Below are 57,671 nucleotides of genomic sequence, written 5' to 3'. Positions count from 1 at the left end.
TTTTAGGTGTGCCCATATCTTCTTTTAGAATGCTGGCCAGAGTAAACAGAGCGAATAAAAGGGCCAAAGCACCGGCACCCGCAGCGTAATAAGCGAGCATCATGTTTTGTTCCACTTGAAAGTTACCCTCCTTGTCCCGAATAAAATTAAATTAGGACCTACTTCCATACCACTAATACCATTGAAGTCAATCCAAAGGCAATAGCGATAAAGGCCGTGAGCCTGCCGAGTTTCTCGTCTAAGCCTTTCTTCTTTCCTCCGAATAATGTCTCGGCACCACCGGCGATCGAACCGGATAACCCGGCGCTCTTACCCGACTGCAGCAAGACGGTTGCTATTAATGATAGTGCGATCAGTACATGAATGGCAGTCACAAAACCTTTTAACAAAGCCCCACCTCCTTTTGAAAATTTATGTAAAAAATGAGGACTTGTATACCTAGTAATTATAGCACAACGTGAAATATGTGACAATCTGTATTCATGTAAAAATAGGTAGCCAAGGCTTACTCTAGCAAACCATGGCTTTTAAAATCAGCCATTTTGTGATTATGTTAACAATCTCTAGCCCCGCAGGTTATAAAAAACTTCCCTGCCGCGATACCTGGCCAACTCGCCAAGCTCCTCTTCAATGCGCAGCAGCTGGTTGTACTTGGCCACCCGGTCGGTGCGGGAAGGGGCGCCGGTCTTGATTTGCCCGGCATTGGTGGCCACGGACAGGTCGGCGATGGTGGTGTCGTCGGTTTCGCCGGAACGGTGGGACACCACGGCGGTGTAGCCGGCCCGCTTGGCCATTTCGATGGCATCCAGGGTTTCGGTGAGGGTGCCGATTTGGTTCACTTTAATGAGGATGGAGTTGGCCACCCCGCCCTTGATGCCTTTGGCCAGGCGTTCGGTGTTGGTGACGAACAGGTCGTCTCCCACCAGTTGGATTTTTTTGCCTAAGGCCTGGGTCAGTTTGGCCCAGCCTTCCCAGTCGTCTTCGGACAGGCCGTCTTCAATGGTGATGATGGGGTATTTGTCCACYARWTWGSTRTAGAAMTCSAYCATTTSRTCGGCGGTGTAGGTRACRCCYTCGCCYTCTCMAGAYGTATTTGCCGTCTTTGTACAGTTCGGTGGCGGCTACGTCCAGGCCCAGGAAGACGTCCTGTCCGGGTTTGTAGCCGGCCTTTTCAATGGCTTCGATGATGACGGCCAGGGCTTCTTCGTTGCTCTTGAGGTTGGGGGCAAAGCCGCCTTCGTCGCCCACGGCGGTGTTGAGTCCCCGGGCTTTCAGGACAGCTTTCAGGTGATGGAAGATTTCCGCTCCCATGCGCAGGCCTTCGGAGAAGCTGTCGGCTCCCACCGGCAGGACCATGAATTCCTGGATGTCCATGTTGTTGTCGGCGTGGGCGCCGCCGTTTAAGATGTTCATCATGGGCACCGGCAGTTCTTTGGCGTTGACGCCGCCGATGTACTGGTAGAGGGGTAGGCCGAAGTAGTTGGCCGCTGCTTTGGCCACCGCCAGGGAAACGCCCAGGATGGCGTTGGCGCCCAGTTTTCCTTTGTTGGGGGTGCCGTCCAGTTCGATCATGAGGCGGTCGATGCCGATTTGGTCGGTGACGTCCATGCCGATGAGTTCGGGGCCGATGGTTTCGTTAACGTTGTCAACGGCTTTGATGACCCCTTTGCCCAGGTAGCGCTCTTTGTCACCGTCCCGCAGTTCCACGGCTTCGTAAGCGCCGGTGGAGGCGCCGGAGGGAACCGCCGCTCTGCCCACGGTACCGTCCTCCAGCCAGACTTCCGCTTCCAGTGTAGGGTTGCCCCGGGAATCCAGAATTTCCCGGGCGAATACGTCGCTGATGATTGTCAAAGTTCATTCCTCCTATGTGGATTTTATATTTAGTGTTAAACTTCTGTTCTCTCTGACAGTTAGTCGTTAGCCATTGGCTATTGGTTATCGGCTACTGGCTAAAGGAATCAAAACCAAAGGCTAAAGGCCAATGGCCAACAGCCAAAGGCCTGACCCCAAAGCCTATCCCTTAAGCAAGAGGCTTTCTCCCGTCATTTCCGGGGGTTTGGGCAGACCGAGAATATCCAGCATGGTGGGGGCGATGTCCGGCAAGCTGCCGCATTCCTTAAGTTTAACCCCTTGGTAGCGATCTCCCACCAGGTAAAGGGCACCGGATAGATTGACACTTTCGTCAGTTTCACCAAAATACTGCCTTCTTTCCGAGTGGCCTAAGATTGCATATTTACACCCGATCTCCCTTAGCATAAGGGGTGAAATTTCTCCGGTATAGGCCCCTTGCTTTTCCCAGTACATGTTTTGGGCACCCAGAGCGATACCGCTTCCCTTTAAAGCCTCAGCCACCGGTGCCAGAACGGTGAAGGGCGGGCACACCACCGCTTCAACCGGTGTGCTACCCAATTTTCCCCGTAATTCTGTCAAAAACTCCAGGGCCTCGCAAACATTTTTATGCATCTTCCAGTTTCCGGCGATGATTAACTGCCGCATCGTTGTATCTCCAACACCATGCATCTAGATGGCGGCGGCACATTTACCGCCGCGCTGTTGCTTTTATTTACTCTGAAGCACCGCTACCCCCGGCAACTCTTTGCCTTCGAGGAATTCCAGGGAGGCCCCGCCGCCGGTTGAAATATAGCTGATCTTATCCGCTACGCCAATCTTATTCACCGCAGCCACCGAGTCACCGCCACCTATAATAGTAATGGCAGAAGAATCCGCCAGGGCTTTGTCTACTGCTTCGGTTCCCCTGGCAAAGGCCTCCATTTCAAAAACTCCCATAGGCCCGTTCCAAACAACAGTTGCTGCTTTTTTAACAGCTTCAGCATACTTAGCAGCAGTGACCGGTCCGATGTCCAGCACCATCCAGTCCTCTGGAATCTCTGTCACCGTCACCACCCGGTTCTCGGCAGTTGGTTCAAAGGCCCTCGCCACCACCACATCAGTGGGTAACAGGAGTTCTACATTACGGGAAACCGCCCGCTGCATTAACTCTTTGGCCAGTTCAACTTTTTCCGGCTCTATCAAGGATGTTCCCGTACCGTATCCCTGGGCCTTAATAAAGGTGTTGGCCATACCGCCGCCGATAATTAATGTATCGACCTTGTTTAAGAGGTTGTCAATAACCCCCATCTTATCTGATACCTTGGCACCACCGATAATGGCCACAAAGGGACGCTTGGGGCTTGTTACCGCCTGGCCTAGCATTGCCAGTTCCTTTTCCATCAAAAAGCCGGCCACAGCGGGCAGGTATTTGGCAACTCCGGCTGTTGAGGCATGGGCCCGGTGGGCTGCACCAAAGGCATCATTTACATAAATGTTTGCCAGTTCCGCTAACTGCCGGGCATAACCATCATCGTTCTTGGTTTCTGCGGCATGAAAGCGAACATTTTCCAGCAGCAGCACATCTCCGTTCTGCATGGTGGCAATGGCTTGCTTAACTTCTTCCCCCACCGACTCGTTAACCTTGATCACTTCTTTACCTAGCAGGTCCGACAATCGTTTGGCCACCGGTGTGAGGCGGTATTTTTCTACCACTTCTCCCTTGGGGCGGCCCAGAGGGTACATTAAAGTCCACCCGCACCAAAACCTTTTTGCTCCGGATATCAATGTCTTTTACTGTCTTTTTGGCCATTCTTATAACCCCTTTTTACCCACCATCAAGGTTAAGTCCAGTACACGGTTGGAATAGCCCCACTCGTTGTCGTACCAGGAAACCACCTTGACCATATTCCCTTCAATAACCATGGTGGAAAGGCCGTCAATAATGGAAGAATGGGGGTTACCGTTAAAGTCTTTGGACACCAGCGGTAAGGAGCTGAAAGCAAGAATGCCCTTCAGGGAGCCCTCGGCAGCTTCTTTGAGGGTGGCGTTAACCTCCTCTGCGTTGGTAGGTTTAGCCAGTTCAGCCACCAGGTCCACTACTGACACGTTGGGAGTGGGAACCCTCATGGCAAAACCGTTCAGTTTGCCCTTCAATTCGGGCAGTACCAGGGCCACAGCCTTGGCGGCCCCGGTGGTGGTGGGAATGATGGACTGTCCAGCAGCCCGGGCCCGACGCAGGTCCTTGTGGGGTAAGTCCAAAATACGCTGGTCATTGGTATAGGAGTGAACAGTCGTCATTAAACCCTTAACGATGCCGAATTTCTCATGCAGAACTTTGGCAAAGGGAGCCAAGCAATTGGTGGTGCAAGAGGCATTAGAAATAACATGATGATTGGCCGGGTCGTAGGTATGGTCGTTAACTCCTATGACAATGGTGGCATCCACTTCTTTACCCGGTGCAGAGATAATTACCTTTTTGGCTCCGGCCTGGATATGTTTGGCGGCATCCGGGCCTTTGGTAAAACGCCCGGTAGATTCAATGACAATGTCTACACCTAACTGACCCCAGGGCAGTTTGGCAGGGTCTGTTTCAGCAAAAACTTTAATCTCCACATCGTTAACCAGAATGGTGTTTTCGGTGCACGCTACCTCTGCGGCCAACTCACCGTGCACCGAGTCATATTTTAGCAAATGAGCCAGCGTTTGCGGGTCTGTAAGGTCGTTTACGGCCACAATTGCAACCGGAGACCCTACCCGAATGAGATCCTTCTTTAGCATTGCTCTCAGCACATTTCTTCCGATTCGCCCGAACCCGTTAATGGCAATTTTAATTGTCATGTTAAAATACCCCCTTGTTTAAATTCTTCTTGATCAACTGATTGGATAATGTACGCCTGTGGTTGGCCAGGCATTATATTTGGGCTATCAATACCTTTACCCCTAAATTTTCAAGTTCCTACGGGTTTCCTCCGGCAGCCCGGAATCGGTAATCACAGTATGTATCTTATCCCACTGGGCAAAGGTATGATAGTATACTTGATTAAACTTTTCACTGTGGGCCACCAGAATGACCTCTCTGGCAGCAACCAACATGGCCTGTTTAACTTCTGATTCCAACATATTGTTTGCAGACAACCCGCGTTCGATGCTGACACCGGTAGCGGCAAGAAACACTTTGTCAGCGTTGAAGCCCGCAAAACCGGCCCGAGCCATTGGCCCCACCAGTGCGTGGGTGGTTCCCCGCACTTCCCCCCCGGTAACCAGCACGGTGGTTTCCTCCCCGGGGTTAGCCAGAACCGAGGCGATGGGCAGCGAATTGGTAATGACAACGCAGGGTTTGTTTATCGATTGCGCAACAGCCAAGGTTGTTGTCCCCGCGTCCAGGATAATCGTCTCTCCCTCTGCAACCAGCTCTGCAGCCAAACGTCCAATGGCAGTTTTTTCCCGCTCGGCCTCTCCCAACCGGATGAAAAAACGAGCATCGGAGGCGGTCTGAGGATAGAGCGCCCGCCCGTGTTCACGCTGCACCAGGCCTAAAGCGGCAAGGGCTTTCAAGTCCCGTCGAACGGTCATTTCAGATACATCAAAACGCTGGGCCAATTCCGAGACGGTCAGATGCCCGTGTTCCTGGAGTAATAAGCGAATCTTCTCTTGGCGCTCGCCACTCATTCCATTGCCTCCCACCTGAACTTATGTTTACTCTAAAGAATGGCTACAGAACCTTCGTAAACCACCCCTGAGAGGGCGTCCACCGTAACAGTCTGCCCCTCGGAAATTTTTGTCAAAGCCTCTTCCGCGCCTACCACCGCCGGAATACCATAGTGCAGAGCCGCAATGGCGGCGTGGGAAGTTAAACCACCCTCCTCAACAACCAGTGCCCCGGCCCGGGCTACCAGCGACATAAAACCGGCATCAATGGTAGCGGCCACCAGGACATCTCCTTTGTTGAAGGTGTCCATTTCGGGAGAGGTGACCTTTCGGGCAGTCCCCGCGTAAGCCTGGCGGCCGATACCCGCTCCCCTGGTCAAAATATTGCCCACAACCTGGATCTTGATCATATTGGTGGTTCCCGCTTGACCGGCGGGAACGCCGGCGGTAATCACCACCACATCCCCGGTTTGAACCAGGTTATGCTGCAGGGCCGCTGTCACTGCAACCGACATAACCTGGTCCGTACCCGCGCTTTCCGGAACCAGCAGCGGTTGCACCCCCCACTGCAAGGCCAGCCGCCGTGCCGTCCCTACAAAGGGGGTGGCTGCCACAATGGGGCACCGGGGACGGTATTTTGAAATCATCCGGGCAGTCAGTCCGGAATGAGTGGGCGTCAAAATGGCCGCTGCATTGAGATCTTCAGCAATAGTACAACTGGCATGGCTGATTGCTTCCGTCACATTGACATGGGGGTTTCTCTCTCTGCTTTTGTCTGACAGTATAGTTTCTGTACGTCTGGCGATTTTATCCATCATTTTAACCGCTTCTACCGGAAACTTACCGGCAGCGGTTTCGCCGGACAACATGATGGCGTCGGCTCCGTCTAAAATGGCGTTGGCCACGTCGCTGGCTTCGGCTCGGGTGGGGCGGGGCTGACGAATCATAGAGTCCAGCATTTGTGTGGCAACGATCACCGGCTTACCCAGAAGATTGCATTTATTGATCATTTCTTTTTGAGCAATGGGCACTTCCTCAGCGGGAATCTCCACCCCGAGGTCCCCACGGGCTACCATCAGCCATCGGCCACTTGTAAAATGGCATCGAGATTTTCTAGCCCTTCTCTGTTCTCAATTTTGGCAATGATATGCGCATTTGCACCTGCCTCTTCAACAATCCGACGTACCGCCAGAATATCGGCCGCCTTGCGGACAAAGGATGCGGCAATGAAATCAATGCCCTGGGAAAGCCCGAACCGGATGTCCGCGATGTCTTTTTCGGTAACGGCAGGCAGTTGAATGGAAACTCCGGGAATGTTGACTCCCTTTTGGGATTTCAGGAGCCCGCCGTTGCGCACCACGGTGGTGATCCACTCCTGCTGTACAGCGGTGACCTCCAGTCCAATTTGCCCGTCATCAATTAAAATCTGGGTTCCCGGGGCTACCTCTTGCCAAAGGTTTCGGTAGGTAATGCCCACCCTTTCCCGGGAGCCGGGTTCGCAGTCGGTGTCCAGTACAAAGGTGTCACCGTCACAGAGATGCACCCCCTGGTCGGGAACCATTCTCGTACGAATTTCAGGCCCTTTGGTATCGAGAATAATGGCCAAATGCTTGCCCATTCTGGCAGCCTCTTCCCGGAGCGTTGAGATGCGCTTGCCGTGTTCTTCGTGGGTGCCATGGGAAAAATTCAGCCTCGCTACATCCATTCCGGCTGCCAATAGCCGCTGCACCTGTTCCACGCTTTCACTGGCCGGCCCGATGGTACAAATGATTTTTGTTTTTCTCATCCGCAGTTCCTCCCCGCGGTAATGATGGTTACTTGTATACTCATGTTCAAATGATCCTCCCTAATGTTTATATGAACATTATATTCTGTGCACATAATCAAATTCCTGCCTGTGCAGTTGTTTATTTGCACATTTTTTAAAAATTACCTCAAATAAAAAACTTGCATGCTGATGCGTGCAAGTTTTTATTTCATTTTACTTAGCAAGCCATCTGCCAGGGCCACAGGCCTGTGCCAGCACCTGAAGGGGGTGGTACACCGCAGCGCCGGTAAGATGATAAATTTGTAACTGGCACATGCCGCATTCGCTGATGACCTGATGAACCCCCAGTTCTTTCACAGCGTTAAAAACATTGCGACCAATTTCCTGGCTGATGGCGTATTTTTCTTTTTTAAACCCGTAGCTGCCCGAAAGGCCGCAGCAGCCGGCATCCAGGTCTTCCACCCGCAAACCGGGGATCAATTGCAGGATCTCCCGGGAAGGCACGCCACACCCCGCAGCTTTAAGATGACAGGGCTGGTGATAACCAATTCGTAAAGGCAGTTCCTCAAAGCGGGCAACCATTTTCCCTTGCTGAAGCAACATGCCTAAATACTCGAAGGCATCCAGCATTTTTTCATTTAACGAGTCGGTATTTAACTGAAAGAGTTCCTGGTATTCCCGCCGCAAGGTGAGATTGCAGCTGGGACAGGTGGTGATAATGTGATAACCCCTGTTAATATAACCTTGTAACTTTTCCAGGTTGTTCTTGGCCTGATCCCTGGCCATGTCTAACAGTCCATTGGCAATTAACGGCAGGCCGCAGCAGTTAAATTGCTCCACTTCCAACTGAATATTGTTATGCGCCAAAACTTCTGCCAGGGCCAAGCCGACCTCAGGCGCATTGTAGTTTACATAGCATCCCGGATAGTACAGCACTTTTGTCTTTTTTTCGTCAATGTTTTTAGACTTATATAATTCCAGGAAGGTTTTTTCTGCATAGCGGGGCAATGTCATGACCGCACTTACACCCAGCATTTTTTCCGCCAGTAGCCGGAGAGGTTGAAAGCCAGCCAACCGGTTAACAATGGACGGCGCTAGCCGGGCAGCTTTACCCATCCCTTCTACCCTGGCCAGGATCTTATCCCGCAGGGAAGCACCATGCAGGGACACATACTCTCCCTTGGCCCGGCAGTTCATGGCTGAGATCGCAACGCCGGAGGGACAGGCCACATCACATCCTTTACAGTTGCTGCAATAACCGATGGACGAGTGTACCGCCGCCGGTTCCTCCAACCGGAAGCGCTCCAGGTCGGGCCCGTTTTGCTTGGGACCGGCAAATTTGTCTGTCACCCTAGCCACCGGGCAGTGGGATACGCAGATCGAGCATTTTATACAGTTATCCAAAGCAAAGCGGTGATCACTGCTCATTCTCCCGCCTCCCCTGCCAGTTTTCCTGCCTTATATCCCGAAGCAACCGCCACCCCGTTGCCGCATTTTTCAATGGGGTAGTTGCAGCCCGCTAGATTGGCCCCGGTGATCAACACATTTTCTATAATGACCTGTCCCTGGTCATCTACTGGCTGCAAGTATTCATTTACCTTGATGCCCATTTGATTAAACAGGTGTCCTTCCATGGCCAGGAAATCCCGGGCAGACCACTTTTCACGGCCGGTTTCCACCGGCAAACGGAAGATGCTCTCCCAGGCCTTACCCGGTTCGGACTCCAGGCCTCCCCCGAGAAAAGAACCGGTGGCCAGCACAACGGTTTTGGCGAATATTCTAATTTTTTTGCCTGCGCCGGTTGCCTGCACTTCCGTACAGCGTTTTCCGGCAACCCGGGCACCGTTGACGGTGCAGCCAATTACCACTTCAACGCCCTGTCCCTTAACGTGATGCAGCAGCATTTGCTGCAACCTTTGTCCGGGTAATGCCGGGGGTATATTGGCCACCTCGTAAACCGGGTGACCCAGGTTCTCAGCCAGGTTCTTTGCCACCCGGGAATCCCAACGTTCCCCCAATACCGGCGGAAACAGCAAAACCGCACCAGGTAGCAGGTGGGGCTTAATTTGGTCAACGATACGAACCAGCACCCGGGGGTTCTCCAGGCGGTGGGCCAGCGTGTTGGGGCTAAGTTCTCCCCCGCCGGCGCTCACCATCAGGCTATTTAAGCGGCAATGGGCCTGTAGTGCCCCGGATTTTTTCAGGTTGGCTACGAGCACGTCCGGGTAGAAATCTTTTAATTCTCGAAAACCCACTACCAGAAAATAGCTTACTTGCTGCAGGTCACCACCTACGGCCATGCTGGCGGGAACCAGGTATGTGGGACGAAGGGTGCCAAGGGCGGTGGGAAGCAGCCAGTTGCCCCCCCTGTTATCCAGGTACGGGTTATGGTTTTCATGGCAAATCCGCCGGAAAAAGAGAAGACTTTCCTCCAGCACATCCTGTACCCTGGCATAGGGATGCTGCGGTTCATAGTGCACAGTCCAGCAATTTCAGCCACAGGCTCCTGACACACCTGGTTCGGATCCTTCAGATTATAACCCCAGAGGTCAATACAACCGGAGGAAAGTCCCACCGCCCCCATGCCTTTGGCCACCAGCATCACTTTTTTACCCTGCTCGGCAGCTTTGGCAGCGGCCGTGAGTCCGGAGAGACCGGCTCCGATTATTAATACGTCCGCATATTTATTCATCATCTCATTCTCTCCATGGCAAATAGTGCGCAATAAATTCCGGTTGACAGCTGGGCCTCCCGCAGTTGCTGGCCCCACAACACCGGTCTCATGCCCTTCCAACGCTTTTGCAAAACTTCGTTAAATACTCCCGGTGGTTCCCGGTGAATTGGGGGTAACCATTTAAAGCGCCCAGGGTACGATAGCTGCAAAAGGTGCCCTGGCAGGTACCCATGCCCATTCTGGTCTTGCGGCGAATGTCTCCCAGGGTAAAGCTGTCCCCATTGTGAGCTGCCTGCTCGATTTCTGCCAGGCTGACCACTTCGCACTCACAAAGGATCCTGCCTTTGTCAGGATTGTTTTCTACCTGCTCCACCACCCGGACAAAGCTGTCTCCCAATCTCTCAGCGGCCTTTTTGGCACCGGGAACGCCAAAAACTTTTTTGCCCCGCTTAAGCAGTTCCTCTGACACCGGAGCCATCAACGGTTCCTGGGCAGTCCTGCAAGGGGCATTGACTCCTATCTTGCTGGCAACCAAATCAACGGTTTTTTCCGCCATTAGACGGAAGGTGGTGAACTTGCCGCCCACGATGCTGACCATGCCGGCTAACCCGTCTCTCCGCTGGTGGTCCAACAGGGCAAAGTTGCGGGTAACAGACCTGCCGCCAGCGGCACTGTTCTCTTGATACAACGGCCTTACCCCAGCAAAGGCCCTGATTAGTCTGTAACTTTCTAATTCCGGCACCATTTCCTGACCGATTTTAATGAGGTCAAGGACTTCATCGTGGCCGGGTTTGGTACAGCCGGCATCATCTACAGTAACGGAAGTGGTGCCAAAAATCGTAATGGTACCGTGAGGTACAAAAATGTCACCATCGCCAGGTGGACGCAAACGGTTTACCACCATATTCATCAACCTGTGATTATAGGCTACCAGAGTACCTTTATCTTTAATCACATGAACCCCTAAGCCTGCCATGGCGGCCACTTCACTGGCCCAGGCTCCGGCGGCATTAATGACCATCTCGCACTCAATGTGTTTTTTCTCCCCGTTCAACTGGTTAGTCAATTCCACTGCGGTGATCCGGCCGTTCCTTTGATGAAGGGCGGTCAACCGGTGATACGTCAAGACTCTTGCCCCGTGACGCCGGGCGGCATGGACGTTGCCCCAGAGAACTCGGAAACCGTCCACAGCACAATCAGGGACTTTGAAAGCCCTGGTAATGTTTGAATGCAAAACTGGATTCTTCTTAAGGATTTCCTGTACGTCTGTTTCTTCACAAATAATGCCGGCTTCGGCACAGGCGGTAATCCACTGGTTGGTATATGCAGGGTCGTCCCCAGGAAGCTGTACAAAAAGACCTCCGGTGATTTCAACACAGTTGGGTGCAATCCGCCGTAAAATCATATTCTCCTCCAGACACTCCCGGGCGGCTTCTTTATCTTTTACAGCATAACGAGCACCACTGTGCAAAAGTCCGTGGAACCGGGAGCTGGTACCGTGGGCCAGGTCTCCCTGCTCGACCAATATCCCGGATATGCCCCTGAGGGCCAGGTCACGCAGGATGCCCGTACCAGTAGCCCCACCACCGATTACCACGACCTGAGCTTTATCCGTTGTCATACTTTAAACCCCCGTTATTATCGCTTCACCCGCTAATCACTCGGTATAATAGAGCCACACAATAGCAGGATTTTTCCCGATACTGTGTGGCTTCTCCATAACTCAAGCCGCTATCAAATTAATCTTCTTAATCTTCGATGGCCCAGTCCATACTGCGGGTAACCGCCCGCTTCCAGCCATTATAAAGTTTGTTTCTCTTGACCTCGTCCATTTGGTTTTCAAACCGGCGATCCAGTTTCCAGCGGTTGGCCAGTTCCTCTTTACTCTGCCAGAAGCCAACGGCAAGTCCGGCCAGGTAAGCAGCACCCAAAGCCGTGGTTTCAATAATCTTCGGTCTGTCCACCGGCACACCCAGGATATCGGCCTGGAATTGCATGAGCAGGTTGTTGGCCACTGCACCGCCGTCTACTTTCAGGGCCTGCAGTTTAATATTGGAGTCCGCTTCCATGGCCCCCAGTACATCCTTGGTCTGGTAGGCCAGGGAATCCAGGGCGGCCCTGATAATATGCTCCTTGGTGGTGCCGCGGGTCAGCCCCACAATGGCACCCCTTGCCCGCATATCCCAGTAGGGAGCACCCAATCCGGCGAAGGCAGGCACCAGGTACACACCATCGGGATCCGCTACCTTGCTGGCAAAGTATTCGGAATCCGGTGCTTCTTCTAAGATCTTCAAACCGTCTCTCAGCCACTGGATGGCCGCCCCGGCAATAAAGATACTACCTTCCAGGGCATATTCAACCTTGCCGTCAAGACCCCAGGCAATGGTGGTTAACAGACCGTTTTGGGAATCATAGAGTTTGTCACCGGTATTCATCAGCATAAAGCATCCGGTACCATAGGTATTCTTGGCCATGCCGGGTTCATAGCAAGCCTGGCTAAATAATGCTGCCTGCTGGTCCCCGGCCACCCCGGCAATGGGCACCGAGTGACCCAGGAATTGTTCAGGTGCCGTTGTACCATAGACTTCACTGGAGGGACGAACCTCCGGCAGCATGTTGGCCGGCACGCCCAGTTCCTTTAAGAGTTCTTCATCCCAACGTAGTTCCCGGATGTTATACATAAGGGTACGAGAAGCGTTGGAATAGTCTGTAACATGCCCCTTGCCGCCGGTAAGTTTCCAGATTAACCAGGTATCCATGGTACCGAAAAGAAGTTCTCCCTTTTCCGCCTTCTCCCGGGCACCTTCCACATTGTCCAAAATCCACTTCACTTTGGTGCCTGAGAAATATGCGTCCACCACCAGGCCGGTTTTGGTGCGGAAGGCTTGCTCAAGGCCTTTGGCCTTTAACTCGTCGCAAATGCCGGTGGTACGGCGGCACTGCCAGACAATGGCATTATACACCGGTTTGCCCGTGTTTTTATCCCATACTACGGTGGTTTCCCGCTGGTTCGTTATACCGATGGAGGCAATTTCCTTAGGGTCAATACCTGTCTTGGCCACCAGCTCAGCAATCACGCCATACTGGGTGCTCCAAATTTCATCGGCATTATGCTCCACCCAACCGGCTTTGGGATAAATCTGGGTGAATTCTTTCTGCGCCACTCCCATAATATTACTGTCCCGATCAAATAAGATGGCTCGGCAACTGGTTGTCCCCTGGTCCAACGCTAAAACATATTTCTTCTCCATTTCAACACTCCCCTTAATGTTATGCTTTATTGGAATGATAAGTTCAGAAGATTTATACTATAATTCTGAAGTCTTAGGCTCCAAAAAAAGTCTTATAGAAGAGAGCAGCAAGGACACCGCCGATAATGGGACCAACTACAGGAATCCAAGAGTATCCCCAATCGGAATCCCCTTTGCCAGCTATCGGAAGCACTGCATGAGCAATACGAGGTCCTAAGTCACGGGCAGGATTGATCGCATATCCGGTTGTTCCGCCTAGAGAGAGACCAATGGCCACAATCAGAATACCTACAATAAAGGGATTAAGACCGTCAGCGAATTTATTTGCACCGATTGCCAAGATACCTAATACCAGCACAAAGGTACCGATAATTTCGCTGATTAAGTTGGCACCTGTACTGCGGATGGCAGGGCCAGTACTGAACACTGCCAATTTAGCACCCTTATCCTCTGTGGCACCCCAGTGGGGTAAATAATGAAGCCATACTAATACACCGCCAAGAAAAGCTCCTAACATCTGGGCAACGATATACATGGGAACATCGGCCCAGGGAAAGCTGCCTAAGGTTGCTAGGGCGATGGTAACAGCAGGGTTTAGGTGTGCTCCACTGATAGACCCAACAGCGTAAACCGAAACCGCAACCCCAAATCCCCAACCACAAGTGATAACGATCCAGCCACCGTTTTGTGACTTCGATTTATTTAACACACAACCTGCTACAACACCGCCACCGAAAATGATTAGAAGCATAGTCCCAATTACTTCGCCTATAAATGATGACATTGTACTTCCCCCTTTTAGTTAGTTGTAAAAGTTAAACCTTCATTTCGTGAATTTTCTGACACCGCTAACCATACTAGTCCATTTAATCATAAAGCACCTTGTGATTCTATAGGATATTTGTGGTTCCATTTAATGCATATGGAAATACGGTTATACCGGTCTTTCCACCGAACTATTACCCTCCCTTCTTGAAAAAATAATGCCCAGGCAGACATTCTCTGGAAGAATGTCTGCCTGGGCCGTCTCCTTTTCTCCTGGCCAAGAAGGAGTAAAAATAAAAACCCTCAAATAGGCATACATAAATACACTACCTACAAGGGGTTATCTCCAAAACTCCTAACCATTTATCAAGTTGTGCGTGCTAGATTATTCTCAATATTTAATATATTCTGCAGCCCTTTGTGTTTTCCTGCTGCAAATGTTAATTATTTTTAATTTTTTTCGCACCTAAACTTCCCCTTTAAAACAACATCCTCCCGTCCAAATGATTCCTCAAAAAATCAGCCATTGGAGGGATGTCCCGACACTTTATAATCTTTTGTAATATCTATTGCATAAATTAGAATATCTCTTTTGCTTACGCCGGTTACCCTCTTATAAAACTATATTCCAAAGGTGCCTCAAACTGGTAGTAATAGCATCAATCCCTTTGCCCAGTGCTTCTTTTACATCCTCCTCCGTTTTTAACAGTCCTCCCCCCAAAATCGGCAAATTCAGGGATTTTCTCATTTCTTGAATCACGTATTGGGGAATTGTAGCCGGTAATACTTCCACTGCGTGGGGTTTAATGTTATCCGCCACCCGTATGGCAGTTTTAACCGATTCGGAATCCACGATAAATAAACGCTGAACCACCCAGAGACCTTCTTCTTTGGCAAACTTGGCCAAATTTGATTTCGTTGTAACAATGCCCTGTACACCCATTCGCTTGATTAGGTGAATCCCTGCCCGATCTTTACCAATACCTTCCACCAGGTCTATGTGAGTCAGTAAAACCTTGTCCGCCGCCCGAACCCTTTTAATCAAAGTTGGAAGATAGTTAATATCGCCGCCCAAAAGAAAAATGGCGTTGATATTGGGATGCCGTATGGCTTCTTCCAGGTCTTCTACACGCCGAATAGCCGCAGCGACATTTCTATTGGATAATACTTTTGTTAAAAAATCCATCTACTCCCCTCCCACTCCACAAACACACTGAACTGTTCTAAACCTAATTATTCCTTACTATAATAAAAAAATTAACGGCCTTTGGTACATTTTAAATAATGTACAGACAGGCCGTTTCATTTTTCTTTCAGAAGTAAGGATTTAACACAAAAAAGGGCACCTCTCAGGAAACTGCCTGCTTTGGGTTATCTCCAATTACTCCCAACCGGATATCAAATTCATTTATTTGAATATTCTATAAGCCAATTACGTTTTCCTTTTTAAAACAGTAAACTTTTTAAATTTGTTAGGATCTGGTTCATGACTTGCAGAGCCTGGAGAGTATTATCTGATATTATCCCTTTTCTCCCATTCCAACATGCTCATCGTCTTTATTTGTAAGGTTATTCGGCGGTGTTTTAAAGGGGTTGTTGATTTGCTCCCTCTCCCAGGGAGCCATTTCATTCTGGCTGGTTTCGTCCTCGGTTGTCCCTTTTACCAACTCCCCTTTACGGGTTACCATCTGCTCGTGGGGCACACCTGTTTGTAATGTATGCCTCCTGTCGTGAAGAGTCATGCAGTCACCTCCGGGTAAAATTTATACTTAGTGTTTCCCGGATTAGCTTGTTTTTATTTACCGCAAAGTTCCTTCAACGCTACGGGGAAGAAGTAAAACGAAACAGCGGATTGGTTAAGGTGCGAAGGGTGGGAAGATGCAACGAGCGGCCGGGGCATCTGTAGTCTTTTCATCCCCTGTCCGCACCCAGTAACTGGTTACGGTGCCATATTGCAGGGCAGTATGTTTCCTGGCAGCCAGGGTCACGGGGTCGTCAACCGGCGGGGGCAGCGGGCAGGTTCCCCATGCCCAAAGAATTTCTTCCTTATGAAAACCTTTCTTTAATAGCTGCTCCAGTACCACCGGCACGGCCCGGGAGGCACTGTAAACAGCCGCCACCAGGCTGGTCGGTCCGGCAAACGATTGGTTTCTATATTATGTAAAAAAGAAAGGAGGATGCACATGGGCGGTACAGCATATGGCGGTTTATTTGGCAGCAACATTTCGTTCATTCTTTTCCTGGTTCTGATCCTGTTGTTCTTTGGTAGATGCTTTGGCTACGGCATCGATCCCTAGTTTCTCTACATCCTCCTGCGGTACCCCTGGCTGCTGCCAGGGGTACCGTTCTTTTTTACAAAGCAAACTCAATGCCGCAAAGAGGATGAGTTAGGGTCGGTCTCTTCGCATTGCATTTTTTAGAATAAACCTACCGTACGCCCGTATTCATCGATATCCACGTTATGGGCTGCGGGTTTGGACCCCAGGCCAGGCATGGTACGCATGGCTCCGGCCAGCGGGTAAAGGAATCCGGCCCCAACGGATGCCCGGATGTCCCGGATGGGGAAGATATAGTTCCCGGGGCGTCCCTTCATGGACGGGTCGTGGCTGATGGACAGGTGGGTTTTGGCCATGCAAATGGGCAGGTGCCCCAGGCCAAGGTCCTCAAATTGCTTGATCTTGCGCTCTGCCAGGGGTTCATAAACCACTCCGTCCGCATTGTAGACCCTGGTGGCCAGAATTTCAATCTTTTCTTTAATGCTGATGTTGTCCGGATAGAGCAGTTGGAAATCCGCGGGCTTTTCGCACGCAGCCACAACGGCCTCGGCCAGTTCGACCGCCCCTTCACCGCCGTCTGCCCAGACCGTGATGGGGTAAGCCCCCAGCGCTCCTGCTTCCATGGCTTTTTCCCGTACCAGTGCCACTTCGGCATCGGTATCCGGGGTGAAGCGGTTGATGGAGACAACCACCGGCACACCGAAATAGCTGGCCACTTGAATATGGTGCGCCAGGTTGGCACAGCCCTTTGCCAGGGCGGGCAGGTTTTCCCGGGTTAATTCTTCGGGCAGGGGCTTGCCGGCCACCACATTGCCCAGGCCACCGTGCATCTTTAAGGCGCGGATGGTGCAGGTAATGACTACGCAGCTGGGACGCAGGCCGGACTGGCGGCACTTAATATTCATGAATTTCTCCATGCCCAGGTCGGAGCCGAAGCCACTCTCGGTTACCACGTAATCCGCCAGCCGGAGAGCAATTTTGTCCGCCAGGACGGAGTTGTTGCCGTGGGCAATGTTGGCAAAGGGTCCGGCATGCATGATGCAGGCCTGTCCTTCCAAGGTCTGCACCAGGTTTGGCTTGAGGGCTTCTTTCATCATTACGGTCATAGCACCGGCGGCTTTCAGGTCTTCTGCGGTGACCGGTTTGCCGTCGTAGGTATAGGCAACAATAATGCGGCCCAGGCGCCGGCGGAGGTCGTGCAGGTTTTCGGCCAATGCCAGGATGGCCATGACTTCCGAGGCCACCGCCATGTCAAAGCTGGTCTGGCGGGGATAGCCGTTTTCCTTGCCGCCCAAACCGATGACAATATCCCGCAGGGCCCGGTCATTGGTATCCAGCACCCGGTTCCACATGACGGTCATGGGGTCGATGTTTAAGGGATTGCCCAGCAGGATGGAGGTGTCAATCATGGCTGACAGCAGGTTGTTGGCGGCTTCCACCGCATGAATGTCGCCGGTGAAGTGAATATTGATGTCTTCCATGGGAACCACCTGGCGTAACCGCCGCCGGCAGCCCCCCTTTAATGCCGAAAACCGGTCCCATGGAGGCTGTCTCAGGGTGGTAATAACTTGTTTGCCAATTTTGCCAAGGCCCTGGGTTAACCCTATGGTGGTTACCGTTTTCCCTTCTCCCAGGGGCGTGGGCGTTATGGCAGTAATGTCGATCAATTTGCCAAGGGGTTTGTCGTTAAATTTTCTCAGGACATCCAGGTTGATTTTCGCCTTGTATTTGCCGTAAAGGTCAATGTCATCTTCTCCTAAACCGATGCTTCCGGCAATCTCGGTAATGGGAATCATTTTATGGGCCTGGGCAATCTCCAGGTCGCTGGGGACAACCTTCATGTAGTGTAACCTCCTCTAATCAATTCTCTGCACTTTGGGGAGCGCTTTAACGCCATCAGCTATTGGCTGTTGCTGTTGGCCCTTAGGGTATTCCTCTGGGGTCCTGTTGTTAGACTTTGGGATCATGCTTAAGGGTCCTGTAAAAGGCAATAAAACACTAACAACTGGACCCATAAGAAATACTCATAAGGCTAACAACAAGACCCGATAGAAATCCCCTTAAGACTCGACCATTAAGCCTGACCCGTAAGCTTACTTTCCACTTTCTGCAAAAATTTCTCCAGGTGAATAATGAAACGTTCATGGGTGCCGGAGCCAATGGGACCTGCTTCGTCGGCAGCGTCCACCTTAAAGACCAGGCGCTTGCCATCAATTTCGATTAGCTCAGCCCGGGCCACCACCTTCATGCCGACGGGCGTGGCGGCGGTATGTTTAACGTTGACCAGGGTGCCCACGGTGGTTTGTCCCTCGGTCAAACATTGATCCGCCAGTTCCAGAGCGGCTTTTTCCATCAGCCCGATCATGGCCGGGGTGGCAAAAACCCTGACCCCGCCGCTGCCGTAGGCAATGGCTGTATTACTGTCTGCTACCGTGATGCTTGTTTCATGCGTTAGACCTACTTTTAATTCCATCCAATAACCCTCCTGTGGTAGTTTTTTCATAAATATACAATATCTTCTATTATACCCTAAAAACAAAATTCTCCAGCTTTTTCACTGGAGAATTAAAGATATGAAAGTTACTCGTAAATCCAGGTGTCAATGGCACGCCCGTAGTCCACCAGTTCCTCGGGACGGAAAAAGATGCCGATTTCACGCTGGGCACTTTCCAGGGAATCGGAACCGTGGATGATGTTGCGTCCCACGTCTACCCCGAAGGTGGCACGAATGGTGCCGGAAGCAGCTTTCAGAGGATTGGTGGCGCCCATCATTTCACGGGCGGTGGCCACCACATCTTTTCCTTCCACCACCATGGCCACCACCGGACCGGAGGTAATAAACTCAACCAGGCCCTGGAAAAAGGGTTTCCCTGCATGCTCCCCATAGTGTTTTTCAGCGATCTCCCGGGAGATCTGCATCATCTTGAGACCAACAATTTTATAGCCTCTCTGTTCAAAACGGCTGATAATTTGCCCCACAAGTCCCCGTTGAACTCCGTCAGGCTTGACCATTAAATAAGTACGTTCCATTTGTTTTCCTCCTCTTGATACGAAAGAGGTGTGCCTTAAATGGCACACTCTTTATTTTAAAACGTCTCTGTCATGTCCCAGGTGTCCAACGCTTCTAATACCGGTGTTTCCTATTATGCATGAACCGGCTTTTCCAGCCCGGCTTCCCGCATCAGTTCGGCAAATTCCTCTGCTTCGATGGTTTCTTTCTCCATTAATACCATGGCAATTTTGTCCAGGGTATCTCTGTGCTCGGTAAGCAAGGCCTTCGCCTTGCTGTAGGATTGATCGATCATCTTGCGCACTTCCCGGTCAATGGCATAGGCCACTTCTTCGGAGTAGTTACGGCCTCTGCCGATGTCCCTGCCCAGGAAGGGAGTATCCTGTTTATGACCTAAGGTGAGGGGACCCAGTTCTTCGCTCATACCGTATTCCATAATCATACGGCGTACGGTGCCGGTGGCCCGCTCCAGGTCGTTTTGCGCCCCGGTGCTGATTTCCTTCAGCACCACATCCTCGGCCACCCGGCCGCCCAGCAGCATGACCACATGGTCCAGCAGCATGGACTTGGTCATGTAGTAGCGGTCTTCCTTCGGCAGCAGCAGGGTGTAACCGCCTGCCCGGCCCCGGGGAATAATGGAGACCTTATGCACCGGGTCGGTATTGGGCAGCAGGTATCCCACCAGAGCATGGCCGGCTTCGTGATACGATACCAAACGTTTTTCCTTTTCGGAAATCACCTTGGATTTCTTTTCCGGACCGGCAATGACCCTTTCAATGGAGTCTTCCAACTCACGCATGCCGACCTTTTTCTTGCCGAAACGGGCCGCCAGCAGGGCCGCTTCATTCATCAAGTTGGCTAGGTCCGCACCGGTAAAGCCCGGGGTGCGGCGGGCCAGCACTTCTAAATTAACATCCTCTTCCAGGGGTTTCCCCTTGGCATGGACTTTGAGAATTTCTTCTCTGCCTTTAACATCCGGTTGATCCACCACCACCTGCCGGTCAAAACGACCGGGGCGCAGCAGCGCGGGGTCCAGAATATCCGGACGGTTGGTGGCAGCCACGATGATAATGCCTTCGTTGGGATTAAAACCGTCCATTTCTACCAGCAGCTGGTTCAGGGTTTGCTCACGTTCATCGTGGCCACCGCCCAAACCGGCGCCCCGCTGGCGTCCCACGGCATCAATTTCGTCGATAAACACGATACAAGGGGCGTTTTTCTTGGCCTGTTCAAACAAATCGCGGACCCTGGAGGCACCCACACCCACAAACATTTCCACAAAGTCCGAGCCGGATATGGAAAAGAAGGGCACCCCTGCCTCACCGGCCACAGCCCGGGCCAGCAGGGTTTTACCGGTGCCGGGGGGTCCAAAGAGCAGCACCCCTTTGGGGATTTTGGCGCCGATTTCGTTAAACTTTTTCGGGTTCTTCAAAAAATCTACGATTTCCGACAGTTCTTCTTTGACTTCGTCCGCCCCGGCCACATCTTCAAAGGTTATTTTTCTTTTTTCATCCGTATGTAACTTGGCCTTGCTCTTGCCAAAGGACATGACCCGGTTGCCGCCACCCTGGCTCTGCTGCATCATGAAGAAGAAAAGCAGCACAAAAATAAGGATGGGCAGCATGGTGGTTAAGAGTCCTGCCCACCAGGACGGTTCCGGAGGGGGAATCTGTTTATATTGGACGTTTTTCTCCCTGAGTAAGGGAATTAAAGTATCGTCGAGTATGGGACCATCCGTTTGGAAATCCCGGCCGTCTTTAAATTTGCCGGTGATCATGTTGGTGGATTTGTCGGTGGTCATTTCCACACTCTGAATTTTGTTTTGTTCCAAGGCGCTGATGAACTCATCGTAACGCAGCGGAACAATGGTGGTCTTTTTGTCCCCTGTGAACTGAATCAAGAATATGATAACCAGTACAATCAACAGGTAAATGCTAAGGTTTTTAAGAACCTTATTCAAAAATGTCACTCCTCCCTGCAAGGCCCGAGTCCCAAGATAGTCAATATTTTACCACAAGAGTTATTTGTTATCAATTTGCGTATTACTATCATTCCCATTTTCCAGGCTCAGTAGAATCACTTTTTCCGTAGAGTGGCCGACTGCCACGTCATCGGCCAAACGGATGCCGGCAACCCATACGATTCTGCCCGTTTTTTGCTCCACCACCAGAGGAATTTTGTCACGCAGGTGCCTGGGTACTTTGCGGTCAATCAGCATCTTTTTCAGCTTTACCCGTTTACCCAATCCGAAGGGAACCAGAACATCCCCCTCCTGCCTGAATCTTACCATCAGCGGGAGGGTTACCCTGTCATAGTCCAGAACCGCCTGGTGGGCGGGCAGTTCCCCGGGATGCCACGGCAACTCCTCTCTCCTTATGACCTGGCTGGTAATTTTCAATCCCGTTTCCGTGACAACACTGCCGGGGACAGGGAGTTCACAGGTCGTCATAGGAGCCTGCCGCTCCCGGGCCAGAAAAGCCAGCGTGTCATAGGTCAGCCGGACGTTGATACCGGCAGGAAGTTGCCAGACCCTTTCCGGTCCGCCTCCCCATAACCGTTCAACCAGGTGCTCCACATGCTCAAAGGTCAGGTCCTGTTTGGAACCATGGATGTTTTCCCAGGCAATCCGTATAATTCGCCGGGCCAGGGCGACGGGCTGGCGGGCCAGCCGGATTCGATCAAGCACCAGGCCGGTGGTTTCTTGGGAAAGGAGGACCTGTTTGTAAGCATGCCGCGCCAGGTCTTCCATAAATTCATCTTCGCTGCGGACCTGTTCTGCCATGCGGTTCAAAATATTCACCAAACCCGGGGAATATTCTTGTTCCAGCAAAGGAATCAGCCGGTGCCTCAATTTATTTCTCCGGTAAAGGGTCTTTAAATTGGAGCTGTCTGTGCGGAAAGAGATGCCATGGTCCTGGCAGTACTGCAAGATCTCCTCCCGCCGGATGCTTAGCAGGGGACGTATAAAAAGATTATCCCTGACCGGAGGGATGCCGGACAACCCGCTGAGTCCTGCGCCCCGCAGAAAATTCATTAAAACCGACTCCGCCTGGTCGTTGGCATGGTGGGCCAGGGCAATTTTGTTTCCCCCGGTTTTTTCCAGAACATCATAAAAAATTGGTAGCGTACTTCTCTGGCTGCTACCTGGGCCGATAAACGTTTTTCCCGGGCATAAGCAGGGACATTTCGTTCCTCAACCGTACAGGGAATTTTCCACCGTGAACACAACTCCCTGACAAAGCAGGCATCTTTTCTTGCTTCCTCTCCTCTGAACAGGTGGTTCAGATGAGCGACGTGCAGCGATATTCCCAGTTCCCCTGCCAGGCTACGGAAAATATGTAACAGTGCCACGGAGTCCGGTCCGCCGGAAACCCCCACAATAATCAATTGCCCCGGCTCAACCATTTTATGCCGGGCAATTTCTTTGCGAACCCTTGCCAACACCTCCATAGGCTATCTCCTCAGCCTCCCCAGTCTATAATAATAGATTCAACGCTTACCAATAATCTCCTTCCAAAAGGGGCTGAATATTCCTTTGTTATTTAAAATCCTGCCAGCCGGGGGAACTGTCTTTTGGCATCATAAATTCTCAGGGTTTAAAATGTAAGGTGCTGTTAACATGGGAGAAATGCTTTTGCAGTGTGGTTATAAAACCGGAAAACGAGAAAGTGAGAGGCGGGAGTCCTTTCAATCTCCCACCTCTCACCCCTTTATTACGATTCCAAGGATGTCTGCAGCCGGGCGGTGATGACCGTCATGTCATCCGGTATGCGACCGCCGGCAGCATTTTGGGCTGACTCCAGGATGACGTCTGCGGCTTCCTGGGCACCCATTTTACCCAGGTTTTGCAGTATGGCGGTCATCCACTGGTCCTGGTCCGCATCGGTGCCCCGGCAGGCGTCTAAGATGCCGTCGCTGACCATCACCAGCAGGTCCCCTTCTTCCAGCACCCTGTTCACGGATGCGAACTGCAGGTTTTCCACCACACCCACCGGCAGGGTATTGGCTTTAATAATCCCCACCCGGCGCCCCCGCACGATGTAACTGGGCACCGCGCCAATCTTTAAAAAGGTGCCGTTACCCGTGTAGAGATCCACCACCGCCAGGTCTACGGTGGAGAAGGTTTCTTCGGTGTACCTCAGCATCATGATAGAATTGACCGTCTTAACCGCCAAATCCTGACCAAAGCCGGACTCCAGCAAATGCTCCAGCAGGGAGACAATGGTGCCGCTTTCCTTGGCTGCCTTGGGACCCGTCCCCATGCCGTCGGACAGCAGCAGGGCCATGCGGCCTTCTTTCAACTGGAGGATGGAGTGGCTGTCCCCGGAGATTGAATTGCCGTCTTTGCCGATTTTGGCTACCCCGATATCGAGATTGTATTTTAAGGCAGGGTACAGCTTGAAGCAGCACTTGTCTTCGCCTTCCCTTAACTGGCAGTTGGTGCTGGCAACATTGAAACTCCTGCCCACCACCTTCGACACCACCGGAGCAACGGTGAAGCGGCACTCCATTTCGCCCCGGCAGGCCGGCTTTACCACGCCCACTTCCATTAAGCCGTCTTCCTTATGCAAGGTATACAAATCCTCGACGGGGATGCCCAGCCTGTCAAACTGGTGCCGCAGCGCCTCATCAATTTCCCCGTCCAGCTCCACATCAAATTCCAGTTCACTGGACATGTTCTCCATAATTTGAGAAACACCCTTGAGCTGCTCGGATACCAGTTCCCTGCTTTCCAGCAGGCGCTGGTGCCAGTAGTTGTTCACCTTGTAGGTTTCGTACAGGCAGGTGATGGTGATGGACATCTCTTTCAGCCTGGCGCAGCGCTTCTTGAGGTCTTCGGAAAGATCGTCAATGGTGATTTTGCCCTGCAGTTCCACCGTTGAAAGCATGTCCAGCATATTTTGATAGGTCCGGTAAAAGTCCCTTTCCCAGCAGGTCCGGTAAAGGGCGCAGCCGTCGCAGACCTTTTTACTCACCTCGGAAAACAACTGCTGCAGGCCATGTTCTTCCTGACTCTGCTGAACCGTGGTGGATACCTGTTCAAAACTCCTCGACAGTTCGGTAAAAATAGAGGCCCAGTTGCGGATCCGGTCCACCGTCAGTTCCCTCAGGCGGGTATCCTGCATGGGTGTTGCCGCCGGAGCTTCTTTGTTCAACCTGGGGAGGTGTTCTTTAATCTTTTCCTGCAGCCCGGCGGGAAACAGCAGGAACAGGAGGGTGGCAATGGCCGTCTCCGCCAGCACTCCGTTTAAGTCACCATAGTCGGAAACATAAATGGATAAAACAATATTGCCCAGCAAAAAACCCACGGCCACGGCAAGTTTGCCAAAATTCCGCACCGCCCCCGCCAGCACTCCGGCAAAGGAGTAGGCCCCCACAATGACCGGAGCCACCACAAAGGCGAGGCCGGGAATGACTCCCACCACCGCGCCGGTGGCGGCCCCCATACCGGCGCCCCCGGCCAGGGCGCCCAGTAAAATCATGAGCCGGCTGATAACGCCCCGCAGGGTTACAGTTTCATATTCCAGCCCGCCGGTGCCGGCGATAAGGCCCGCCACCAGCACCAAAAAACAAAAGGCTGTTTCCCCGGACATAGGCCTGTGCAGGCTTCCCCTGACAAAGGGGGTTAGGGCTTGTAAAAACAGACAGGTGAGAACGCCGGCAAAAACAGACTCAAAGCCTGCGGTGATATACGGATAGAGGGCCGGCCCCTGCGCACTGGTAAAAATACTCTTAACGGTGAGCGTTGTGACTGCCACAACCCCCGGGATCATCAGCCAGGGCCGGTTGATCTGGGGCTTCACGGACAGAATGGTGAAAAAACCGGCAATCACAATGGCGCTTGTGCTCCAAAATTGAACACCCCCGGTAACCGAGAAAAGACCAAGGATAACCGATATTACCAGCAGCGGCATGGGCCCAAAGGTCCAGGTCACGGCAGATACAAAGCTGACCCCAAAGGGAGACAGTTCTCCCAGTAGCACCGCCCGTCCCAAAAAGAATCCCACCAAGCAGAGAAGAAGACTTTCCCTGGCTAAAACTCGTCCAACCCATGCCAAAGAAAGCTTCCTTTCCCGGGTTTGTGTTTTTTTAACGGTGGGTGCACTCTGACGGCAACGAGGTTCCTTCTTTGTCTTTGACCCCTGTCCGGCCCTGTGGTATGTATAGATATCAATGCGATCAAACAACCTATCCCACCCCTTACTTTGTCGCTTTTGCTCCATTATAGTATAGGGGGTGGAAAATATCTGTCATTATTGGTAGGTTATTCCAATTTTTGTTTCGACAATTGCTGCGCTAATTCCCACACCAGGCCATGCAGGAGATCGCTCTCGGAGACCGTCAAACCCTTCAGGTTCAAGCTTTGCAGGACAATTTTCACAATGGTTACACCGGCCAGAATAATGTCGGCCCGCTCCGGCTGCAGGCCAACGATTTTTTTCCTTCCTTCGGGTCCCGCTGCCACCAGCATGGCCAGCAAGCGTTCAATTTCCGGCAACGGGAGGAAACAGCCGTGAACCCGTTCCGGCCGGTATTGCGCCAGCTGCAAAGACATGGCCCCCAGGGTGGTGGCAGTCCCCCCACCGCTACCAAGGATAGGTCTTTCCCCTGCCGGTTCTTGACTTCCCCCAGGGCAGGGGCCAGGAGTTCCCGGATCTGTTCTTCGGTGTGGCCTCCTTCAGTCATTCGCACGGCCCCTACGGGCAGGCTGACATAACGGACCCCCTCCTGTCCGAACCAAATCATCTCGGTGCTGCCACCGCCCACATCCAGGACCATGCTGGAACCCGCAGCAATGGGCAGACCAGCCAGTACTCCCCGGTAGCTGGCAGCCGCTTCCCTCTCTCCGGACAGGACAACCACTTCCAACCCGGTCCTCTGCCGGGTGAGCCGGAGAAATTCCTCCCTGTTGGCCGCATCCCTGACGGCGCTGGTAGCAGCGGCAATAATGCCCCGGGGATGAARGGTCCTATCTCCTTTAAAAACGCTTCAATGGCTAAAACGGTTCGCTCCATGGCCTCGGGCAGCAGGCGGCCATGGTTAATCCCCTGCCCCAGGCGGGTGGTAATCAGGCCGCTTTTCAAGGCAGTAACCGTACCACCGTTCACTTCCGCTAACAAAAACCTGGTTGAGTTGGTACCGATATCGATGCTGGCGAGAAGCACAGTATTTCCTCCTACTCGTCATGTTAATCCAATTCTCCCCATTACCCTTTCTGCAAAACATTACTCTTATTCTCTGGCCATCGGCCGTCAGCCTTCAGCCTTTAAAAAAAGCTGAGGGCCAAGGGCTGATGGCTGGACCCAAAAGGAATACCCCATAGCATACAAATAAGCATTCCCTCAAACAGAGAATGCTTATATAACGGAGTTGAACTTAGTACCTGGGGCCGCCGCGGCCGCCCCTTTTGGAATCGGTTTGCCTTTTCAGGTCAGACAACCGTTCGTCACTTTCTTTCATGAATTTGGCCAGTTTGTCTTCAAAGGAAGGTTCAAATTTGGGTTTGCGGGGAGCCTTAGTTGGCGAAGGATTGGCCTGCTTTAGAGACAGCCCGATCTTTCCTTTGGGATCCACCGAAATAATCTTGACTTTCACCTTGTCGTTTACCTTGAGAAACTCATGAATATCCTTCACATACACTTCGGCAACTTCGGAAATGTGCACCAGCCCGGTCTGGCCGCCCGGTAGCTCTACAAATGCACCAAAATTCGTAATCCCGGTAACGACACCCTCTACGATATTACCCTGTTCCAACGACATGTACTTGCAAGTGCCTCCTTAATTGGCAAACCAAACATTACTTAGTAAAAGTATATTGTAACAGCATGAGAGGTGTCAATACGGATGGCCCAATCAGTCGTAGATGTTCTTGTAGGGTACGTTAAAGGTCTCCCCCTGTGGTTTGTTTTCCTTTGATGGGGTGGTCTGTGGCTTTTTATTGTTTTCCTGCTGAGACTGGGCCTGCACCACCAGGGTTTCTCCCGGTTTCACCAGTCCCAGTTGCTCCCTGGCCACCTGCTCAACATAAGAATCCGATTTAATTTGCTTAATTTCCTGCCTTAATGCTGCATTCCTGCTCTTTAACTCTTCCACCTGACTTTGCAGGGAATCCATATTGCTTTGCATGGCATGCAGCTTGTTAAACTGGCTGCCCAGGGAAAAAACAAAATACGCTGCAAGGGCAACCGAAAAAAACAGCACCAGTTTACTTTTTCCGCGCTTGCGCCGGACCGCTCCAATCTGTTCTTTATTTTCCCGGTGCAGCTTTAGTTCTGCAACCCTGCCTTTTCCTGTGGAAATCATTCGCCCACTTCCTCCTCATCCTCGGGGCCAAACAAGCCCAGGTTCTGTCCTGGTATCACAATTACAACTTGATATCCCTTGGTACGAGCCCGGTTAAACAAAGTGGCCACGGAACTGGGACTAAGCTTTAACTTGGCGGCAATTTTCTCTGTGGAGTAACCCATTTCCTTGAGGGTTACCACCTGGCGTTCTCGGAAGCTGAGTTTCTCTGCACCTCTTATTTCCACCTGCACTTTGTCCAACCCCCGACCGGAATCCACATGTTATCCACAAAGTATTCACAAGCTGTGTACAAATTTATTACATTATTACTACAATATTACTACAAGCCTGGTTTTTTCCTAGCTGTTTGCAAGAAAAGAATACGAAGTATTCCCCCAAAAAAGGAGAAAACAGGACTTTTGTCCTGTTAGTCCTTGTCTTTGTATTCAAAAATCGGAAATATCGAAGAGATTCGATTTCTGAAACTTTGTTTTACACGCCGTACCGGTCGACCCAGCAGCTTATTGAGAACCGTCCTGGTTCCCCTCAGGACTTTCCCCGTGACACCCACCACAAACCCAAGGGGAATGGCCACCAGCAAATAAACCCCCCTGAAAGGAAGGCATACCATACGCCAGGTAAATGAAAGGGCTTTGATAAACCATCTCCATAGCTGATGAAGGGTTCTAAAGGTCCACTGGATGATTGAGGTTGTACGCCGGCTGAAAATATTTAAATAAATAACGGCTCCCAGGGCCAGGCCCAACATAACATATACCCGGACTTCACCCCAGTTGCCCAACAGGAGCAGTACAAAGACAACCACTGTCAGCACAAGCCAAAATAACACGTCCCCCAGAGCCGTGCCGATCCTGCGCAGTTTTAAGGTCCCCCTGGTCACCTTATAAAGGTCGTAACAAAAGCCTGCTACCATACCGATAACAATGGTTAACGCAAAATAATAAAACTGATCCATCAAGGGAACCAATTGCTGCACCACCTTTTTGAGAGGTGAGAGGTGAGAGGTGAGATTAGAGGTGAGAGTGCCTATTCCCCACTCTAACAACCAACCCTGTACATCTCTTCTTTCAGTTACTTAAGTAACCGGTTGATAAAGCCTTTGCCCCTGGCTTTGGTGCCTTTGGCGGATCGGCCTTCCACATATTCCAAACCGTTGATAACTCCTTCCACCACCAAACTGCCCTGGTCGAGGTTAAGATGGGTAATGTGCATCCCCTCTCCCTTTAACTGCAAAAACCCCATATTGGTATCCAGGGTGATCTCCTGCTCATCAAAACTCCCCACGTGATGGACACCCTCTAATGTTAGTTTTTTCCGGCCTTCAATACTTAAAATATGCTTGCCGTACTGTTCCACAGTACCCCTCCGTTCACAGCGGACTTCGACCAGGTAAAATTCCACGGTAAAATATATGCTGGCAGGCTCTGGGGTATTCCTGTTAGCCTTATGGGTATTTCTTTGGGGTCTGCTTGCTAGCCTTATGAGTAATGCTATAGGGTCCAGTTGCTGGCCTTTGGGGTCATTCTATAAGGTCCTGTTGTTAAATCAGAAACTACTAACAACTAGACCCGTAAGGAATACCGTAAGTCTAAAGACAGGACCCGAAAGAAATACCCTAAGTCAAAAAGACGGCGCTAGGCCGTCTTTTCTATCTATACAGTTTTTCAATGTTAATGTCCTTAAAGTAGAAGCGGATGATGTCCTCGGGGGAAGTGCCGTTTTCCGCCATGTTTTTGGCACCCCATTGAGACATGCCCACACCGTGGCCGAACCCTTTGCCGGTGAGTACCAGGTTGCCCCCCTGCACGGACACATTGGTTAAAAACATGGAACGGATTTCGGTGCTGCCCGCTGCCAGGCGGAAGGCGGGACCTCCCACCACCGCATTGTTGATCTTCATTTGAACCGTGCGCCCTGACGGGCCCTTTTTAGCGATGGCGGCGGATGTCAAGGGGCCGGGGTCCTGGCCGGAGATACTCTTTACCGCCTCCCGGACCTTGGTGCCGGGAATTGTCGCCGTCCACTGCCGGATTTCCGGCAGCGTGTTTTGCACAGACGCAGGGTCGTTTGCATTGGCTTTGATATAAGGGGTAGGTGTCTTGTGATAGGCCAGTCCCTCGGCGGCACTGGCGGTTCTGCCGCCGTTGCTGGCAGAAAACCAGGCCTTGATGTACCTGCCGTTATGCGTGATGACCTCTCCCCTGGTTTTTTGGACCGCCTGCCGAACATTATCCGTTATGCGGGAGGGGTCATAAGCCTGGGATTCTTCCACACTGGTGGATACATCGGTACCGTGCAGTTTTTTTACCCGGCCGGCTTCAATGTTTTCCATGGTGAAGGTACGGGCTAAAATGGCCTGGGCCGCCAGGGCATTCACCGGCCAGGCGGGTTCCATTTCCGCCGCCACCACCCCGGTCACGTACTCCTCTAACTTAATTTGCTTCTTTTCGCCCGTCTCATTGACAAAGAGACTGATAGTGGGCTCTTCCTTGTATTGCCTGGGGCCGGGGGCGGCCGGTTTCCTGGCCAGCTGGCACCCCAGAGCAAGAAAGGTAACCAACAGGAGCAATGTAAGAACAGACAAACAACATTTTCTCAAGGCAAAACCCCTCCGTTTTTCATTGTTTGTCTTATTTTCTTCATGTTTAACCAAAAATATGTGGAAATAAGAAGGACACTTCCACCGGGGAAGTGCCCTAAAGTTGGCAAATACTTAATGTTCAATAACCTTATACAGACTGGCTGCTTCTTTTGCAGGAACCGTTTCTTTAATTTCCAGAATTTCAAACACCAGTTTTCTGGCTCCAAAATTCAGCTCAACCTTGTCCCCGGGCTTAACCTCAAGACCCGCCTTGGCAACGCGGTTGTTCACCAGCACCTGACCGCCGTCACAGACCTCTTTGGCCAGGGTCCGGCGTTTGATGACCCTGGAAACCTTCAGGAACTTATCCAGTCTCAAACCACAAGTACCTCCAAAAATTTTAAAGCTTATTCCACAGGCAGGTTGGCTACGGCATCCTTTAATACCTTGCCGGCCTTAAATACAGGAACTCTGGTGGCAGGGATTTGGATGGCTTCCCCTGTTTGGGGGTTGCGGCCTTCGCGGGCTTTGCGGGGTTTGGACTCAAAGGTGCCAAAACCTACCAGTTGGATTTTGTCTCCTTTGGACAGCGCGTCCTCAATGCTGCTTAATACTGCGGAGACTGCCTTTTCAGCATCTTTTTTGCTCAGTTCGGTTTTTTCTGCTACAGCAGAAATCAGTTCGGCCTTGTTCAAATAAGGACCCTCCTTGAAATCAGAATAACTATTTTTGCTAATTCGCTATTTTATTGGGTTTTCCTCCCAGGAAGCAAAATCTCCTGCTATTTTTATTCAAATTTTGATTTTTTTGAGTCTTCCCACCACCGGTCCATTTGTTCCAGGGTCAACTGCGAGAGTTCCTGCCCGTTTTGCAGGGCTTGCTGTTCGATGTACTGAAACCTTTTGATAAACTTGTCGGTGGTGCGGGTTAAAGACCCCTCTGCTTCGACATGCAGCAGCCTCGCCAAATTCACCACGGCAAAGAGCAAATCCCCCACCTCTTCTGCCACTGCCGCGGCCTGCCGGTTTTCCAGAGCCTGGAGGACTTCCTTCAGCTCTTCGTAGACCTTGTCCAATGCGCCGGTGTAATCCGGCCAGTCAAAACCTACCCGGGCGGCTTTGGCTTGCACCTTTTCAGCCCGCAGCAGAGCGGGCAGTGCCCTGGGGATATTCCCCAGGTAGGACGGCTTTTTGGTTTGTTCTCCCTGTTCCTGGGCCTTGATCTTATCCCAGTTGATCAGTACCTCCTGGCTGTTGTTAACATGGGTGGTGCCAAAAACGTGGGGGTGTCTTCTCAGCATCTTTTCTGTGATGGACAGCACCACGTCGTTCATATCAAACTGCCTGTTTTCACTGGCAATTTGTGCATGAAAAACGATTTGTAGTAATAAGTCTCCCAATTCTTCACATATTTTATACATTTGCCCTTCGTCCAGGGCCTCAATTACCTCATAGGTTTCTTCAATCAGATACTGTTTCAGACTTTGGTGGGTTTGTTCCCTGTCCCAGGGACAGCCGTTTTCCGCCCTCAGTGCCGCCATCACTTCCACCAAAGGGTCTAATGGGAAGGAACAGGCGTAGACAGCATCTTCGCCGGCGCCACAGGGTTCCCCGGCAACAGACCCGGCCTCCTCGCCTTCCTCTGCTTCCGGTAAAGGGCCGATATAAAGGCTGGTCAGGTGATCAATCCAGGATAACCGGTCCAGTTCATAAAGGGGGACCTGCTCAATCCTTTCTTCTCCCGGAATCCCCGCCGCCCTTACGACGGTAACCTGGTGCTCGTCCGGGTATATCTCCATCAGGCTGAGCTTGGTATCACCGGCGGTCATGCGGTCGTAAACCTGGGTTAGCACCGTCCCAACCCTGGGGTCCGGCTGCTGTTCGTCCAACTGCAGGGCATCGATAATATGTAGACCTTTGCAGGGGTCCAACCCCAGGGTGGCGGACAGAGCATCCAGGAAGCTCATGGCGGGGATTACGCGGGTGTTGATGCCCTGCCGGGCAGCCAGGTCCAGGACCAGGCGGACAGATTCTTCCGCCACCATCGGGTGACCTGGCACGGCATAAATAACCGGCCCTTCCTGAGCCGCTGCCACCACTTCCCCGGCAATGTTCAGGTAGACTTCTTCAAAGGTAGCCGCCTGCCGGTAATGGTGATCCAGGGAACGATAGGACAGGCCCTTTTGATCTAACCATTTCACGGTGGGGTGAACTGCAGTACGCAGGTAAACCGGCCTGCCGGAGTTTAAGAGTTCCCAGACCCGCAGGGGGATCATCCCCGGGTCCCCGGGGCCGAGGCCCACGATGGTGATAAGGTTGTCCAATTACAATCTCCTCCTTGTAGCCCAAAGGTATTTCTCCATGAGCAGCTCTTATGCTATTAGACTTAAGGGTATTTCTTTTAGGTCCAGTACTTAGACTTTCGGGTATTCCTGGTGGGTCCAGTTGTTAGTATTGTTTTGCTAAAAACAGGACCCTAGAGAATGGCCCAAAAGGCCTTCAACTGGACCCCTAAGCAATACCCGTTAGGCCAGACCCCAAAGGAATACCCACGAACACAAAAAAAGGGGCCTGTTCGGCCCTTTTATCGTGATTTATTGTTCCATTTGTTTAGCCAGGAAACCGGCGGCAGTTTCGGCCAGTTTGAGTTCCATTTCTCCCATCTTGACGTCCGGATCTTTGGAGGCTAGGATAACTGCGCCGATTGGGTCCCCTTCAGAAATAATCGGAGCAATAACTTCTGAAGAATATTTGCATTCGCCGTCCTCCGTGATGCCACATTCCTTACAATGAGGATCGTTGCCCGGGTTGTTTATAACGACAGCCTTCCGATCTTCCATGACTTTCTCAACATTGGGGCCAATGGGTTTGTTGATAAATTCTTTTTTCGGAGCCCCAGCCACAGCAATGATGGTGTCCCGGTCAGCAATGCAGGCGATATGACCCAGGGCTTCATATAACGAATCGGCATATTCCTTTGCAAAATCGCCTAATTCGCCGATGGGTGAGTACTTTTTAAGAATTACTTCACCTTCCCTATCCACAAAAATCTCCAGGGGGTCTCCTTCACGAATCCTCAATGTTCTTCTAATCTCTTTTGGTATAACCACTCGACCTAAATCGTCAATACGACGAACAATACCCGTTGCTTTCATATGAGTTTCCTTCCCTCCTTTTTCTGCATAATCTACGCGGATTAATCTTCATTGATAGTATATAACGGGAGGGAAGGTGTTATTCATATTTTTCCATCGTTAGAACTTTATTTTCGGGTTTTGGTTTTTCATCTATTTTTTTGACGAATCCCCTGTTTTTGGGGCTAATTTGTTCTCGACCTTGGCATTTTTTCTCAAACCCTCAACGTACTGGGAAAATTTGGCTTGCTTTGCTTCGCCCTCCAACTGGGCAACAATGGTGTCCTTGACTTCGTCCAGGGACTTCTGGGTCGCCGGTAAGATCTTTTCCAGCTTAATAATATGATAGCCATAGGCGCTTTTTACCGGCTCCCGGGTAATTTCGCCGGGTTTCAGTGCCACTGCAGCCTTTTCAAAGTCCGGGTCGGTGGTGCCGGTCCCCTTGTCAATGGTATAGCTGCCGCCGTTTTCCCGGGTTCCCAGGTCATCGGACAATTCCCTGGCCACCGAAGCAAAGTCACGGCCCTTCTGGGTAACTTCAGCCAGGGCCAGTTTGGCCGCTTCCAGCGCTTCCTTGTCGGTGCGCTTGGGAGCATTGGCCTGCTTGCTGTCAATGGCAAACAACATATGTTTTACTTCCAGTCGCTCGGGGGTACCAATGGGTTCCATATCCTTATGTTCATTATAAAACTTAGTAATTTCCTCTTCAGTGGGTTTCTTGGTGTCGGCGGTTACCTTTTCATAGAGCTTGGTATAAGCATTTTTTAAAACAATATTGTCCCTTACATCCTGCTCGGTCATTTTGGCTTCTTCCAGGGCTTTCTTAAAGTCTTCTTCTTTGCCGATACTGGCTTTGATTTCATTAAACTCTTTGTCGACTTCCTCTTTGGAGGGGGTCAGTTTTTGCTTCTCGGCTTCCTGAACAATCAGGGTTTGTACGATCAATTCATCCAAAATCCCTTGTTCTATTTGGGCTTTCATTTCCTTATTGGCTTCGCTATTTAAATCCATGCCAAATTGTTTGGCTGCTACATTTAACCGCTTGTCCAGTTCCTGCCGGGTAATTTCCTTCCCGTTCACGGTGGCCACCACATTGGCCTTATTATTGGCACAGCCTGTAAAGAATAAGGCCAGGCTAAACAGCAACGGCAGGCCTAAACGAAAAAATTTACTTTTCACTACACAAGTTCCCCCTTTTGCATGATACCGCCATTATACAACGATAAGGATGGACCGGCAAGTTATTTCAGCCGGCCCAGGAAAGTGTCTAATTGTTCCAGTTTTCTAAGTCCGATTTCACCCTTGTCCCGGGTCAGCAGCTTTATTTCAAATCCCTCGGGAGAGGTATGAAACTTAACATTATTCTTATACTTCTCACTGACAGCCACCAGTTTTTCCCCGTCCAGGGGCGCCTCGGGCGCAAACAACAGCCTGTAATTGCCCTGCTGCCGGCTGATGCTTTTGATGCGCAGCTCCCTGCCTGTAATCTTTAGCTTTGTGACTTGCAGCAGGCAGCGGACGCTCTCGGGCAGGTTGCCGTAGCGATCCACCAGTTCCTCCTCCAGGTCGGAAATTTCCGAGGCGTCCTGTATGGCGGCCAGGCGGCGGTACAGTTCCACCTTCTGGTTGCCGTCGGGCACGTAGGTGTCGGGAATGTAGGCTTCCACCGGAAGTTCCACCGCTGTATCCACCACCTGCTCCACCTTTTCACCCCGGGCCTCCTGGACCGCTTCTTCCAGCAGGCGGCAGTACAGGTCAAAGCCCACCTCGGCGATGTGCCCGTGCTGCTGGGCCCCCAGAATATTGCCGGCGCCCCTAATTTCCAAATCCCGCATGGCAATTTTAAAGCCGGAGCCAAGCTCGGTAAATTCCCGGATGGCGGAAAGCCTTCGCTCGCTGACCTCTGTCAATACCTTATCCCGCCGGAACAGGAAATAGGCGTAGGCCAACCGGTTGGTCCGCCCCACCCTGCCTCGCAGCTGGTAAAGTTGGGACAAACCAAAGTGATCGGCGTCTTTCACAATCAGGGTATTCACATTGGAAATATCCAGACCGGTTTCCACGATGGTGGTGCATACCAGCACATCATAAGCACCGTCCATAAACTCCAGCATCATTTGTTCCAGTTCATCTTCCTTCATTTGGCCGTGGGCCACCCCGATGCGGGCCTCCGGCACCAGGCTCTGCAGCCAACCCGCCAACCGGTCCAAATCCATGACCCGGTTGTGCACAAAGTAAACCTGGCCGCCCCGGTTCAGCTCCCGCCGGATGGCCTCCCGGATTAAGACCGGGTCCTCCTCCAAAACGTAGGTCTGGACCGGGAACCGTTCCTCCGGCGGGGTCTCCAGCAGGCTGGTGTCCCGCACCCCCACCAGTGACATGTGCAGAGTACGGGGGATGGGTGTGGCCGTCAGGGTCAATACGTCCACATTCTTGCGCATCTGTTTAAGCCTTTCCTTATGGCTGACCCCGAAGCGCTGCTCCTCATCCACCACCAGAAAGCCCAGGTTTTTAAAAAGGATATCGTCCTGCACCAGGCGGTGGGTGCCGATGACAATGTCCACTTCCCCGATGGCCAGCCCGGCCAGCACCTGCCTCTGCTCTTTGGGCGTACGGAAGCGGGACAGCATCTCGATGCGCACCGGGTAATTGGCAAACCGCTCCCGGAAGGTGTTGTAATGCTGTTGGGCCAGGATGGTGGTAGGCACCAGTACCGCCACCTGCTTGTTGTCCATGACCGCTTTGAAGGCTGCCCGCAGGGCCACCTCGGTCTTCCCGTAGCCCACATCGCCGCAAAGCAACCGGTCCATGGGCCTGGTTTTTTCCATATCCCGTTTTACTTCCTCAATGGCCCTCAGTTGGTCCGGTGTTTCCTCAAAGGGGAACAGCGCCTCAAATTCTGCCTGCCAGGGCGTATCCTCCGAAAATGCATGGCCCTTCACGGTTTGGCGGGAAGCATAGAGCTCCAGCAGCTCTTTGGCCATATCCCGCACCGCTTCCCGCACCTTGGCCTTGGCTTTGGACCATTCGGTGCCGCCCAGCCGGGAAAGCTTGGGGTGGTCGGCTTCCGCTCCCAGGTACTTCTGCAGCATCCCTACCTGATCGGTGGCACGTAGAGTTTGTCTTCCCCTGCGTACTGCAGCTGCAGGTAATCCTTTTGCAGGCCGCCGATATCCATGGTAATCATGCCCAGGTAGCGGCCAATGCCATGATTGACGTGAACCACGTAATCCCCGGCCTTTAAGTCCGCCAGGGGTTCCATTTTGGCATCCGGCCGGGCCCGGTGCTTGCGGGCCTTTTTGCGCTGGCCGAATATTTCCGCATCGGTAATGACCACTAGGCGGGCGGAAATCAATTCAAAACCGTTGGCCAGCTGGCCCACGGTAATCACCACATTGCCTTCCCGCACTTCGTTGTCCAGCTGTTTGACCCGGAAGGCATCAATTTTGGCGTCCTTTAACAACCGCAGCAGGTTGGCCGCCCTTTCTTCGGCGGATACCAGCAGGGCCACGGCATAGCTTCTCCGCCGCCAGTGACGAATTTCGTCCGCCAGCACTTCCGAGTGGCCCAGGAAGCTGTGCATGGCCTTGGCCGAAAAGTTGACAACGTTTTGGGGTCTGAAATACTGGGGATTACGCGGCAAAAAGGAACAGTAGATCCCTTGCCGCCGCTCCATAGGGGCCAAAAGCTGGCGCCACTCCAAATAGCTGCTGAAGTGACCGGGCAGCACCTTGCCTTTGCCCAGCAGGTCGGTGTAGATCTCGTTTCTTTCTTTGAGGATGGTGTCCGCCACTTCCTTAAAACGGATGGGATCGTCCACCAGCAGTAGGGGTTGTTCAAAGAAATAGTCCAGCAGGGTGACCGGCTCGGGATAAAAATAAGAAAGAAGCTGCTCCATCCCCGCAAAGGGTACTCTGCGGCGGATTTGCTCCAGCACCATGGCGCCCTGGGAGGAAAGCTGGTGCACCGCGTCCACCGACCCGGAACGTTGTAACTTTTTTAATTGATTTTTATATTCCAGTTCATAGTTCTCTTCACACCGCTGCCAGGCCTCCCGGGTTACCACCAGTTCCCGGCAGGGGGTGATGCGAATCTGCTTTAACTTATCCAGGGACCGCTGGTTGGCCACATCGAAGTGGCGGATAGAATCCACTTCGTCATCAAAGAACTCAATGCGCACGGGGTTGGCCGCGGTCATGGGATAAATATCGAGGATGCCGCCCCGGCTGGAAAATTGCCCCCGTCCCTCCACCAGGTCCACTCTTTCGTAACCCAGTTCCACCAGGTCCAGGCGCAATTTTTCCAGGTCCACCCTTTGGCCCAGGGAGAGTTCCAGCTTGACCCGGCGAAATACTTCGGGCGGCGCCAGTCTTCGCAACAGCGCCTCCACCGAGGTGACCACCACCATGGACTCGCCCGCCGTGAGTTTCTCCAGCACCCTCAGCCGCTGGGCCAGCACTTCGTTGCTGTGGGCCAGTACCTGGTAGGGCAGCAGCTGCCACACCGGGAAGGGCTGTACCTGAATTCCCGGCAGCAGGGAGGTCAAGTCGTCCACCAGGGTGCCTGCTTCGGTCTCTCCCGGAGTAACCACCAAAATCGGCCGGCCGGCAGCCGCCAACCCGGCGAACAGGTAACTGCGCTGGGAACCGGACAACCCGAACACCATCTGCTGGGTAAAACCTTTCTCCAGCCCCTGTAGCAGGTTTTGATATTCAATTGTTGACTCTAATGGCCGTAATAGTCCGTTCATTTGTTCTCCTGTGTTTTGAGAAGTGAGAGGGGTAAACGGCTTCAGCCTGGCAGAAGATGACGGGGTAGGTTTTCCCCATGATCTTCACCAGGCATTTTGGTTCTATTCTTATGTTAGTGCCCTTTTGCAGGCAAATTATATCCCAGTTATTTATGTCCCGTCAAGCGGCTCTTGGCACGGCCGCTATAGTAAACCACCGCCAGGTTCCAGGCGGTATGGGTCAGGGTTGCCACCAAAAGGGCCGGTAAAAGACCGCTGCCGCTGTAAACCCGTGCAGTGATGAAACCGAACAGGCTGTGCGCCGCCAAAGCCGTCCAGCCTGCCGCCACTCCCCTGGCACCCCTACGCCACAGTTCCACCAGCGCTTCCACCATGCCAAAGCCCGCATGGGTCCACAGAACAGGCGCCCCCAGGAACACCGCCCACAGGGTCTTGGCCGCTTCTTCCGCCAGGGGGGTCAGGTAGGTAATGCCTTTGTTGCCTGTGGCCGGCAGTATCCGGCCGTTCACCGCCCAGGCTGTGCCGGCGGCCAGAATAGTGGCAGCCAGGGCGAAAGGAATATCTGGGGCCTGGATCAATTCAGGCATGGAACACCTCCCGGGCCATCAGCCATCAGCCATCAGCCATCAGCCATCAGCCATCAGCCATCAGCCATCAGCCATCAATGGACGGCCGTCTTGGCTATAGGGTTCCCTAGAACCGAAAAAACTTTAATAAGCTCAACGTTTTAAATGGGTTATTCTTGTGCAGGGGCTTCCTCCGGGCCGTTGTTTTCCTTGTGGCCGTCCGTCTTTGGTTTCTCCTTCCGGCTTTTGGGCTTTTGGTTAAACTTGTTCATGGCTTTTTCGGTGCCCTCAAGCACCCATACCTTTACGGCATCCACTGCCGCTGCGATGGCGGGTCCCACAAGCTCTGCCTCGGTGCCGGTGATTTTTCCCAGGACATGGCCCACCGCGCCATGTTCCGGTCGCCCGATCCCCACCCTCATGCGGGCAAAATCCTGGGTGCCAAGCAGTTCGATAATGTTCTTCAATCCTTTTTGTCCCCCGGCGCTGCCGTTTTTACGAATACGCAGGCAGCCCGGCGGCAGGTCCATGTCGTCCGTAATTACCAGGACATCCCGGGGCGTCAGTTTGTACCAGTTCAGCAGGGCAACCACTGCCTGGCCGCTCAGGTTCATGTAGGTTTGGGGTTTGGCCAGAATCACCTTTTGGCCGCCAATCTGCGCTTGTCCCACCAGGCTTTATGCTGGTTCTTGTTTACATCCAGCCCCAATTCCCCGGCCAGACTATCCACAACCATAAAGCCTATGTTATGCCTGGTCTGCGCATATTCTGCACCTGGATTGCCCAGGCCTACGATCAATTTCATAAAAGCAACCTCCTTTACCGAAGGTATTGTACCCTAGTAAGCAGTTGGAGGCAATAGCAAAATGCACCAAATAGCCTGCCCGTTTGAGGGCAGGCCGATTGGATGCTTATTCCTTCTCAGTGGTCTTAGCTTTGGCCTCTTCCATGGGTTCCGGCGGTACTTCCGGCTGGCCGGCGGGTTCAGGCGCCTTCATGACGGCCACGCCGACCACGGTGGTATGCGGGTGATCCAGTATTTTCACTCCCGGCGGTACATTCAAATCACTGACCGACAGGGCATCGCCAATTTCCAGATCGCTGATATCCACTTTGATGGCATCCGGAATCTGGCTGGGCAAACACTCCACTTCGGCGCTGCGCAGGTCATGCTGTACGACACCTCCCAGGGCAACACCCTTCGCCGTTCCCACCAACTGCACCGGTACCACAGTGCGGACCTTGGTATTCTCCGTCACCTGTTGGAAATCCACGTGCTGGATCTGGTGATGTAAAGGATCCATTTGCAGGCTTTTTACCATCACGGTCTGCTTGCCACCGTTAACATTCATGCTAATCAGTGTGTTACGACCGGTTACCGAACCAAGAATCTTTTTCAGGTCTTTGGCATCTACGGAAATGGCCATGGTTCCCATTTGTTTGCCGTAAACCACACCGGGAATCGCTCCGCTGTCCCTGATTTGCTTTAAACTGGATTTGGTGCGCCCTTCCCTGATATTGGCATCTAACGCTGCATCTGCCATAACATTGACCCCCTAACAATCTTATCACTGCTTCTATTATTCCCTATTAATGGTCATATCAAACAATGCCGGGGCATAAAGATGATGGTAAAGAGTATGGAATTAAAGGGGGCCTTTTCTTATGCGCAAGAGCAAGAAGTTTATCGGTATGCCTGTGATTAGCATTGCCGAAGGCCAGCAGATGGGGACCGTCAAGGGGTTGGTGATTGATCCTGTTCAACAAAAAGTTGCCGCCCTGATTATAGAGCAAAAAGGTTGGTTCAGTGAGCAGAAATTTGCCCCTTACGGAAAGGTGCGCAGTGTAGGCACCGATGCCATTACCATTGACCGGAGCGCGGTGGTGGAAAAGGGTACCAGCCTGCCGGATATTTTAAAACTATACAAGGATAAAGTTACAATTATCGGCTGCAAGGTCATCGTGGAAAACGGCTCCCACCTGGGCGAGGTGGATGAGTATTTCGTGGAAGAAACCACCGGCAGCATTGTTGGTTTAGAGATTACCGGCAATTTGCTCAACAGTATTATTAAAGGAAAGTCATTCCTGGACATTGGTTTTGTTAAAACCATCGGCAAGGAATTGGTGGTGGCCTCCAACGACGCCATGGAGAATACCGTCAAGATTGACGGCGGCTTGCAGGAAACAGTCAAGCAAATTAAGGACAGCACCAGCCACATCTGGGAAAGCACCCTGCAAAAGACCAAAGAACTGGGCAGTAAAACCAAGGAAATAAGCAGCAAGACCAAAGAGGAACTGGAAAGCAAAACGAAGGATCTCGGCAGTCTGAAAGATCTGGGTGAAAGCCTGCTGGAGAAAGTAAGAGGAAAGAATAAATGTGAAGAGGATGAAGAACCTTTAACCCGTTCTGCCCCACCTGTTGAAGATCAAGTGGAAGTCAAGGATCTGCCGCCGGATGCCTTCACCCGGGAAGAGGAAGTCGTTGATGGAACCCCTGAGCCCGAAAACCCAAAGGAAGACAATTCCGTTGTAGAAGAAGTAGCTGTAGAAGAAGTAACTGAAAGTGACGTTAAGGAATCCGATACAGAAAATGAAGAAAACCCGGACAAGGAAAATAAAAAGGAATAGTTAACTTCTCTCCTTTAAACAGCCTCCCGCGAGGCTGTTTGTTTTGCTTCCTATCGCTTGAAACATAGATCAGATTGTTGCTTATTTCGTAAATATGCAATACGCTGGTATAGTTCATACGATTTAATCACGGATTACACGCTAAAAAATTAGGGTATTATTAATAGGAAAAACCTGTTAGAGCCGTGTTTATTCATGGAATAATCTAATGGAACGATTTATTTCTGACAGGAATAAAAAAGGCCGGCAGGAAAATCCTGATAAATGGCAAATCTCAAAAAATAAAATCGGTCAATCCTAAGACCTACGAGGTGGAAAATATGATTGGTAAATTAAGAGATCCCTTTAGCGGGCTAACCCATTTAACCGGAGCGCTTTTATCCATCATAGGTTTGATTTTACTGGTTTATAATGCCGTATACTACGGAGACATCCGGCATGTGGTTTCGTTTTCTATTTTTGGTGCCAGTTTAATTCTGCTTTATACGGCCAGCGCTTTATATCATTTATTGCCCTTATCCCCGAAGGGGGTCCTTGTTTTACGACGGATTGATCATATGATGATATTTGTTTTAATTGCCGGCACCTATACGCCGGTTTGCCTGATTCCGCTGCAAGGGGGTTGGGGCTATTCCCTGCTGGTGGGTGTATGGACGCTGGCCATTGTGGGCATTGTGCTTAAAATCTTCTGGATGGAGACACCACGCTGGCTTTCAACCTTGCTTTATGTTGTGATGGGTTGGCTGGTGGTCGTTGCTTTTTGGCCGTTAATTCAAACCCTTTCCATGGGAGGCCTTATTTGGATGGCATTAGGGGGTTTTTTCTACACAATAGGAGCGGTTTTTTACGGTACCAAGTGGCCGCCGAACATTGTCCCCGGCTGGTTTGGTTTTCATGAAGTATTTCACCTTTTTGTGATGGCCGGGAGTTTCAGCCATTTCTGGTTAATGATGAAATATATTATGTTTATTTAGTTTAAGGCAACCATAACGTGCACACCAGTGTTAGGTCTGCACGTTTTCTGGTTTAATATGGTTATTTTATGCACTACCCTTTGGGAAAGTTGAAATAGGAAGTAAATACTGAAAATTTGGTTTGTTTTGGATTGTTTGCTTCAAAAATAAACGGCTGTGCTTTACTTAACCGCCGGGGATATTGATTACGCCTTGAAAGTAGCCAAAGAAATTTTGGCCTAAACAAAGCCAGACCCTGCTTAATCGTCAGCGGTCTGGCTTGAACATTTTTTACTAAGCTTTTCAGGTTGCTCCTAATCAGGCCGCTTGAACCGTACGTGAAAGGTGGTTCCGGCCGGGCCGGTTTCGATAATCATCCTGGCGTTATGCTTCCTGGCAATGGTATAACAGGTGGCCAGACCAAGTCCGGTTCCTCGGGTTTGGTGGTAAAAAAGGGAGTGCCCAGTTGATTCATGGTGTTTGGATCAATGCCCGTTCCCTGGTCCTGCACCGATAACACCACATATTCTTCTGTGCCGGCCGTCCTAAGGGTAAGGTGCCCCCCCTCCGGCATTGCTTCCAGGCCGTTACGGACCAGGTTCAGGGTCAAATGTTGAATTTCCTTTTCGTTCAACATTAGGTCAGGAACATCCTCCAACTGGATGAAAATGTCTTTACCGGTATCAGCCGCTTCCGCTTTGATCAACGGCAAAAGGGATTCCAGGAGGGTGTTGAGATTTTGTAATGTTAAATCTTCACCCTTCCTTTTGGTTAAAAAGAGAAATTGGGAGATAATTGAATTGGCAGCGTCCAATTCCCCCAGCATCAGCTTGATGTAGTCCCTGTGTGCCAGAAACTCCTCCCGTTCGTTTATCATTTGTAAAAAACCCCTGACACCGGTCATGCGGTTGCGTAATTGATGGGCGATGCCCGGGGCCATTTGTCCCACCAGATTGAGCCAGTCGATACGGACCATTTCTTGCTCAAACCGGCTGAAATTGGTTATGCGGGGGATTTCATTAATTACCAACCAGTATAAGCCGAGGTGAATGATGGCCTCAACAAATTCATTTAAATCAAGGGGTTTACGGACAAAGCTGTTGGCGCCTAAATGATAGCTGTCAAGGACATCCTTGTCTTCCATAGAAGCAGTGAGAACCACGACCGGGACCAGCCGCGTGTGTTCATTGGCCCGCAGTCGCTGCAGGACTTCCAGCCCGCTGATTTTGGGCAGCCTCAAGTCCAGCAGAATCACCATTGGCGTATCTGTAACGTCCCGCCCGGCATAAACCCCGGTCCCGAAAAGATAATCCAGTGCTTCCTCCCCGTCCCGGGCTATCACAACCTTATTTAACATTCTGCTTTTTTCAAAGGCGCGCAAAATCAGGCTGACATCCGTGGGATTATCTTCCACCAGTAAAATGATTTTATCTTCCATTCTTCTAAAAAAACCCCCTGTTTAAAGACTGTGTTGGGTCACCAATTGTATACAAAAAGATTTACCCCTCCCTAATCTACCATATTTTTGGTAAAATGCAATGTTTTGTAAAAAACAAAAACCCCGCGCTCTGTTCTGAAATAAGCGGGGTATGATGCGAAAAGTGGCATTTATTCAAAATAAAAACGTACTATTTCAGTGTAAAATAAAACATCGCTCCTTTACCTACCCCACCCTGGGCCCAGATGTCCCCCCCATGCCGGCGAATAATGCGCTGAACGGTGGCCAGACCGATACCGGTACCGGGAAACTCCGCCAGAGCATGCATGCGTTGAAAGGGTTGGAAAAGTTTTTCCCGGTACGCCATATCAAAACCTGCCCCGTTGTCCCGGAGAAAGAAAGCCTCTACATTCCTGTTCCGGGTGATGCCGAATTCAATTAGGGTTTCCGGTTGCTTGCCGGTAAATTTCCAGGCGTTGTCCAACAGGTTTTCCAGGGCGATCCGCAGGAGTTGTTTATCCCCCGTGGCCGCCAGACCTGGTGTAATGATAAAACGCGCCTTGCGTCCTGGTTCCAGCCTTTGCAGTTCTTTGGCAATCTCTTCCACCAGGTTGCTGAGGTCAATTTCTTCAAAGAACAGCTGGAAGAGGTTGCCCTTTGATAAATTTACTAAATCCTGGATGTACCGTTCCATGCACCTGGCAGCTTGCCGGATATTGTGAAGATATTCTTTGCCCCGTTCATCCAGTTGGTCGGAGTAATCTTCCAGCAGGGCCAGGCTGAAACCGTCAATGCCTCTGAGGTAATTACGCAGGTCGTGGGAAACGGAGAAATTAAAGGATTCCAATTCCTTGTTGGTATGATCCAACTCCAGCACCCTGCGCTGCAGGATGTCATTTAGTTCCTTGATGGTTTCTTCCGCCCTCCTGCGCTCCATGATTTCCTGTTGTAACTTTTTATTGGTCTCCATCAACTCATAGGTGCGTCCTAAGACCAAGTTCTCCAGTTGTTCCTGGTATTTTTTCATATTCTCTTCCTTCATAAGAACACCCCTGATAAGGAAACAAGATCCGGAGCCACTTATATATTTATACATTTTACAGCAATTACCTGCTCATGAAAGACATTTTTTGCAAATTTTGCATAATTTAAGAGAATTAGTAAGTGCACTAATGTTTTTCCATTACCCAAAAATACTATAAAAAACTCCTTCAGGATTTTTCTAAAGGAGTTTAAACTTCAAAAATTAAAACTGTTCCATCATCCTGGCGATGGCGTCGCCGTGATGGTCTTCATCCCTGGCCATGCGTTCAAAGACGAAGTGTTTATCTGGCTGCGCTTTAAAAATATCCGCCATCTGGCGGTACATTTTGGCAGCGGCACCCTCCCGCTGCATGGCAACCGTCAGAACTTCTTTAGGTGTCATGTCCGGGTTTAATTCTCCGGCCTCTTCAAGACCGTCGAAATAGACCTCTTCATTAATAGGCTCACCGGACTTTAACCATAACAGGTAGTCCAGGTGATCCTGCTCGTCCTGGGCCAGTTTCTCCAGTAATCTGGCAGTCTCCGGATTCTTTGCCTGACCAACCATTTCCTTATAAAATTTACAGCTGCTTTCTTCTGATTTAATGGCAACATCTAAGATGTCATTTACTGTTAGATGCATCCCCGTTCCCCCTTGACAGTATTTATCACATCCTCATTTTAATGCTGTTTTTAAATGATTACCATAACAAAAGTCTTGCAATTTTATTGCTTTACTATAAAGGGGTTACTCCATATTTATTTTATGGGCAGAAAACTGCATGATGTAGCCGCAGGACTCACACAATGCAATCAGCACCGGCAGTCCCCGCTCCGGATTGATTCCATAGGTGCCATCGGGCTTGCGGACCAGTTCGTTGAGGGCAAAAATTTGGGGTTCTTTGTTCAGGCTGTCTTCGGACATAATCATCACCATTTCAACATCACAAATAGGACAGACGGGTTTTTTCATTGACTTGCACCACCCTGTGTTTTTATCCATTATACTATACAAACGTGGCAATGATGGACTGATTTCTTGTGGATTGCGCAACCACATAACGAAGCGAGAGGCGAGAGGTGAGATTTTTCTTACTCTCACTTCTAACTTCTCACCTCTCACCTCTCAAAACAGTGGGTACCAACTTAATCTGTCCCCAGGCGGCCAATTTTTCTCCTTTAATGGCCAGGGCGCCAACGATCCCCGGGATGGCGGCCGCAAAGTCCACCGCCCTTTGCACATCCTCTTCGCTTTGCACCAGATTCCCGGCGGCGGTGGCCACTGCGTCCGCCAGCGGGGTGGAAGGGGATAAAATGACAACGGCATCGGACTTACCAAAACTTACCGAGTGTCCCACGGTGCCCGAGGAGGTGCAGATCCCCAGCGGGGTCTGGCCCGGCTGTATTTCCAGGGCAATCCGGTGGGTAAAGGGAGACGGTCCGGCAAAGATACCCACTTTCCTGGGCCGGGCGGTCTTAATAAAAATGTCGCCCCCGTTTTCCACAATGACATCCCGGGAGTGCCGGGCCAGGGCCTTCCCCACCCATTGGGCAAAGGCCCCGGCCACTGCTGCCATGGGCCCCACCCCGGCCAACCGGGCTGCCCCGGCCATATCCACCGCCATTTGAGGGGCGCCGTCCCCGGTTGCATGGGGGACCAGGCTGGTTTTGAAAACCGGGTCCCTTTTAATGTATTCCTCCAGGGCTGACCGCTCTTTTTTTACCAATTCTTCCACCCGGCGTACCAGTTCCGGGGAAAAACGTTCCCGCCGTACACCGATATCCAGATCGGTCTCCCGAACAGCTACTTGAAAATGGACGAGATCCCCCTGGCGGTGCAGGGAACGGTAGGTGCGCTCGGTATAATCCAATTTAAATTCTTACCTCCATGGCCCGGACCGGGCAAACCTTCAAACACTGCAGGCAAACCACGCACTTGTCGCCGTTAAACTGCACCTCCATGGAAGGGCGCTCCATGTAGAGCGCGCCGGCGGGGCAGTGCCCGGTGCAGGCACCGCAACTGGTGCAGCGGTCGTGGTTGCGAACCACTTCCTGGGTCAGGGGATGCACGGTAATCCCCTGGTCCCGCAGATACTGAATTCCCTCTTCGTATTTTTCCCCATCCAGATCTAAAACCATGGTACCTTCCATGTGGGGGTTAATTTTGGCTTTGATAATATTGACCACCAGATCGTAGTCCTTCACCAGGTGATAGATAATGGGCTGGTCTGAAGTGGTGGGACTAAACCGTAATACAATTTTATGAGGTGCCATATCAACCGCTCCTTTGCTCGTTACTTAGATTCCAGAACCTTACCGGTCAGCCCGGCGGCAGGCCCGGGCAGAAGTTGTACGGGTTCGCCCAACAGGAAGTCACCCTTTCGAATCCATTCCTTCAGAGTATGGGCAATTTCCCTGGCCTTGGGGTAGCTGGAAAGGGGCGCGGTGGGCACTTCTTTTCCCTGTACAGTAATCTTGCCGGATTTCAACTGGGCGTAACTGACCAGGCCCAGGTTACCGGGCACACGGTTGGGATAGCCTTCGCTGTAGTCCACCACCGGGGCGTGCAGTTCTTCATCGGAGAGTGCAGCATACCGTAAAACTTCTTCATTCAGGATGGGAATGGGAATGCCCAGACCCACCGTCAAGGTAACGCCATAGCCCTGAAAACTGGTGCCCCGCAGCCACTGGGGCTTCATTTGTTTAAGATCTCCCAGCACCGAGAGGGTACCGCCGGCGGAGCCGACAATGTTTCCCTCACCGTCTTTTAGCCAGCCGGGAAAGTGCTGGGTGCCGTTCCAGACCACATAGCCGGTGCCCCCGCCCAGGAAAATCCGGGTGCCGATGCCGATGGTGGCAAAATTGGGGTCTTTCATCAGCGGGCTCAGCTGACCGGAGGTAGAGTAGTTGGCGTTGCCCAGCCGGGGTTTCAGGGTCCCCATATAGGTATGAATGGTCTTATCCCCGAGGTTTACGGCACAGTTGTAATTCTGGTAAGCATTGCGCGGGTTAAACAAAATGGCTTCGTTGATGTCATGGAGGGTCACGGTGGTTTCAATCTCCCGGCGGGGATAGCAATCGGTGCCGTAGGAAATTGCTTCCAGCTTTAAAGGTTTCCCTGCCACCAGGTCTTCAATGATATGTCCTCCGCCGTAATGGAACTCACCGGGATAATTGTTATTGGCAGGGTCATCCTCCGCAATCTCGGTGGCGCCGATGTAAGCATCCACCGCAGCGATGCCGGTATAGGCCGGGACCCCGTTGAGCCAGACCTTGCTCATCCGCATGCGGGGCGCCGAGTGACCAAAGTTTAAAAAAGCACCCGAAGAACACATGGGACCAAAGGTTCCTGTGGTAACCACGTCGACCTCCGCAGTGGTTTTGGTCAACCCCTGTTCCTTCACTTTTCCTATGACTTCTTCAGCGGTGAGAACCACCGCTTTGCCCGCCTTGATGCGGGCATTAATTTCCGCGTAGGTACGCTCAACACCCATTTTTTGTCCTCCCTTCGTGCTCTCTGCCCCCGACATGAAATAAACCTCTTCTCAACAGAAGAGGTTTTGATTATCGCAGTCGCAGCACACCTCTTATCTGCCAGAAGAAAATCTTCTGCAGGAATTAGCACCTGTCCGGTTCGTGCCGGATGGTTGCCGGGTTTCATTGGGCCAGTCCCTCCACCTCTCAGGATAAGAGCACAGTATGAATTTGATTATTATTATTGTAAGTTTAGCAATCAACCGATCAATTTGTCAACTTAATTTTTCTTAACCCGGTACAACATCTCAATAACCCCGGGTCCCTTGTCTTCATGAAGTTTAAAAAATTGCACCAATCCTGTTAATTCCATGCGATCCATGATGATCCGGTACCCTGTAGGGAATTTTACCCAAAAAACTTCCTGGTTTTTCATATCGGTAACTTCCAGCCCGTTATTTTGTAAATAACTGATATTTTGCTGCATATAGATGCTGTACCTCCGTATTTAATTATGTCATAAAGAAAATGCTTTCTACTTATGGTAACCGGTCTTGCTTGCTGCCGTGCATAACCAGCTTTCTTTTGTCAAACCCTAATCATGAACAGGGGGTGATGGTAATGACTTGCCAGGAAGAATCCCGGCCCGATATGCTGGAAACAGGCGTCAGCAGTTGGTCCTATTCACCGGAAGAGCCTGAGGGTGAAATGAACATTGATTTTTACCACAACTGGTCCGCCCACTGGTAGATGGGGTTCCTAATTAGTTTATACCCCAACTGTTTCCCCGCGCAAGATAGAAAAAAAGATTTAGAACTTAAGTCCTATGCTCCTGGGACTATAGTCCTATTTCGTCCGCTTTATCTTAAGTTTAAAGCCCGTAGATCAACTGATCACGGGCTTTTTGTTGGCAAAAAACTTCTTTATAATTTTTAATTCTTTTCTAAGGACCGGGGCTTCGGGTCATTTGGGAATGCTTTAGAGGTCTGGTTTCGTTACGGAGGGTTTGGTCACCCATTTAAAAATCTCCATGACAATTGCAATGATACAGGCTGCCGCCAGCAGGTGCGCCTCTTCCTGCAGCTTTTTCGCATCCACATCCACCACGCCGTTCTCCGACCACATGGTTTTGCAACGGGGCAAACGACTTCCAGTGCCCCCTTTACCACCACCCGTACCCGGAATTCCTTGCGGAAATACTTGGCGGCAAATTTTCTCTCGGGTTCAAAGGGAATTACACCCATTGATTTACGCGGGCCATGTCTCCGTCACCTCCGGTGAAATATAGAAAAATTATAGCATAGGGTCCTATGGAGGTTGTGTGGAGGTGGACAATTGACAGGAAAATGTAAGATTAAAGTTTATCTGCCCATCCGGAAAGTCCGACCCCTTCTGCCGGGAAAGTGAAACCGATAAGAAAAGCAAAAACCCCGGCTGTGTTAAATACACCGGGGTTGTATCCTTTATGAGAACAATTTGCTGACGGAAAGATCTTCATGTATGCGAATAATAGCTTCACCCAGCAGAGGCGCCACAGACAATACCTTAATTTTATCAATCATTTTTTCTGGCGGCAGGGGAATGGTGTTGGTGATAACCACCTCTTTAATAACTGATTCCTCCAACCGTTGAATGGCCGGGCCGGAAAGAACCGCATGGGTGCCGCAGACGTAAATTTCCTTGGCCCCCCGTTCCATCAGGCAGCGGCTCCTTTGGTAATGGTACCGGCGGTGTCGATAATGTCATCAATCATGATGACCGCTTTGCCCTTAATGCTGCCGATGATATTGGTAACCTCGGCCACGTTGGGTTCCGGGCGCCGTTTATCGATAATGGCCAGGGGCGCGCCGATGCGCTCTGCCAGGTCCCTGGCCCGGGTCACCCCTCCGATGTCCGGCGACACCACCACCACATCATCCTTCAGGTTTTGCTGGAAGTACTCCGCCAAAATAGGGACCGCCGGCAGGTGGTCCACCGGAATGTCAAAAAAGCCCTGAATCTGGCCGGCGTGCAGGTCCATGGTGATCATCCTGCGGCAGCCGCTGGCCGTCAGGATGTTGGCCACCAGTTTGGCGGTAATGGGATCCCTGGCCCGGGTTTTACGGTCCTGCCGGGCATACCCGTAATAGGGGATTACCGCTGTAATGCGGCGGGCGGAGGCCCGGCGCAGGGCATCGGCCATGATTAACATTTCCATTAAATGCTCATTGACCGGTGTGGAGGTGGGCTGAATGATAAAGGCATCCGAGCCCCGCACGCTTTCATCCACTTTCACCCGGATCTCCCCATCACTGAAACGGATTACTTGGGACCTTCCCATGGCGACGCCAAGGTACTGGCAAATTTCCTTGGCTAATTCCGGGTTGGCGTTCCCCGCAAATATTTTTAATCGTTTGCTACCGGAAGACATTGATTAACCTCCAAAAATAAAGTTTATACCCGCCATCAGTCAATGGTGGGTTATTGACATACATTTGTCAAGACCGTAGGCTAACCCACAGAAAAACGTAAAGGCTGAGAGCTGGCGGCTAAAGGCTGGAAGCAAAACCCTAAAGACTACTCTTTTCTTTTCTTCGCCCAATCGGCCAGATTGGTTTGGCGCTCCCTGGCCACTCCCAGGGCGTGCTCCGGCACATCCTTGGTAATGGTGGAACCCGCTGCAACCACCGCGTTGCGGCCCACCTTTACCGGGGCCACCAGGTTGGTATTGCTGCCGATAAAGGCCCCGTCCTCAAGGATGGTCTGGTACTTGTTTTTCCCGTCGTAGTTGCAGGTAATGGTGCCTGCCCCCACATTGACCTTTTCCCCGATGGTGGCGTCCCCCACATAACTCAAATGGGGTATTTTGCTGCCGTTGCCGATGGTGGATTTTTTAATTTCCACAAAGTCTCCCACCTTGGCGTGCTCCCCGATGACGGTTCCCGGACGAATATAGCATAGGGGCCGATCACGGTATGGCTGCCGATACGGCTCTCCAGCAGGACCGAATATTGGATTTCCACCTGATCTCCAATCACACAGTCGGTAATCTTACTGCCGGGGCCGATGGTGCAATGGCTGCCGATTTCGGTTTTCCCCTGCAGAAAGGTAAAGGGTAGGACCACGGTATCCCGTCCGATCTTGACGTCCGGGTCGATATAGGTGTTGTCAGGATCCATAACGGTAACACCCTGGACCATCAGTTCCTCCAGCACCCGCCGGCGGAGGACCGTTTCTGCCTGGGAGAGCTGAATGCGGTCATTAATTCCCTGCACCTCCCGGGCATCCTCCAGGGTTACTGCCTGCACGGTGAGTCCCCTGTTTACAAAAATTTGAATAATATCCGTAAGGTAATATTCCCCCTGGGCATTGGCAGGGGATATTTCCTTGAGCGCGTCAAACAGTCCGGGCACGCTAAAACAATAGACCCCTGTGTTGATTTCTTTGACCATGAGTTCTTCCGGTGAGGCGTCCTTTTGCTCGACAATGCGGGACACGCTCCCGGCGGTCGTCCGAATCACCCGGCCATATCCCGTTGGGTCAGCCATCTCTGCGGTGAGCAACGTAGCCACCGCTCCGGATTCCCGGTGGGTTCGGGCCAGTGTCGCCAGGGTACTCGCCCGCAAAAGGGGCGTATCCCCGCAAACAACCAGCAGGTCACCGGTGCACCGGGCAAATTCACCTTCTGTCTGCAGCAAAGCATGGGCTGTTCCCAACTGTTCTTCCTGCAGCACCACCCTGGCACTGTCTCCCAGAAAATCCGTCACCTGTTGGGCTCCAAAGCCGGCCACCACCACAGTTTTGGTAGCTCCGGCACCAATCACGGAATGTAACACATGCCCCAACATTGGCCGGCCGCCTACCCTGTGCAACACTTTTGGTAAATCCGATTTCATTCTGGTTCCTTTGCCGGCTGCCAGGATTACCGCAGCAAGTTCCATCCGGTGCCCCCCTTTTTCTTTCTTACTATATCATATCCTTATCAGGCGCAAGTTTTTCTACCAACCGTAATTTTACCACAAAAAAGCATGATTTCCTTTTTATAATGACAAAAACCAATAATACAAAGAATATTTAGAAAAATAAAAGGGAGCTTGTATGCTCCCTGAGAATATTTTTGGCCATAGAGTTAAATGGCTTCCTGGTAGGCTTGCAGTACGGCATTTTGGATGATTTCTCTGGCTGAAGAATTAATGGGGTGAGCGATATCACGAAACTCGCCGTCCGGAGTTTTTCTGCTGGGCATTGCCACGAACAAACCGTTTTGACCCTCAACAACCTTGACATCGTGGATCACAAAGGCGTCATTCAGAGTGACGGACACAATGGCTTTCATTTTGCCCTCCATGAGTACCTTTCGTACCCGCACATCGGTTACATGCAAGATTTTTCACCACCTTCCGCTGCGTCAACTTCTGTTGGGCTAGTTAATTCTGCAGTGGAAAGGAAATTCCTGCTTATTTCAAAACTTTCTTTTAATTTCTCTAGCGGTTTTTTCGTATTATTTCAAGATATCCAACACATACCCCTTTTTTTCTAAGGATTCGACAATTGCTGCAATGTGGTCGGCATTGCGGGTCTCCAGGGAGATTTCCACCTCCGCCTGCTTTAAGGGTACGTTGGGCTTAATGCGGTCGTGGGCTATGGAAATCACGTTGGCCCCGCTGGCCGCCAGGGCAGACAAAAGTTTTTGCAGGGAACCCGGTTTGTCGGTGACAATGGTGCGCAGCCTTAGATATCGGCCTGCCTTTACCAGTCCGCGCTCAATAATGATAGAGATAACGTTCACATCAATATTGCCGCCGCTCAGGATAACCGCCACTTTTTTGCCGCAGAGGTCGCATTTTTTATGCAGCAAGGCGGAGATCCCCACCGCCCCGGCACCTTCCACCACCAGCTTGGAGCTTTCCAGCAGCATCAAAATGGCCCAGGCGATTTCCTCGTCATCCACTGTGACAATTTGGTCCACATAATGCTGTACCATTTCAAAGGTAAGGTCTCCCGGCCGGCGTACGGCGATGCCGTCGGCAATGGTTTGGGCGGACGTTAATTCATGGACTTTGCCAATGCGGCAGGCCTGCAGCATGCAGGGTGCATCCGAGGCTTCCACCCCGATGATTCGCACCTCCGGTCTTTGTTCCTTGATGGCGCAGGCGATGCCGGAAATTAACCCCCCGCCGCCGATGGGAACCAAAACCGCCTCCACATCGGGCAGGTCTTCCAGCAGTTCCAGCCCGACGGTACCCTGCCCGGCGATCACCAGCGGGTCATCAAAGGCATGCACAAAGACCGCCCCGGTTTCCTGCCGGATCTCCCGGGCCCGGCGGAAGGCATCGTCGTAGCCCTGCCCCGCCAGCACCACATGGGCACCGTAGGAGCGGGTTCTTTCCACCTTGGTAATGGGCGCCCCCTCGGGCATGACGATGGTGGCCGGAATGGATGCCTGGCTGGAGGCCAGGGCCACTCCCTGGGCGTGGTTGCCCGCCGAAGCCGCTACCACACCTTTACCGGCGTCCTTCCCCAGGGCAGCTATTTTATTGTAGGCGCCCCTTAGTTTAAAGGAACCGGTTTTTTGCAGGTTCTCCAGCTTTAAAAATACGTTGGAGCCGGTCATTTGACTGAAAAATTCAGAGGGTTCCAGCGGGGTATGCCTGCTGATGCCCTTCAGCCGTTCCCTGGCTTCAAAAATGTCGTTGAGGGTTACAAACCTGTTGGCCATTCTGCCTGCTCCTTATGGTCTGAGTTAAAGGATAATACCGGGCCGTTTTAATACGAAATCTTTTATGGCACCCTGCACAGTTCCTTGGCGGACACCTGCCGCTCTTCAAATCCCAGCACCCGGCGCGCCAATTGCAGGTCCGCCGGTTTATCCACATCCATCCCCACCTCCGGGTAAGGGCAAATGACCGACCGGCCCTTGATGCCCAACAGCCGGGAAGCCCTCTCTTCCACTTCCTTTAGTGTCAGAACCCGCAGCAGCAGTTTAAAGAGCAGGGAGATTCCTACCCGGCGCGCCAGGGCCAGGGGGTTTTTACGTAAATGGATCAACTCCCGGCCGATGCCCAGACAATGTTTAACCACCCGGGGGTTGACCAAAAACAGGTTCCCCCCAGTGAAAACCCCTTCCTTAAATTTCACATATGTCCGTTTGGCCCCGGGGTATTTTCCCTCCACCGCTTCCCTGGGAACCAGCGGGAAATAAAGATCGTCACGGTTGTCCCCGCAAAGGCCCAAAAATCCTGTTACCGCCCCTGGAGTCAGCAGCGGGATGTCGCAAGTGGCCAGCAAAAAGGGGCGCTCCATCAGAGCACAACCCCGCTGGAGATTTTCCATCATAGTTTGGCCGGATGCTGCCCAATGGACCTCCGGTGACAGCACCTTCTTCACGGCCGGGGGGGCCACCACCAGAATTCTGCCGATCTGCCCCGAATTTTTCAGGGCATTCACCACATAGGTGACCATGCTGCATGGCCCAATTTTAATCAGGGCTTCATATTTTTCCCTGCTTGTGTTTTTTAATGCTCCGTTGTTTGGACTGCCGGCCAAAACCAGCGCATCAATCATTCCTCTTTTGTGCCCCCTTAAGGGAATTTAACATGCTGTTTTCCGCATTATAGATATGCTCTCTGGCTAACGTCTGGCTTAGCTCTACATTGCGGTCCGCGATGGCGTCCACAATCTGCCGGTGTTCTTCCACGGCATCTTTGCTTCTGCCCGGCTGGGAGAGGGATACCGTCCTCACCCGCTGGATCACTTCCCGCAGGTGGGTGATAATGAGCTGCAGCCGCTCGTTGCGGCTGGCCTTGTAAAGCAGATCGTGAAAATCGGTGTCCGTTTCCACAATGCCGTTGATGTCCTGCCGGTTGGTCTGCTCGGAATAAGCCAAAAGGGATCTCTGCAGTTGTTCAATCTCTTCCTCGGTGGCCCGTTCGGCGGCCAGCCCCGCGGCCAGCGCCTCCAGCGCGGCCCGTACCTCGAAAACATCGGTTACATCCTTTAAGGAAATGCCCGCCACATAGGCTCCCTTGCGGGGAATCATGACCACGAAACCCTCCAGTTCCAGCTTGCGGATGGCTTCTCTGACAGGGGTGCGGCTGACACCCATTTCTTCGGCCAGCTGAATTTCCATCAATCGTTCTCCGGGCTCCAGTTTGCCGGACAGGATGGCCTCCCGCAGGGTCTCAAAAACAATCTCCCGCAAAGGCTTGTAAGCATCCAATTTAATCGGTACTAATCTTGGTTCACTCATTCTCTCCGCCCCCTTAATCATTCTTGGTCCCCAACCTAGTCAGCAGCTACTTTTTTCCTTCGTAAAGGATTGCTTTCATTTATATACCACATTATACCATAAAGGCCGCCAAAACCCGACATTCCGGCAGGTTGATTCGACGGGCAATTTCACCGGCTGTTTTTTGATCGGCGGTTAAGCCAAACACGGTGGGCCCGCTGCCGGACATTAATACGCCCCTGCACCCCGCCTCTTGCAGCCGTTCTTTAATGGTCTGCAGTTCCGGGTGCAGCTTTAAGGTGACACTCTCCAGCACGTTGCACAGGTTTCGGGCAACCAGGTCCAGGTCCCCCTTCTGCAGGGCACCGACCATGGCCGGAGTGTCGGGCCTGCGGCCCAGGTCCGCCAGGTCCAGTCCCCTGTAAACCGCTGCGGTGCTGACCCCAAAAGCCGGTTTCACCAGGACTACGCCAAAGGCGGGCGCCGGAGGCAGCGGTGTAAGGATTTCCCCTATGCCCCTGGCAACGGCGGTGCCGCCCGTCAGGCAAAAGGATACATCCGCCCCCAATTGGGCGGCCAGTTTCACCAGTTGTTCATTACCAAGCCCCAGGTTCCACAGCCGGTTGAGTCCCCGCAGGGCGGCAGCCGCATCGGTGGAGCCGCCGGCCAGGCCGGCAGCCACCGGTATTTCCTTGTGCAGGTGAATTCTCGCCCCGGCCTCCGGCCCGGCCTGCTGCTGCAGCAAGCGGGCGGCCCTCAGAACCAGATTGTCCTGGCCGGCAGTTACACGAACCCCCGACACGGTAAGAACGATTTCCTTTGGTTCAAACTCCATTTCCAAGGTGTCATGCAGTGCGATGCTCTGCATGATCATTTCCACTTCGTGGTACCCGTCGGGACGCCGGGACAGGACATCCAGCGTTAGATTTATCTTGGCATGGGCATTCAGCCTCAGTCCCATGTTCTCCCCCCTAAGCAATAATAAACTGCTATTCCCCACGTCCGGTGGAAAAACCTTCTTTTGCTCATAGGTATTTCTTTGGGGTCCTGCCGTCAGCCTTCAGCTATCAGCATTCAGCCTTTGACCCTGATGGCTGATGGCTGACAGCTAGACCCGTAAGAAATGCCCTTAAGCTTTTACTTCCTATTATTTACTACCCAAGGATAAAAAATACTGGCGGTACGCTGGCCCCCATGCAGGCGGGTTTTCATAGTATGGAAGTAACGGACCTGAAAGGAGGCGGCAAGATGACCGATGCTAAAATGTACCGTGCCGGTATTGAGCTGTTTATCAACCCTCAAACCCGGCAGCTGAGTGTTTATGTGGGGGGTCAATTATCAAAAACTTATCCGGTGGGGGTGGGAAAATCCTCAACTCCCACGCCTGCGGGTGACTATAAAGTGGTCAATAAAGTAACCAACCCCGGCGGCGTGCTGGGCAGCCGCTGGATGGGGTTAAATATCCCCGGAGGCAATTATGGCATTCATGGCACCAATAACCCGTCTTCCATCGGCAAACTGGTTTCGCTGGGGTGTATTCGTATGCACAACCAGAATGCGGAAGAACTATTCCCCCAGGTCCCGGTGGGGACACCGGTTCGCATTGCTGCTGTGCCCGGTTATAACCAGAAGGGGGGCGCCGCACCCAAACCCGCCCCGGGGAGCGGCCCCCCGCTGGACCACACGGTGCATGTGGTGCGGCCCGGCGACACCCTCTGGAAAATCGCCAGGGAATATAACGTCTCTTTGGATGCCCTGCTGGCGGCCAATCCTCTGGCTGACCCCGATCGGTTGGAAGTGGGGCAAACTATTTACATTCCTAAATAAACTTTACAAGGAATTTGTCACTGTAATAAGGCCAGAATATGTTTTATTTGTGCACACCTGACATCAAATCCAGTACATGATGCAGTTATATTATTAAATAACAAACAAGAACTTATAATTTTTCGTACAAGAAAGAATTATTGTTTTTCTCCCAGCAATGGCCCCTGAAGACCCGGTGGCCGGAATTTACCAGTCATCAGGTCTTTTTTGGTCGCGGCAAAACCATACGGTGGTGGGCACTGCCACCAGCCCGGAATTGATTTACCCCCTGAAGGATGCGTCCACCCTGATCACGGACCCGAAGACCTTTGGCGTCATCATGATGCCCCAAAAACTGGATATGGAAGATTAAAATCACTAGCGTTGCATAAATAAATTTCCAAAATGTCAATATCTAAAATTCTAGAAAAAAACCAATAAATCATTGTTTTTCCAGCAATATCCTGTAAAAATGATTAAAATCTCCTTATAATTGAGGTATAACAGGTAGTCCTGTCCATAATCTCAAAAATAAGGAGACATCGCATGGACAAGGATACCAATAAATCCACATATAATCAAC

The 57,671-nt window shown here is 51.7% G+C and carries 51 protein-coding genes, 13 pseudogenes and 1 riboswitch (1 of these 65 running past the window's edge); of the genes and pseudogenes, 5 read left to right on the top strand and 59 right to left on the bottom strand.

Going from position 1 to position 57,671, the window contains the following annotated elements:
- The 42 genes and pseudogenes from P378_RS10195 to P378_RS10015 all read right to left on the bottom strand — a co-directional run.
- Positions 1-103: pseudogene (locus P378_RS10195) on the bottom strand (sodium-translocating pyrophosphatase) (it extends 1,990 nt beyond the left edge of the window).
- Positions 104-158: 55 nt separating this feature from the next.
- Positions 159-389 carry a preprotein translocase subunit SecG gene (gene secG / locus P378_RS10190; protein WP_099083181.1) on the bottom strand — a complete coding sequence of 77 codons (231 nt, stop codon included), beginning with the start codon at positions 387-389 and terminating at the stop codon, positions 159-161.
- 174 nt (positions 390-563) lie between these two features.
- Positions 564-1,851: pseudogene (eno, locus tag P378_RS10185) on the bottom strand (phosphopyruvate hydratase).
- A 318-nt stretch (positions 1,852-2,169) separates the two neighbouring features.
- Positions 2,170-2,496: pseudogene (locus tag P378_RS10180) on the bottom strand (triose-phosphate isomerase family protein); the annotation flags it as partial.
- Between the two features lie 63 nt (positions 2,497-2,559).
- A pseudogene (locus P378_RS10175) lies at positions 2,560-3,640 on the bottom strand (phosphoglycerate kinase).
- A gap of 2 nt (positions 3,641-3,642) precedes the next feature.
- Positions 3,643-4,668 (bottom strand): type I glyceraldehyde-3-phosphate dehydrogenase, encoded by a 1,026-nt coding sequence (gene gap / locus P378_RS10170; protein WP_099083180.1) that lies wholly within the window; start codon positions 4,666-4,668, stop codon positions 3,643-3,645.
- A gap of 102 nt (positions 4,669-4,770) precedes the next feature.
- Complete coding sequence (locus P378_RS10165) at positions 4,771-5,499, bottom strand: DeoR/GlpR family DNA-binding transcription regulator (RefSeq protein ID WP_338013898.1); 729 nt, start codon at positions 5,497-5,499, stop codon at positions 4,771-4,773.
- A 32-nt stretch (positions 5,500-5,531) separates the two neighbouring features.
- Positions 5,532-7,264, bottom strand: a pseudogene (gene pyk, locus P378_RS10160) (pyruvate kinase).
- 195 nt (positions 7,265-7,459) lie between these two features.
- Complete coding sequence (locus P378_RS10155; protein ID WP_099083179.1) at positions 7,460-8,674, bottom strand: anaerobic glycerol-3-phosphate dehydrogenase subunit C; 1,215 nt, start codon at positions 8,672-8,674, stop codon at positions 7,460-7,462.
- Positions 8,671-9,726, bottom strand: coding sequence for an anaerobic glycerol-3-phosphate dehydrogenase subunit B (locus P378_RS10150; protein ID WP_338013897.1), 1,056 nt, complete (start codon positions 9,724-9,726; stop codon positions 8,671-8,673). Before P378_RS10150 ends, P378_RS10155 begins: the two co-directional genes overlap by 4 nt.
- A 47-nt stretch (positions 9,727-9,773) precedes the next feature.
- Positions 9,774-9,938 (bottom strand): annotated as a pseudogene (locus tag P378_RS23585) (FAD-dependent oxidoreductase); the annotation flags it as partial.
- A pseudogene (gene glpA, locus P378_RS10145) lies at positions 9,938-11,541 on the bottom strand (anaerobic glycerol-3-phosphate dehydrogenase subunit GlpA). The pseudogenes glpA and P378_RS23585, both read right to left, overlap by 1 nt.
- A gap of 127 nt (positions 11,542-11,668) precedes the next feature.
- On the bottom strand, positions 11,669-13,171 hold the full coding sequence (gene glpK / locus P378_RS10140; protein WP_099083178.1) for a glycerol kinase GlpK: 1,503 nt from the start codon (positions 13,169-13,171) through the stop codon (positions 11,669-11,671).
- 73 nt (positions 13,172-13,244) lie between these two features.
- Positions 13,245-13,955: an MIP/aquaporin family protein gene (locus P378_RS10135; RefSeq protein WP_099083177.1), complete on the bottom strand. Its 711-nt coding sequence runs from the start codon at positions 13,953-13,955 to the stop codon at positions 13,245-13,247.
- A 594-nt stretch (positions 13,956-14,549) separates the two neighbouring features.
- A complete protein-coding gene (locus P378_RS10130; protein ID WP_099083176.1) occupies positions 14,550-15,122 on the bottom strand; it encodes a glycerol-3-phosphate responsive antiterminator in 573 nt (190 codons plus the stop codon).
- A 334-nt stretch (positions 15,123-15,456) separates the two neighbouring features.
- Positions 15,457-15,678 carry a hypothetical protein gene (locus P378_RS19000; protein ID WP_143338459.1) on the bottom strand — a complete coding sequence of 74 codons (222 nt, stop codon included), beginning with the start codon at positions 15,676-15,678 and terminating at the stop codon, positions 15,457-15,459.
- Between the two features lie 114 nt (positions 15,679-15,792).
- A complete protein-coding gene (locus P378_RS10125) occupies positions 15,793-16,056 on the bottom strand; it encodes a methenyltetrahydromethanopterin cyclohydrolase (protein WP_099083175.1) in 264 nt (87 codons plus the stop codon).
- A gap of 87 nt (positions 16,057-16,143) precedes the next feature.
- Positions 16,144-16,299, bottom strand: a complete 156-nt coding sequence (locus tag P378_RS19560) for a hypothetical protein (protein WP_180261058.1) — start codon at positions 16,297-16,299, stop codon at positions 16,144-16,146.
- A 53-nt stretch (positions 16,300-16,352) separates the two neighbouring features.
- The gene (locus P378_RS10120) at positions 16,353-18,053 is read right to left on the bottom strand and encodes a formate--tetrahydrofolate ligase (RefSeq protein ID WP_099083174.1); all 1,701 of its coding nucleotides are present in this window, start codon (positions 18,051-18,053) and stop codon (positions 16,353-16,355) included.
- A 233-nt stretch (positions 18,054-18,286) separates the two neighbouring features.
- Positions 18,287-18,685 carry a thioesterase family protein gene (locus P378_RS10115; RefSeq protein WP_099083173.1) on the bottom strand — a complete coding sequence of 133 codons (399 nt, stop codon included), beginning with the start codon at positions 18,683-18,685 and terminating at the stop codon, positions 18,287-18,289.
- Between the two features lie 107 nt (positions 18,686-18,792).
- Positions 18,793-19,242 carry a nucleoside-diphosphate kinase gene (ndk, locus tag P378_RS10110; RefSeq protein WP_099083172.1) on the bottom strand — a complete coding sequence of 150 codons (450 nt, stop codon included), beginning with the start codon at positions 19,240-19,242 and terminating at the stop codon, positions 18,793-18,795.
- 113 nt (positions 19,243-19,355) lie between these two features.
- The gene (gene ftsH / locus P378_RS10105; protein WP_099083171.1) at positions 19,356-21,182 is read right to left on the bottom strand and encodes an ATP-dependent zinc metalloprotease FtsH; all 1,827 of its coding nucleotides are present in this window, start codon (positions 21,180-21,182) and stop codon (positions 19,356-19,358) included.
- Positions 21,183-21,242: 60 nt separating this feature from the next.
- On the bottom strand, positions 21,243-21,512 hold the full coding sequence (gene tilS / locus P378_RS21630; protein ID WP_238473118.1) for a tRNA lysidine(34) synthetase TilS: 270 nt from the start codon (positions 21,510-21,512) through the stop codon (positions 21,243-21,245).
- A gap of 600 nt (positions 21,513-22,112) precedes the next feature.
- Positions 22,113-22,627 (bottom strand): annotated as a pseudogene (gene tilS, locus P378_RS24500) (tRNA lysidine(34) synthetase TilS); the annotation flags it as partial.
- 308 nt (positions 22,628-22,935) lie between these two features.
- Positions 22,936-25,410, bottom strand: a complete 2,475-nt coding sequence (spoIIE, locus tag P378_RS10095; protein WP_099083170.1) for a stage II sporulation protein E — start codon at positions 25,408-25,410, stop codon at positions 22,936-22,938.
- A 77-nt stretch (positions 25,411-25,487) separates the two neighbouring features.
- A complete protein-coding gene (locus tag P378_RS22955; RefSeq protein ID WP_274378692.1) occupies positions 25,488-25,772 on the bottom strand; it encodes a Ppx/GppA phosphatase family protein in 285 nt (94 codons plus the stop codon).
- Between the two features lie 182 nt (positions 25,773-25,954).
- Positions 25,955-26,170: pseudogene (locus tag P378_RS22950) on the bottom strand (Ppx/GppA phosphatase family protein); the annotation flags it as partial.
- Between the two features lie 429 nt (positions 26,171-26,599).
- Positions 26,600-26,983, bottom strand: coding sequence for a S1 RNA-binding domain-containing protein (locus tag P378_RS10085; protein WP_099083169.1), 384 nt, complete (start codon positions 26,981-26,983; stop codon positions 26,600-26,602).
- Between the two features lie 93 nt (positions 26,984-27,076).
- A complete protein-coding gene (locus P378_RS10080; protein WP_099083168.1) occupies positions 27,077-27,526 on the bottom strand; it encodes an FtsB family cell division protein in 450 nt (149 codons plus the stop codon).
- Positions 27,523-27,759 (bottom strand): bifunctional helix-turn-helix transcriptional regulator/alpha/beta hydrolase, encoded by a 237-nt coding sequence (locus tag P378_RS10075; RefSeq protein WP_099083167.1) that lies wholly within the window; start codon positions 27,757-27,759, stop codon positions 27,523-27,525. Before P378_RS10075 ends, P378_RS10080 begins: the two co-directional genes overlap by 4 nt.
- Before the next feature lie 176 nt (positions 27,760-27,935).
- Positions 27,936-28,505, bottom strand: coding sequence for a spore cortex biosynthesis protein YabQ (gene yabQ, locus P378_RS10070; protein WP_238473105.1), 570 nt, complete (start codon positions 28,503-28,505; stop codon positions 27,936-27,938).
- Positions 28,506-28,600: 95 nt separating this feature from the next.
- Complete coding sequence (gene yabP / locus P378_RS10065; protein WP_099083165.1) at positions 28,601-28,885, bottom strand: sporulation protein YabP; 285 nt, start codon at positions 28,883-28,885, stop codon at positions 28,601-28,603.
- 292 nt (positions 28,886-29,177) lie between these two features.
- Positions 29,178-30,128: a SpoIID/LytB domain-containing protein gene (locus tag P378_RS10060; RefSeq protein WP_099083237.1), complete on the bottom strand. Its 951-nt coding sequence runs from the start codon at positions 30,126-30,128 to the stop codon at positions 29,178-29,180.
- 114 nt (positions 30,129-30,242) lie between these two features.
- A complete protein-coding gene (locus tag P378_RS10055; RefSeq protein WP_099083164.1) occupies positions 30,243-30,488 on the bottom strand; it encodes an RNA-binding S4 domain-containing protein in 246 nt (81 codons plus the stop codon).
- A gap of 29 nt (positions 30,489-30,517) precedes the next feature.
- Positions 30,518-30,847, bottom strand: coding sequence for an HU family DNA-binding protein (locus tag P378_RS10050; RefSeq protein WP_274378694.1), 330 nt, complete (start codon positions 30,845-30,847; stop codon positions 30,518-30,520).
- Between the two features lie 50 nt (positions 30,848-30,897).
- On the bottom strand, positions 30,898-32,433 hold the full coding sequence (gene yabN / locus P378_RS10045; protein ID WP_099083162.1) for a bifunctional methyltransferase/pyrophosphohydrolase YabN: 1,536 nt from the start codon (positions 32,431-32,433) through the stop codon (positions 30,898-30,900).
- A gap of 270 nt (positions 32,434-32,703) precedes the next feature.
- Positions 32,704-33,264, bottom strand: coding sequence for a stage V sporulation protein T (gene spoVT, locus P378_RS10040; protein ID WP_099083161.1), 561 nt, complete (start codon positions 33,262-33,264; stop codon positions 32,704-32,706).
- A 132-nt stretch (positions 33,265-33,396) separates the two neighbouring features.
- The gene (locus P378_RS10035) at positions 33,397-34,422 is read right to left on the bottom strand and encodes a peptidylprolyl isomerase (protein WP_099083160.1); all 1,026 of its coding nucleotides are present in this window, start codon (positions 34,420-34,422) and stop codon (positions 33,397-33,399) included.
- Between the two features lie 62 nt (positions 34,423-34,484).
- Positions 34,485-37,993, bottom strand: a pseudogene (mfd, locus tag P378_RS10030) (transcription-repair coupling factor).
- A gap of 146 nt (positions 37,994-38,139) precedes the next feature.
- Positions 38,140-38,580 carry a hypothetical protein gene (locus P378_RS10025; RefSeq protein ID WP_099083159.1) on the bottom strand — a complete coding sequence of 147 codons (441 nt, stop codon included), beginning with the start codon at positions 38,578-38,580 and terminating at the stop codon, positions 38,140-38,142.
- Positions 38,581-38,729: 149 nt separating this feature from the next.
- Positions 38,730-39,364 (bottom strand): annotated as a pseudogene (pth, locus tag P378_RS10020) (aminoacyl-tRNA hydrolase).
- A gap of 106 nt (positions 39,365-39,470) precedes the next feature.
- Positions 39,471-40,103 carry a 50S ribosomal protein L25/general stress protein Ctc gene (locus P378_RS10015; RefSeq protein WP_099083158.1) on the bottom strand — a complete coding sequence of 211 codons (633 nt, stop codon included), beginning with the start codon at positions 40,101-40,103 and terminating at the stop codon, positions 39,471-39,473.
- Positions 40,104-40,224: 121 nt separating this feature from the next.
- Between P378_RS10015 and P378_RS10010 the strand changes: the two genes are divergently transcribed.
- Positions 40,225-41,187: a PRC-barrel domain-containing protein gene (locus tag P378_RS10010; RefSeq protein ID WP_099083157.1), complete on the top strand. Its 963-nt coding sequence runs from the start codon at positions 40,225-40,227 to the stop codon at positions 41,185-41,187.
- Positions 41,188-41,507: 320 nt separating this feature from the next.
- A complete protein-coding gene (gene trhA / locus P378_RS10005; protein WP_207654022.1) occupies positions 41,508-42,161 on the top strand; it encodes a PAQR family membrane homeostasis protein TrhA in 654 nt (217 codons plus the stop codon).
- A gap of 293 nt (positions 42,162-42,454) precedes the next feature.
- On the opposite strand, the gene P378_RS24120 is transcribed toward trhA, so the two are convergent.
- From P378_RS24120 to P378_RS09965, 9 genes are all read right to left on the bottom strand, one after another.
- On the bottom strand, positions 42,455-42,541 hold the full coding sequence (locus tag P378_RS24120) for a hypothetical protein (RefSeq protein WP_420795992.1): 87 nt from the start codon (positions 42,539-42,541) through the stop codon (positions 42,455-42,457).
- On the bottom strand, positions 42,514-43,578 hold the full coding sequence (locus P378_RS10000) for a response regulator (RefSeq protein WP_099083156.1): 1,065 nt from the start codon (positions 43,576-43,578) through the stop codon (positions 42,514-42,516). The genes P378_RS24120 and P378_RS10000 overlap by 28 nt, the downstream gene beginning before the upstream one ends.
- Before the next feature lie 190 nt (positions 43,579-43,768).
- Positions 43,769-44,620 (bottom strand): sensor histidine kinase, encoded by an 852-nt coding sequence (locus P378_RS09995; protein ID WP_180261057.1) that lies wholly within the window; start codon positions 44,618-44,620, stop codon positions 43,769-43,771.
- 204 nt (positions 44,621-44,824) lie between these two features.
- Positions 44,825-45,244 (bottom strand): ferritin family protein, encoded by a 420-nt coding sequence (locus P378_RS09990; RefSeq protein ID WP_099083154.1) that lies wholly within the window; start codon positions 45,242-45,244, stop codon positions 44,825-44,827.
- A gap of 105 nt (positions 45,245-45,349) precedes the next feature.
- On the bottom strand, positions 45,350-45,574 hold the full coding sequence (locus P378_RS09985; protein WP_099083153.1) for a hypothetical protein: 225 nt from the start codon (positions 45,572-45,574) through the stop codon (positions 45,350-45,352).
- 139 nt (positions 45,575-45,713) lie between these two features.
- Positions 45,714-46,472, bottom strand: coding sequence for a UPF0280 family protein (locus tag P378_RS09980; protein ID WP_207654021.1), 759 nt, complete (start codon positions 46,470-46,472; stop codon positions 45,714-45,716).
- A 1-nt stretch (position 46,473) separates the two neighbouring features.
- A complete protein-coding gene (locus P378_RS09975) occupies positions 46,474-46,875 on the bottom strand; it encodes an NIL domain-containing protein (protein ID WP_099083152.1) in 402 nt (133 codons plus the stop codon).
- Between the two features lie 20 nt (positions 46,876-46,895).
- Positions 46,896-48,095: a homocysteine biosynthesis protein gene (locus P378_RS09970; protein WP_099083151.1), complete on the bottom strand. Its 1,200-nt coding sequence runs from the start codon at positions 48,093-48,095 to the stop codon at positions 46,896-46,898.
- A 90-nt stretch (positions 48,096-48,185) separates the two neighbouring features.
- Positions 48,186-48,294, bottom strand: a riboswitch (SAM riboswitch).
- Positions 48,295-48,355: 61 nt separating this feature from the next.
- The gene (locus tag P378_RS09965) at positions 48,356-48,562 is read right to left on the bottom strand and encodes a hypothetical protein (protein WP_238473104.1); all 207 of its coding nucleotides are present in this window, start codon (positions 48,560-48,562) and stop codon (positions 48,356-48,358) included.
- Between the two features lie 134 nt (positions 48,563-48,696).
- Between P378_RS09965 and P378_RS22945 the strand changes: the two genes are divergently transcribed.
- Positions 48,697-48,825: a hypothetical protein gene (locus P378_RS22945; protein ID WP_274378691.1), complete on the top strand. Its 129-nt coding sequence runs from the start codon at positions 48,697-48,699 to the stop codon at positions 48,823-48,825.
- A 228-nt stretch (positions 48,826-49,053) separates the two neighbouring features.
- Here the strand turns inward: P378_RS22945 and P378_RS21620 are convergent, their stop codons facing one another.
- The 8 genes and pseudogenes from P378_RS21620 to ispE form a co-directional block, all read right to left on the bottom strand.
- Positions 49,054-49,218: a hypothetical protein gene (locus tag P378_RS21620; RefSeq protein WP_238473103.1), complete on the bottom strand. Its 165-nt coding sequence runs from the start codon at positions 49,216-49,218 to the stop codon at positions 49,054-49,056.
- Positions 49,219-49,538: 320 nt separating this feature from the next.
- Positions 49,539-50,485 (bottom strand): annotated as a pseudogene (locus P378_RS09960) (ribose-phosphate diphosphokinase).
- 146 nt (positions 50,486-50,631) lie between these two features.
- Positions 50,632-51,995 (bottom strand): annotated as a pseudogene (gene glmU, locus P378_RS09955) (bifunctional UDP-N-acetylglucosamine diphosphorylase/glucosamine-1-phosphate N-acetyltransferase GlmU).
- A gap of 188 nt (positions 51,996-52,183) precedes the next feature.
- Positions 52,184-52,438 carry a septation regulator SpoVG gene (spoVG, locus tag P378_RS09950; protein ID WP_099083149.1) on the bottom strand — a complete coding sequence of 85 codons (255 nt, stop codon included), beginning with the start codon at positions 52,436-52,438 and terminating at the stop codon, positions 52,184-52,186.
- Between the two features lie 117 nt (positions 52,439-52,555).
- On the bottom strand, positions 52,556-53,773 hold the full coding sequence (gene ilvA, locus P378_RS09945; RefSeq protein WP_099083148.1) for a threonine ammonia-lyase: 1,218 nt from the start codon (positions 53,771-53,773) through the stop codon (positions 52,556-52,558).
- Positions 53,774-53,835: 62 nt separating this feature from the next.
- On the bottom strand, positions 53,836-54,618 hold the full coding sequence (locus P378_RS09940; protein ID WP_099083147.1) for an NTP transferase domain-containing protein: 783 nt from the start codon (positions 54,616-54,618) through the stop codon (positions 53,836-53,838).
- Positions 54,611-55,303 (bottom strand): GntR family transcriptional regulator, encoded by a 693-nt coding sequence (locus P378_RS09935; RefSeq protein ID WP_099083146.1) that lies wholly within the window; start codon positions 55,301-55,303, stop codon positions 54,611-54,613. The genes P378_RS09940 and P378_RS09935 overlap by 8 nt, the downstream gene beginning before the upstream one ends.
- Before the next feature lie 91 nt (positions 55,304-55,394).
- A complete protein-coding gene (gene ispE / locus P378_RS09930) occupies positions 55,395-56,243 on the bottom strand; it encodes a 4-(cytidine 5'-diphospho)-2-C-methyl-D-erythritol kinase (RefSeq protein ID WP_099083145.1) in 849 nt (282 codons plus the stop codon).
- 287 nt (positions 56,244-56,530) lie between these two features.
- Between ispE and P378_RS09925 the strand changes: the two genes are divergently transcribed.
- Both P378_RS09925 and P378_RS19555 read left to right on the top strand, forming a co-directional pair.
- Positions 56,531-57,109: a L,D-transpeptidase family protein gene (locus P378_RS09925; RefSeq protein ID WP_099083235.1), complete on the top strand. Its 579-nt coding sequence runs from the start codon at positions 56,531-56,533 to the stop codon at positions 57,107-57,109.
- Positions 57,110-57,284: 175 nt separating this feature from the next.
- Positions 57,285-57,461, top strand: a complete 177-nt coding sequence (locus P378_RS19555; RefSeq protein ID WP_180261056.1) for a hypothetical protein — start codon at positions 57,285-57,287, stop codon at positions 57,459-57,461.
- Positions 57,462-57,671 lie beyond the last annotated feature (210 nt).

Source organism: Desulforamulus profundi (genome assembly GCF_002607855.1).
Note: the sequence above shows the minus strand (reverse complement) of the source record. Positions and strands in the feature narration are given on the sequence as shown.

Coding starts and splice junctions, on each gene's coding strand:
- P378_RS09975 (WP_099083152.1), bottom strand. CDS start 46,875: ATGGCACCTCATAAAATTGTATTACGGTTTAGTCCCACCACTTCAGAC.
- P378_RS10135 (WP_099083177.1), bottom strand. CDS start 13,955: ATGTCATCATTTATAGGCGAAGTAATTGGGACTATGCTTCTAATCATT.
- P378_RS09995 (WP_180261057.1), bottom strand. CDS start 44,620: ATGAAGGAAGAGAATATGAAAAAATACCAGGAACAACTGGAGAACTTG.
- P378_RS10000 (WP_099083156.1), bottom strand. CDS start 43,578: ATGGAAGATAAAATCATTTTACTGGTGGAAGATAATCCCACGGATGTC.
- P378_RS09940 (WP_099083147.1), bottom strand. CDS start 54,618: ATGATTGATGCGCTGGTTTTGGCCGGCAGTCCAAACAACGGAGCATTA.
- P378_RS10120 (WP_099083174.1), bottom strand. CDS start 18,053: ATGAAGGTTGTCCCCAGCGACCTGGAGATTGCCCAGGCCCATAAAATG.
- P378_RS10010 (WP_099083157.1), top strand. CDS start 40,225: ATGCGCAAGAGCAAGAAGTTTATCGGTATGCCTGTGATTAGCATTGCC.
- trhA (WP_207654022.1), top strand. CDS start 41,508: ATGATTGGTAAATTAAGAGATCCCTTTAGCGGGCTAACCCATTTAACC.
- P378_RS10115 (WP_099083173.1), bottom strand. CDS start 18,685: ATGGAATTAAAAGTAGGTCTAACGCATGAAACAAGCATCACGGTAGCA.
- spoVT (WP_099083161.1), bottom strand. CDS start 33,264: ATGAAAGCAACGGGTATTGTTCGTCGTATTGACGATTTAGGTCGAGTG.
- P378_RS10130 (WP_099083176.1), bottom strand. CDS start 15,122: ATGGATTTTTTAACAAAAGTATTATCCAATAGAAATGTCGCTGCGGCT.
- P378_RS09965 (WP_238473104.1), bottom strand. CDS start 48,562: ATGCAGCAAAATATCAGTTATTTACAAAATAACGGGCTGGAAGTTACC.
- P378_RS09935 (WP_099083146.1), bottom strand. CDS start 55,303: ATGAGTGAACCAAGATTAGTACCGATTAAATTGGATGCTTACAAGCCT.
- gap (WP_099083180.1), bottom strand. CDS start 4,668: ATGACAATTAAAATTGCCATTAACGGGTTCGGGCGAATCGGAAGAAAT.
- P378_RS10080 (WP_099083168.1), bottom strand. CDS start 27,526: ATGATTTCCACAGGAAAAGGCAGGGTTGCAGAACTAAAGCTGCACCGG.
- P378_RS09985 (WP_099083153.1), bottom strand. CDS start 45,574: ATGAAAAAACCCGTCTGTCCTATTTGTGATGTTGAAATGGTGATGATT.
- P378_RS10015 (WP_099083158.1), bottom strand. CDS start 40,103: ATGGCAGATGCAGCGTTAGATGCCAATATCAGGGAAGGGCGCACCAAA.
- P378_RS09970 (WP_099083151.1), bottom strand. CDS start 48,095: ATGGGTGTTGAGCGTACCTACGCGGAAATTAATGCCCGCATCAAGGCG.
- P378_RS10085 (WP_099083169.1), bottom strand. CDS start 26,983: ATGTCGTTGGAACAGGGTAATATCGTAGAGGGTGTCGTTACCGGGATT.
- P378_RS19000 (WP_143338459.1), bottom strand. CDS start 15,678: ATGACTCTTCACGACAGGAGGCATACATTACAAACAGGTGTGCCCCAC.
- ispE (WP_099083145.1), bottom strand. CDS start 56,243: ATGGGACTGAGGCTGAATGCCCATGCCAAGATAAATCTAACGCTGGAT.
- P378_RS09990 (WP_099083154.1), bottom strand. CDS start 45,244: ATGCATCTAACAGTAAATGACATCTTAGATGTTGCCATTAAATCAGAA.
- glpK (WP_099083178.1), bottom strand. CDS start 13,171: ATGGAGAAGAAATATGTTTTAGCGTTGGACCAGGGGACAACCAGTTGC.
- P378_RS10155 (WP_099083179.1), bottom strand. CDS start 8,674: ATGAGCAGTGATCACCGCTTTGCTTTGGATAACTGTATAAAATGCTCG.
- P378_RS22945 (WP_274378691.1), top strand. CDS start 48,697: ATGACTTGCCAGGAAGAATCCCGGCCCGATATGCTGGAAACAGGCGTC.
- ndk (WP_099083172.1), bottom strand. CDS start 19,242: ATGGAACGTACTTATTTAATGGTCAAGCCTGACGGAGTTCAACGGGGA.
- ilvA (WP_099083148.1), bottom strand. CDS start 53,773: ATGGCCAACAGGTTTGTAACCCTCAACGACATTTTTGAAGCCAGGGAA.
- P378_RS10025 (WP_099083159.1), bottom strand. CDS start 38,580: ATGCCTGAATTGATCCAGGCCCCAGATATTCCTTTCGCCCTGGCTGCC.
- P378_RS09925 (WP_099083235.1), top strand. CDS start 56,531: ATGACCGATGCTAAAATGTACCGTGCCGGTATTGAGCTGTTTATCAAC.
- P378_RS10165 (WP_338013898.1), bottom strand. CDS start 5,499: ATGAGTGGCGAGCGCCAAGAGAAGATTCGCTTATTACTCCAGGAACAC.
- tilS (WP_238473118.1), bottom strand. CDS start 21,512: ATGGTAAGATTCAGGCAGGAGGGGGATGTTCTGGTTCCCTTCGGATTG.